We start from the raw sequence: 57,671 nt of genomic DNA on the forward strand, positions 1-57,671 counted from the left end.
CGTACGGGTGCTCCGCGGCGAGGGCGGACTTGATCTCCTCGTCCTCGACGATGCGGTGCTCCGCGGTGTCGACGAGGAACATCTTGCCGGGCTGCAGACGGCCCTTGCGCACGATCGTGGCCGGGTCGATGTCGAGCACGCCGACCTCGGAGGCCAGCACGACGAGACCGTCGTCGGTGACCCAGAAGCGCGAGGGACGCAGACCGTTGCGGTCGAGCGTGGCGCCGATCTGGGTGCCGTCGGTGAAGACGACGCAGGCGGGGCCGTCCCAGGGCTCCATCATCGTGGAGTGGAACTCGTAGAACGCGCGGCGGGCGTCGTCCATCTCGCCGTGGTTCTCCCAGGCCTCCGGGATCATCATCAGCACGGAGTGCGGCAGCGAGCGGCCACCGAGGTGCAGCAGCTCGAGCACCTCGTCGAAGGACGCCGAGTCCGAGGCGCCGGGCGTGCAGATCGGGAAGATCCGGTCGAGGTCGCCGCTGATCGCGTCGGAGGCGAGCAGGGCCTCGCGGGCACGCATCCAGTTGCGGTTGCCCATGACCGTGTTGATCTCGCCGTTGTGCGCGATGAAGCGGAACGGGTGGGCCAGGGGCCAGCTCGGGAACGTGTTCGTCGAGAACCGCGAGTGCACGACGCCGATCGCCGAGGCCATGCGCTCGTCGACGAGGTCGGGGAAGAAGTGGTCGAGCTGGTCGGTCGTCAGCATTCCCTTGTAGACGAGCGTGCGGGACGACAGCGACGGGAAGTAGGCGTCCGTCTCGCGCTCGGCGCGCTTGCGCAGCACGAAGGCCAGGCGCTCGAGGTCGAGGCCGGCGACCGCGTCGGCGGTCGGGGCGACGAAGAGCTGGCTGAAGGTCGGCATGACGCCGAGCGCCATCGAGCCGAGGATCTCCGGGACGATCGGGACGTCGCGCCACCCGAGGACCGTGAGGCCCTCCTCGACGGCGACCTCCTCGATCTTCGTGCGCGTCTTGGCGACGTGCTCGTCGTCGCCGGGCAGGAAGCCCGTGCCCACGGCGTACGCACCGGCGGCCGGCAGGTCGAAGCCGGCCACCGCCCGGAGGAACGCGTCGGGCACCTGGAGCAGGATGCCGGCACCGTCGCCGGAGTTCGGCTCGGCGCCGGCAGCGCCGCGGTGGTCGAGGTTGCGCAGCGCCTGGAGCGCCTTCGCGACGATGTCGTGGCTGGCAACGCCGGACATCGTGGCCACGAAGGCGACGCCACACGCGTCGTGCTCGAACCGGGGGTCGTAAAGCCCTTGGGCCTCGGGGATCGCGTGCGAAGAGGGCACGGATGCGTCTCCCGTCGTCGGGGCCCGGCACACGCGCGGTGAGCCGGACGGGTGATGGAGCTGTGGTGGTCGCGGCGGCCGCACGAGTCGCGGGGATCGCTCCCTCGCGAGTCTGCGTGACCGACGGCCCATCGGGAAGGGACGACGTTGGCCCTGCAGGCGCTGAGGTTACCACTGGGAAAACTCGGACGCCGACCATTGCGTCCACGTGAACAGGTCGGCGATCCTGGCCTGCTGGCGACGCTCAGTCGCGCTCGCGGTCGACCTTCTCGTCGACGTCCACGACGCCCGCCCCGTCGTCCGCCGTGACGGCCGCGGCGCCGGACTTCTTCCCGCCCTCGTCGGTCCCGCGGGCGGTCCCCGCCGGGGTCTCGTCGGTGCTCGCGTCGGCGGCCTCCGCGTCCTTCTCGGCCTCGGCGCGGGCCAGCAGGGCCGGCGCGCCGTCGACGTACACCTGCTCCTCGCGGCCCCGGCCGCGGGTGACGACGAGGTAGACCGCCGCGGCCGCGAACAGCAGGATCGAGGTCCACACGTTGAAGCGCAGGCCGAGCACGTCGTTGAGCTGCACGTCGTCGATGCGCAGCATCTCGTTCCAGCCGCGGCCCGCGGTGTAGAAGGCGACGTAGAGCGCCAGCACGCGACCGTGGCCCAGCCGGAAGCGCCGGTCGAGGGCGATGATGATCGCGAACGCCGCGAGGTTCCAGAGGCACTCGTAGAGGAACGTCGGGTGGAAGGTCGAGAACTCCACGTAGCCGGCGGGGCGGAACTCGGGGTCGATCTCGAGGCCCCAGGGCTGGTCGGTGGGCTTGCCGAAGAGCTCCTGGTTGAACCAGTTGCCCCAGCGGCCCGCCGCCTGCGCGACGAGGATGCCCGGGGCGAGGGCGTCGGCCAGCGGGAGGAACTTCACGCCCTTGCGGCGGGCGCCGATCCACGCGCCGACCGCGCCGAGCGCGATCGCGCCCCAGATGCCGAGGCCGCCGTTCCACAGGTAGAGCGCCTCGATCGGTCGTCGGCCCTCACCGAAGTAGAGCTCCCAGTCGGTCGCCACGTGGTAGGCGCGGGCACCGACGAGGCCGAACGGGACCGCCCAGATCGCGATGTCCTGGACGTCGCCGTACGTGCCGCCGCGCGCCACCCAGCGGCGCTCACCGATCCAGACGGCGAGGATGACGCCGGCGATGATGCAGAGCGCGTAGCCCCGGATCGGCAGCGGGCCGATGTTCCAGACACCCTCCGAGGGGCTCGGGATCGACAACGGGATCAGGGCGGCGGAGCCGAGGAGGGCCGTGAGCATGACGCCCATCATGGACGGTCAGGAGGCGTCGCGGGAGAGCAGGGTGTCGAGGTCGGTCGCCAGCTCGTACGGCGAGGTGTCGCGCAGCCAGAGGATCGGCACCGTGTCGTCGGCGTCCATCCCGTTCACCTGGTCGCTGTGGGTGACGTCGTACCCGCCGCTCGCCAGCCGCTGGCCGTCCTCGAAGTAGACGGCGAAGCCGGCGGCGGCCTCCTGCAGCGTGGCGAGGTCGCCGGTGAGCCCCACGAAGGAGGGGTCGAACCGCTCCAGGTAGCTGCGCAGCGTCGCGACGTCGTCGCGGGCCGGGTCGGTGGTCACGAACAGCACCTGGACGCGGTCACGCTGGGCGTCGTCGAGCCGGGTGAGCGCGTTGGCCACGTTCGCCATCACCATCTGGCAGATGTCGGGACAGTTCGTGTAGCCGAAGAACACCAGCGTGAGGTCGGCGTCGGTGCTCTCCGTGAGCGAGAAGTCGGGCTCCCCCGGCTCGGTGCTGGTGAGCGTGACGTCGGGGACGACGTAGGGCTCCTCGTCGAGCACCTGGCCGTACATGGAGTCCGAGCTGATCTCGGAGTTCACCATCGGGTTCAGCGGTTCGGCCCGGCCGCCGCACGCGGTCAGGACGGCGCTCGCAGCGAGCGTCACCGCCAGCGCGCGGAGCGACCGACGGTGGCGGGCCACCGGGCGGGTCCGGTCAGCCACGGGGGGCCGCCACCCGCCGCACGCCGTCCGCGAGGTCGGCGGTGAGCGTGCGCAGGGCGGCGAGCCCCGCGGCGCGGTCGGTGCCCGCGTCGAGCAGAGCGCGGACGAAGGCCGAGCCGACGATCACGCCGTCGGCGTAGGCACCCACCTCGGCCGCCTGGTCGCCGTTGCTGACCCCGAGACCGACCCCGATCGGCAGGTCGGTCGTCGCCCGGACGCGGGCGACGAGCGGACCGGCGAGGTCGCTGGTGGTCGTGCGCGCGCCCGTGACGCCCATGACGGCGGTCGCGTAGACGAACCCGCGCGACGCCTGCGTCGTCAGCGCGACGCGCTCGTCGGTCGAGGAGGGCGCGACGAGGAAGATCTTGTCGAGGTCGTGGGCGTCGGCCGCGGCGATCCACTCGGCGCCGTAGTCGGGCGTGATGTCGGGGGTGATGAGGCCCGCTCCCCCGGCGTTCGCGAGGTCGGCGGCGAAGCGCTCCACGCCGTACCGCTCCACGGGGTTCCAGTAGGTCATGACGACGGTCGGCACGCCCGTGGCGGCGACCGCCTCCACGGTGCGGAGCACGTCGGACGTGCGGCACCCGTTCTCGAGCGCCTGCTGGGCGGCTGCCTGGATCGTCGGACCGTCCATGACGGGGTCGCTGTAGGGCATCCCCACCTCGATGACGTCGCAGCCGGCGTCGACCATGACGCGGAGCGCGTCGACGGCACCGGGGACGTCGGGGAAGCCGGCGGGCAGGTAGCCGACCAGCGCGGCGCGGCCCTCCTCGCGGGCCCGGGCGAAGGCGGGGGCGACGGTCACGAGCCCGCTCCCGCCGACGCGCCGAGCTGGCCGTCGCGGAGGCCGGGACCGTCCTCGAGACGCTCCTCGACGTGGTCCGCGACCTGCTCGACCGCCTCCGGGGTGCCACGGTCGGCGTCGCCGAGACCGAACCACTCGATGGCCGTGCCCATGTCCTTGTCACCGCGGCCCGAGAGGTTCACGAGCACGAGGGCGTCGGGACCCTTCGTGGCCGCGAGCTCGCGGGCCAGGTCGAGCGACCCGGCGACGGCGTGGGCCGACTCGATCGCGCAGATGATGCCCTCGGTGCGGGCCAGCAGGGCCATGGCGTCCATCGCGGCCGCGTCGGTGACGGGCGTGTAGGTCGCCCGTCCGCTGTGGGCCAGGTGGGCGTGCTGGGGACCCACGCCCGGGTAGTCGAGGCCCGCCGAGATGGAGTGCGACTCGACGGTCTGGCCGTCGTCGTCCTGCAGCAGGTAGGTGCGCGCGCCGTGCAGCACGCCGGCCTCGCCGGCCGTGATCGTCGCGGCATGGCGCCCGGTCTCGACCCCGTCGCCGCCGGGCTCGAACCCGTGGACGGCGACCTCGTCGTCCTCCAGGAACGCCTGGAAGAGCCCGATCGCGTTGGAGCCACCGCCGACGCAGGCCGTGATGGCGTCCGGCAGCCGGCCGTAGCGCTCGAGCACCTGGGCGCGGGCCTCGTCGCCGATGCCGCGGCAGAAGTCGCGCACCATGCTCGGGAACGGGTGGGGCCCCGCCGCGGTGCCGAAGAGGTACGCCGTGTGGTCGACGCTGGCGACCCAGTCGCGCATGGCCTCGTTGATGGCGTCCTTGAGCGTCGCGCTGCCGGACTCGACGGGCACGACGGTCGCGCCCAGCAGCTGCATGCGCGCCACGTTGAGCGCCTGGCGCCGGGTGTCGACCGCCCCCATGTAGACGGTGCAGTCGAGACCGAAGTACGCGGCCGCCGTCGCGCTGGCCACGCCGTGCTGGCCGGCGCCGGTCTCGGCGATGACGCGCTTCTTGCCCATGCGCTTGGTCAGCAGCGCCTGGCCGAGCACGTTGCGGATCTTGTGGGCGCCGGTGTGGTTCAGGTCCTCGCGCTTGAGCAGGATCTTGCAGCCCACCTGCTCGGAGAGCCGGGTGGCCTCGTAGAGGGGGCTGGGGAGGTTCGCGTAGTCGCGCAGGATCGCCTCGAACTCGCCCATGAAGGACGGGTCGGCGGTGGCCTCGTGCCACGCGACGGTCAGCTCGTCCAGCGCGGCGACGAGGGCCTCCGGCATGAACCGGCCGCCCCACTGGCCGCCCTCCCCGAAGTAGCCCAGGTCGTCGGCGTCGAAGCGTCCGTTCATCGTGCGGCTCCGGTCGTGGTGGTGGAGGGGGTGGGGGTGGTGCCGATCGCGCTCATCGCGCGGACGGCGCCCTCGGGGTCGCCGTCCTTGACGAGCGCCTCGCCGACGAGCACGGCGCGGGCGCCCTCGCCGACGTACCGCTCGACGTCGCCGACGCCGGTGATGCCCGACTCCGCGACGAGCACCCGGTCGGCGGGCACGAGCGGCGCGAGCCGGGAGAACGCGTCGGGGTCGACCGCGAGGGTCTTGAGGTTGCGGGCGTTGACGCCGACGAGCTCGGCGCCGAGCGCCACCGCCCGCTCCGTCTCGGCCTCGTCGTGCACCTCGACGAGCACCGTCAGGCCCAGCGCGCGGGCCTCGTCGTGCAGGCGGTGCAGGGTGGCGTCGTCGAGGGCGGCGACGATGAGGAGCACCAGGTCGGCGCCGGCCACCCGGGCCTCGACGAGCTGGTAGCTCTCGACCACGAAGTCCTTGCGCAGCAGCGGGGTGTCGACGGCCGCCCGGACGGCGACGAGGTCGGCCAGGGACCCGCCGAAACGACGCTCCTCCGTCAGCACGCTGATCGCGGCCGCGCCCCCCGCGGCGTACGACGCCGCGAGCACCGTCGGGTCGGGGATCTCCGCCAGGTCGCCCTTGCTGGGGCTGCGTCGCTTGACCTCGGAGATGACGCTCGCACCCGGGGCCCGGAAGGCCGGCATCGGGTCGCGGGCGGGCTCGATGTCACCGAGCCGGGCGGTCAGCTCGGTCAGGCCGAGCGCCGACTCACGCCGCGCCAGGTCGTCGCGGACGCCGACGATGATGTCGTCGAGGACGGACACGGACGTCAGTGCTTCTCCTCGTGCAGGCCCATCTTGGCCATCACGAGGAACACGAGGAACGCGCCGGCCGCCAGGGCCAGGCCGACGTAGAACAGCGGCAGGTTGATGGGGTCGAGCATCAGCGCGATGCCGCCCACCACGAAGCCGAGCATCGAGACGGAGACGCCCGTCCAGGCCGCGGGGGTGTTGCCGTGATTGTTGGACATGCGGGGGCTCCTCGGGCGCAGCAGGTCGGGGTCGTACGGCGGCCGCGTGGTGGACGAGCGGCCGAGGTCCAGTCTAGGTGGGGCTCCACGCCCCCGGGCCCGGGGGTCAGCGGGTCGGGTCGTCGCCGTCGTCGATGGAGCGCCACAGGTCGAGCGAGGTCGCCGGCCCCTGCGGCGCGGGGGTCGCGTCGCCCGTGGGCGCGTCGTACCTCGTGCCCATCTCGGGCCAGGACGGCGCCAGCCGGACGGCCGCCACGCAGGCCGCGACGGCCAGGACGGCAGCGACCCCGGCGACGAGGAGCCAGACGGTGTAGGTGGGGTCCGGGGTGTCGGCCCCCGGGACCGCCACCTCCTCGGCGACGCTGTCGGGCAGCGAGACGGCGCCGGTCACGACGACCGCGACCAGGCCGAGCGCGGTGACCGCGCCGAGGCCGGCCAGCACGCGCCGGAACCAGCCCCGGGTCACCAGCACGACGCCCCACGTGGCCAGCAGCACGAGGCTCAGCGCCGCCGCCAGCGGCGACTCCCCGATGTCGGTCGTCGTCGCCATGCCCGCGGGACCGATGCCGGCCACCTGTCCGGCTCCGCCCTCGACGCTCACCCAGGGCCGCGTGGACGCCAGCACCGCGAGCCCGGAGGACGCGAGGCCCACCAGGACGACCGGGCCGAACGTACGGCGCCGGCTGGGACGTGCGGGCCCGGTGCCCGGCTCGCTCGCCGGCTCGCTCACCGGGCCGCTGACGGGGTCGCTCTCGGGGTCGTGCGCGGGGTCGTGCGCGGGCGTGGTCACGACGTCGGCAGGAGGTCGGCGTCGAAGCAGGTGCGGTCACCGGTGTGGCAGGCGGCCCCGACCTGGTCGACCTTCAGCAGCAGGGTGTCGGCGTCGCAGTCGAGCCGCACCTCCTTCACCCACTGGTGGTGGCCCGACGTGGCGCCCTTCACCCAGTACTCCTGGCGCGAGCGGGACCAGTAGGTCGCGCGCCCCGTCGCGAGGGTGCGGGCGAGGGCCTCGTCGTCCATCCAGCCGAGCATCAGCACCTCGCCCGTGTCGTGCTGCTGCACGATCGCCGGCACGAGACCGTCGACGGAGCGCTTGAGGCGGGCGGCGATGGCGGGGTCGAGGCTGCTCACCCCTCCAGTATCGCGGGCGGTCGTCGGCGCGCTCACGCGGTCGTGCCCTGCTGCGCGACCCACGAGGAGTGCAGCCCCGCGTACACGCTGCCGGCCTGGGCCACCAGCTCGTCGTGCGAGCCCTGCTGCACGACGCGGCCGGCGTCGACGACGACGACCTCGTCGGCGTTCTCGGCCGTCGAGAGCCGGTGGGCGATGGTGACCGACGTGCGGCCGTCCATCAGGCGCTCCAGAGCGCGGGCGATCCTCATCTCGAGCGCGGGGTCGACCGAGCTCGTCGCCTCGTCGAGCACGAGCAGGTCGGGGTCGGCGAGGTGGGCCCGCAGGAGCGCCACCAGCTGCCGCTCCCCCGCGGAGAGCGACTCGCCGCGCTGGCCGACCTCGGTGTGCACCCCGTCCGGCAGCTGGGCGAGCCAGTCGTCCAGCCCGATCTCGGCCGCCGCGGCCAGGACCTCCGCCTCGCCGGCGTCGAGGTCGCCGTACCGGACGTTCGCCAGCAGCGTGTCGTCGAAGAGGAACCCCTCCTGCGGCACCAGCACGACCTTGCGGCGCAGCGACCGGCCGCGGATGTCGCGCAGATCGGTGCCGTCGAGCCGGATGGAGCCGTGCGTCGGGTCCATCAGGCGGGTCAGCAGCTTCGCGACCGTGGACTTGCCGGAGCCGGTCTCGCCGACGATCGCCACGCGGCGACCGGCCGGCCACCTCAGGGACACGTCGCTGAGCACGGGCTCGCCCCCGGGGTAGGAGAACCACACCCCGTCGAGCTCGACGTCGACCGCACGGTCGGGGAGGTCGACGCCGGCCTCGCCCGGGTCGACGAGCTCGGCGGGCGTGTCGAGCAGGCCGATCACGCGCCGCCACCCGGCGATCGCGTTCTGGGCGTCGGTGAGGATCTGCGTGCCCATCTGCACCGGGCCGACGAAGAGCGTGACGAGGAACGCGAAGGCGAGGATGCCGCCCGCCGTGATGTCGCCCGCCAGCCCGAGCCACACGCCGACGACGATCACGCCCGCGTTCGCGAGCCCGGCCGAGATGCCGCCGAGGGAGAAGGAGAAGGCGGTGAAGCCCTGGGCCCGGACGCTGGCCCCGCGGTAGCGGTCGATCGCCCCGTCGATGCGGCTCTGCGTGCGGGCCTCGACGGCGTAGGAGCGCACCACGGCGGCACCGACCACCGGCTCGGCGATCGCGGAGAGCATGACGCCCACCTGGCGACGCACGACGCCGTACGCGGCCGACAGCTTGCGCTGGAAGTAGCGCAGCGACGCGAACAGGGGCAGGAAGCAGACCCAGACCACGATCGTGAGCTGCCAGCTGTAGATCGCCATCACGACCGTGGCCACGAGGATCTGGCCGATGCTCACCACGAACAGCACGCCGCCGAACACGATGAACTGGCTGACCTGGTCGATGTCGCTCGTGACGCGGGAGACGAGCGAGCCGCGCCGCTCGGTGTCCTGCGTGCCGAGCGGCAGGTCGTGCACGTGCCGGAACGCCTTGGTGCGCAGGGTCGCCAGGCCGCTCTCGGCGGCGAAGAACAGCCGCGCGGTCATGAAGTACGACGCGATGCCCGTGACGAGCACGGCCAGTGCGGCCAACGCGCCCATGAGCATCGTGAAGGGCACGTCCGGACCGTCCGGGCCGTTGATGCCGCGGTCGAGCGTCTGCTGCACCGCGACCGGCACGACCACCTGGCCGAAGGTGGCGACGACGGCCAGCAGGAGCGTGACGCCCACCCCCTTGCGCAGCTCGGGCGAGTAGCCCACGCCCCGGCGGATCGTCTCGATCGCCCCGATCTCCTCGCCGGAGACCACGGCCGTGACGGCGCGTCCGCGCTCGCCACCGCGGCCCGGCTCGAGGGTGCCGTCGTCCTGCAGGTCGGTGGCCTCGGTGGTCGTGCTCATCGCCCGGCCTCCTCGTCGTTGGTGGTCTCGGAGCCCGCGATGACCGCCTCGCCCGGGACGGGGACCACCGGGTCGACAGCGGCGGCGGCGACCGGGGCACCCGCGTCGTCGGCGGCGTTCTCGTAGGCGTTGACGAGCCCCGCGTACGCCGGGTTGCGGCGCAGCAGGTCGGCGTGGGTGCCGCGGTCGACGACGCGGCCGTGGTCGAGGTAGACGACCTCGTCGGCCAGCCCGATCGTGGCCTTGCGGTAGGCGACGACCACGAGCGTCGTGCCGTCGCCGGCCTCGCGCAGGCCGCCCAGGATGCGTGCCTCCACCTCGGGGTCGACGGCCGAGGTGGCGTCGTCGAGCACCAGCAGCCGCGGCCGGCGCACCAGGGCCCGGGCGAGCGAGAGCCGCTGGCGCTGGCCGCCGGACAACGTGGTGCCGCGCTCCCCCAGCTCGGTGTCGAGGCCGTGGGCCAGGCGTCGGACGAAGGTGTCGGCCTGGGCGACGCGCAGGGCCTCCCACACCTCGTCGTCGCTCACGTCGGCGCCGAGCGCGACGTTGCCGCGCACGGTGTCGTCGAAGAGGAAGGCGGTCTGGGGCACGACGGTGACGGCCTCGGCCAGCGCGCCGTAGGCCAGCTCGCGCAGGTCGACCCCGTCGACCCGGACGCCGCCGGCCTGCGGGTCGACCAGACGCGTGAGGAGGCTGGTGAGCGTGCTCTTGCCCGACGCCGTCGGACCGACCACGGCGACCGTGCGGCCCGGCTGGACCTCGAAGTCGACGTCGTCGAGCACGCGGCTCGCCGGCCCGTAGCCGAAGCGCACGTGGTCGACCTCGAGCCGGGCGCCGCGGCGCTCCCGGGCCGCGCCGGCGGCGCCGCCCGGGCGGAGGCGCTCCTCGCCGTACACGAGACCGCCCTCCTCGTCGAGGACGCGGTGGACGCGGTCGTAGCCGACGACGCTGCGCGGCAGGTCGCCCAGCAGCCAGCCGATCGAGCGGATCGGGAAGGCGACGATCGTCAACAGGTAGGCGATCGTCACGACCGAGCCCGCCTCGGTGGTGCCGTCGAGCACGCGGGCGGTGCCGACCACCAGCACCAGCAGGACGCCGATGTTCGGCAGCGCGTTGAGCGCCGGGTCGAAGGCGGCCCGCATGCGACCCGCGCGGATCGCGACGTCGCGCAGCTCGCGCGTGCGCTCGGCGAAGCGTGCCGTCTCCTCCTCCTCGCGGCCCAGCGTCTTGACGACCATGGCGCCGTCGAAGGACTCGTGCGCGATCTCGCTGACCTCGCCGCGCAGCTCCTGCACCCGCGTCATCAGCGGTGACGTGAGCCGCTGGAAGTAGAGGTTGACGACGATGACCGCCGGGAAGACGAGCAGTCCGATCACGGCGAGCACGAGGTCGGTGAGCAGCATCTGCGCGATCGCGATCACCATCATCGCGATGGTGCCCACCGCCATCGGCAGCGGCGCGACCGGCGTCCACGCCGCCTGCACGTCGGAGTTCGCGTTCGAGAGCAGGACGCCCGTCGGGTGGCGGTGGTGCCACTCCATGGGCAGCGTCAGGTACTGCCGCGTCACCGCGCGGCGGTAGTGCGCCTCCATGCGGTACTGCATGATCCCCGCGCCGAGCCGACGGGCGACGATGCCGACCGCCCGCAGGATCGCGACGCCGACGAAGAGCCCCACCACCGCCCAGAGCGCGCCCGCGCCGACCTCGCCCGTGTCGAAGGCGGGCAGCACGACGTGGTCGGTGGCCCAGCCCAGCACCCACGCGTCGGCGACGGTCAGCGCGCCGAAGAGCACGCTGCCGAGCGCGGAGACGGCGAAGACCCACGGCTCGCGCCGGATCGCCACGCCGAGCACGCGCAGGCCCGCCATCGTCGGTGAGCGGCGGGCTTCGGTCTTCGTCGACACGCGGTCGGGCTCCTCGAGGTGGTCGTGGCCGGAGGCCGGGGAGGGTGGTCGGGGACGGAGATCCAACCTAGAAGAGGCCACCGACATTCCCCGATTCCTGCCCACCCGTCCTCCCCGGCACCGCTGCCGACCACCCCGTAGGGTCGGGACGTGCCGTCCTCCCCCTCCCTCGCCCGCGCCGAGCGCGAGGCGCTCGCCGGTCTGGCCCTCGAGCTCGGGCCGGGTGCCCCCACGCTCTGCGGCGACTGGACCGTCAAGGACCTCGTCGTGCACCTCCTCGTGCGGGAGCGCAACCCGCTGGCCGCGGCCGGCGTGATGCTCCCGCCGCTGGCGCCGGTCACGCGGCGCGTCACCCGGCGATGGGCGCGCGCCGACCTGCCGCTCCTGGTCGACCAGCTGCGGCGACCGCGGCTCACGTGGGCGGCCGTCGGGCCCCTCGACCGGCTCGGCAACACGGTCGAGCTGCTCGTGCACCACGAGGACGTCCGTCGCGCGCAGCACGACTGGGAGCCGCGGCCGCTCGACGACGCCACCCAGGACGCCGTGTGGCGCCTCGTGCGCCCGTTCGGCAAGGTCGCGGCACGCAAGGTCGGCGCGCCGCTGGTGGCCGTCGACGCCCGGACCGGGGCGCGGGCGACCATCCGCGGCGGCGTCGGTCCCGCCGTGGTGACGGCCGCACCGCTGGAGATCCTGCTGTTCCTCCTGGGCCGCGAGCAGGTGCGCGACCTCGAGGTCACCGGCCCCGATCTCGCCGTGCGCCGGCTGCAGAACGCGACGCGCGGCTACTGACGCCGGGCTAGCGACGCACGGGGCGACCGGCGTCGGCGAGCGCGCCCTTCACGTCGCGGATGCGCAGCGTGCCGAAGTGGAACACCGTCGCGGCGAGCACGGCGTCGGCGCCCGCCTCGACGGCGGGGGCGAAGTGCTCGACCGCTCCGGCTCCCCCGGACGCGATCACCGGCACGGTCACCTCACGTCGTACGGCGCGCAGCAGCTCGAGGTCGAACCCGTCCTGGGTGCCGTCGGCGTCCATGGCGTTGAGCAGGATCTCGCCCGCGCCCAGCTCGGCGGCACGCACCGCCCACTCGATCGCGTCGATCCCCGCGGAGCGGCGTCCGCCGTGCGTCGTCACCTCGAAGCCCGACGCCGTGCCCGGGCCGTCCGCCGGGACGCGGCGCGCGTCGACCGAGAGCACCAGCACCTGGTTGCCGAAGCGGTCGGCGATCTCGGCTACCAGCTCGGGGCGACGGATCGCGGCGGTGTTGACGGCCACCTTGTCGGCGCCGGCGCGCAGCAGCCGGTCGACGTCGGCGACCGACGAGACGCCGCCGCCCACGGTGAGCGGGATGAACACCTGCTCGGCCGTGGCCGAGACGATCTCCATCGTCGTCGCGCGGCCCTCGTGGGAGGCCGAGATGTCGAGGAAGGTCAGCTCGTCGGCGCCCTCCGCGTCGTACGTGCGGGCCAGCTCGACCGGGTCGCCCGCGTCGCGGAGCTCGCGGAAGTTGATGCCCTTGACCACCCGGCCGCCGTCGACGTCGAGGCACGGGATGACACGCACCGCCAGCGACACGGCTCAGGCGCCCGTCGGCAGCGTCAGCGCGAGCGCGTCGGCTAGCGTGAAGCGACCCTCGTAGAGCGCCGTGCCGATGATCGCGCCCTCGACCCCGTCGGGGACGAGGCCCTGGAGCGCCTCGAGGTCGGCGAGCTCCGTGATGCCGCCCGACGCCACGACGGGGCGGTCGGTGGCGGCGCAGACGTCGCGCAGGAGGTCGAGGTTCGGGCCCTGGAGCATGCCGTCCTTGTTGACGTCGGTGACGACGTACCGGGCGCAGCCCTCGGCGTCGAGACGGGTGAGGACGTCGTAGAGGTCGCCGCCCTCGCGGGTCCAGCCGCGCGCGGCCAGGGTGCGTCCGCGCACGTCGAGGCCGACCGCGACCCGGTCGCCGTACGTCGCGATCGCCCGCGCGCACCACTCCGGGTTCTCGATGGCCGCGGTGCCGATGTTGACGCGACGGCAGCCCGCGTCCATCGCCGCCCGCAGCGACTCGTCGTCGCGGATGCCGCCGCTCATCTCGACCTTGATGTCGAGCGTGCCGACGATCTCCGCCTGCAGCGCCCGGTTGTCGCCGCGGCCGAAGGCGGCGTCGAGGTCGACGAGGTGCAGCCACTCGGCGCCCGCCTCCTGCCAGCGCAGCGCGGCCTCGACCGGGTCGCCGAAGCGCTTCTCGGAGCCGGACACGCCCTGCACGAGCTGGACGGCCTGACCTCCCGCGATGTCCACGGCGGGCAGCAGCTCCAGGTACGACGACATGCGGGCGGTTCTCCTCGATCGACGGGGTGGTGCGGGGTGCGGGTCGGCCGGGCGGCGACCCGGCGGATCAGGCCCGGACGGCGACGGGCAGCGTCGCCACCCAGTTGCGCAGCAGGGCCGCGCCGGCGTCGCCGGACTTCTCCGGGTGGAACTGGGTCGCCCACAGCGGACCGTTCTCGACGGCGGCCACGAAGCGGTCGCCGCCGTGCTCGGCCCAGGTGACGAGCGGTGCCTTGGTGCGGTTGTTGGTCTCGAGCTCCCAACGGCGCACGCCGTACGAGTGCACGAAGTAGAAGCGCTCGCCCTCGATGCCCGCGAACAGCTGGGAGCCCTCCGGGGCCTCCACGGTGTTCCAGCCCATGTGGGGGACGACGGGCGCCTCGAGGCGCTCGACGACCCCGGGCCACTCGTCGCAGCCGTCGGTCTCGACGCCGTGCTCGATGCCCCGGGCGAACAGGATCTGCATGCCCACGCAGATGCCGAGCACCGGACGACCGCCGGCCAGGCGCCGGCCGATGATCTCGTGGCCCTTCACCGCCCGGAGGCCGGACATGCAGGCCGCGTAGGCGCCGACCCCGGGGACGAGCAGGCCGTCGGCGTCCATCGCCGCCTGCTTGTCGCTGGTCAGCACGACGTCGGCGCCCGCGCGCTCGACCGCCCGCACGGCGGAGCGCAGGTTGCCCGAGCCGTAGTCGAGGACGACGACGGTGGGACGGCCCGCAGGGGCGCCGGGCGTCTCGGTCACAGCGTGCCCTTGGTGGAGGGCACCCCGGTCTCGCGCGGGTCGATCGCCACCGCGTCGCGGAACGCCCGGGCGAAGGCCTTGAACTGGGTCTCCACGATGTGGTGCGGCTCGCGGCCCGCCAGGACGCGCACGTGCAGCGCGAGGTGGGCGTGGAACGCGATGGTCTCGAAGACGTGCTTCGTCAGCGACCCGAGGTAGGCCACCCCGGAGCCGCCCAGCTGCACGTAGACCTGGCCCTCGGGCTCGCCCGTGTGGACGCAGTAGGGACGGCCGGAGATGTCGACGACCGCCTGGACGAGCGCCTCGTCGAGCGGCACCGTCGCGTCGCCGAAGCGTCGCGTGCCCGCCTTGTCGCCCAGCGCCTGGCGGATCGCCTGGCCCAGGACGATCGCCGTGTCCTCCACCGTGTGGTGGGCGTCGATCCAGGTGTCGCCCTCGGCGCGCACCGTCAGGTCGAGCAGCGCGTGCCGGGCAAACGCGGTGAGCATGTGGTCGTAGAAGCCGACGCCGGTGGAGATGTCGTGGCGACCGGAGCCGTCGATGTCGATCTCGACGACGATCTTGGACTCGCTCGTGGTGCGCTCGAGCTTCGCCGTACGGCTCATGCGCCGGGCTCCTTCGGGGTGGTCGGGGTGGTGGGGAGGATCGGGGTGGAGGCGTCGACGAGGCGCGGTGCGTCCTTCGCCACGACCGACAGCGCGTCGCGGAACGCGGCCATCTCGTCGGGCGTGCCGACGGAGACCCGCAGCCAGCCCTCGGGGCCGGTCTCGCGGATCAGGACGCCGCGGTCGACCAGGCCCTGCCAGACGGCGTGGCGGTCGGCGAAGCGCCCGAAGAGGACGAAGTTGGCGTCGGACGCGGCGACCTCGTGGCCCTCCTCGGTGAGCCACGTGACGAGCGCGTCGCGCTCCGCCCGCAGCGAGGCGACGTTGCCGAGCAGCTCGGGCGCGTGGCGCAGCGCGGCCAGCGCGGTCGCCTGGGTGACCGCGGAGAGGTGGTACGGCAGCCGCACGACGCGGATCGCGTCCGTGATCGCCGGGTCGGCGGCGAGGTACCCGAGCCGGGCGCCCGCGAGGGCGAACGCCTTGCTCATCGTGCGGGTGACGACGAGGTTGCGGTGGGTCGGGAGCAGCTCGAGCGCGCTCGGCACCCCGGCCCGCCGGAACTCGCCGTACGCCTCGTCGACGACGAGCAGACCGTCGTGCTCGGCCACCGCGGCGCAGAGCGCCCCGACGGCCTCGGGCGGGAGCGCCGTGCCCGTCGGGTTGTTGGGGCTGGGCAGCAGCACGACGCTCGGCCGGTGCTCGGCGACCAGGGCGCGGGCGGCGTCGAGGTCGAGCGAGAAGTCGGTCTCGCGTCGCCCGGCCACCCAGGTGGTGCTCGTGTCGCGGGCGTACTCCGGGTACATGGAGTAGGTGGGCGCGAAGCTCAGGGCGGTGCGGCCGGGACCGCCGAAGGCCTGCAGCAGCTGCAGCATGACCTCGTTGGACCCGTTCGCCGCCCACACCTGGGCGGGGAGGACCGGGGCGTCGGCCGGGACGTCGCGCGAGAGGTACGCCGCGAGCTCGGTGCGCAGGGCCGTGAACTCACGGTCCGGGTAGCGGTTGAGCGTCGTGGCCGCCTCGGCGACCGCGGCGGCGATGTCGGCCACGCAGGCCGCCGAGGGGCCGTAGGGGTTCTCGTTCACGTTGAGCTGGACCGGCACGTCGTCGGTCGACATCTGCGGGGCGCCGTACGGCGCGATGCCCGCCAGCTCGTCGCGCAGGGGCGGGAAGGTCATGCGAACCGCACCTTCACGGCCGTGCCGTGGCCCGGCAGGTCCTCCGCCTCGGCGAGGGTGACCACGTGGTCGGCCACGTCGGCCAGGCCGTCGCGGCTGTACTCCACGACGTGGATCGACCTGGTGAACGCCCGGACCGAGAGACCGGACGAGTGGCAGGCGCACCCGCCGGTGGGCAGCACGTGGTTGGAGCCGGCGCAGTAGTCGCCGAGGCTCACGGGCGCGTAGGAGCCCACGAAGATCGCCCCGGCGTTGCGGACGCGCCCCGCCCAGGACGCGGCGTCGGCCGTGTGGATCTCGAGGTGCTCGGCGGCGTAGGCGTTGACGACGTCGAGGCCCTGCTCGAGGTCGTCGACGAGCACGGTGCCGGACTGGCGCCCCGTGAGCGCCGTGCGGATGCGCTCCTCGTGGCGGGCGGCGCCGACCTGCGTGTCGAGCTCGACGTCGACGGCAGCGGCCAGGCGCTCGCTCGGCGTCACCAGCACGGCGCCGGCCAGCGGGTCGTGCTCGGCCTGGCTGACGAGGTCGGCCGCGACGAACGCCGCGTCGGCCGTGTCGTCGGCGAGGATGGCGATCTCGGTGGGCCCGGCCTCGGAGTCGATGCCGACCGTGCCGCGCACGAGACGCTTCGCGGCAGCGACGTACACGTTGCCCGGCCCGGTCACGAGGTCGACCTGGCGGCAGGGGCCCGCGCCGTACGCGAACATCGCGATCGCCTGGGCACCGCCCACCGCGTAGACCTCGTCGACGCCGAGCAGCGCGCAGGCGGCCAGGATCGTCGGGTGCACGGAGCCGCCGAACGCCTTCTGGGGCGGGCTCGCGAGCGCGATCGACGGCACGCCGGCGGTCTGGGCGGGCACGACGTTCATCAGGACGCTCGACACGAGCGGCGCGAGACCGCCGGGCACGTAGAGGCCGACCCGGTCGACCGCCACCTTGCGGTGGGTCACCCGGGCGCCGGGCGCCAGGTCGCTCACGACGTCGGACTCGAGCTCGGCGGCGCTCGTCACCCGCAGGCGGGCGATCGACTCCTCGAGCCCGGCCCGGATCGCGGGGTCGAGCTGCTCGAGGGCCGCGGTGGTCGCGCCGGCCGGCACACGGATGTCGTCGAGCTCGACGCCGTCGAACTTCGCCGACAGCTCGAGGACGGCCTCGACGCCCCGCTCGCGGACCGCGTCGCAGATCGACTGCACCGCCGGTACGGCGGCCTCGACGTCGAAGTCGGCGCGGGGAACCACGGCGCGGTAGTCGAGGGAGCCGGGGGCGGCTCCGCGCAGGTCGATGCGACGGATCATGCCCGCGATTCTAGGTGTCGGCGCCGACGGCCCCGTCATCGCGGCCGTCAGGTGGGCGGGGCCCATGCCCTAGGCTCGCCGGTGTGAGCGCCGCGGACGGACCAGCCGACGAGTCCCCCGACGACGGCGCCCTGCCGGGTGAGGGACCGGCGCCCCTGCAGCTGCCGATGTTCCCCCTCGGCTCCGTGCTCTTCCCCGGCCTGACGGTCCCGCTGCACGTCTTCGAGGACCGCTACCGCGCCCTGGTGCACCACCTGCTGCGCGAGCCCGACCCCGCCCTGCGCGTCTTCGGCTCGGTGGCGATCCGTGAGGGCTACGAGGTCGGCGACCACGGCAACCAGTCGCTCCAGCGCGTCGGCTGCCGGCTCCAGCTCACCGAGGTCGAGGCCCACGAGGACGGCACGTTCGACGTCGTCGCCGTCTGCCGCGACCGCATCCGGCTCGACCGTCTCGACCCGAGCGGCACCTTCCCCGTCGGCGACGTCGTGCTCCTCGACGAGGAGCCGGCCGCGGGCCTGCCGGTGGTCGGCGCGGCCGTCGACCGCACCTCCGCGCTCTTCACCGCCTACCAGACCGTCGTGGCGCAGCTGCGCGGCGACGTGCTCTCGGGCGAGCTGCCGCGCGACCCGACGTACCTCTCGTGGGCCATGTCGGCCGTGGCCCCGCTCCCCCTGCCCGACCGCCAGCGGCTGCTCGAGACCGACGACACCACCGAGCGCCTCGTGCTGCTCGGCGACCTCTTCGCCTCCGAGCTGCAGGCCATGAACGTCATCCCGTCGCTGCCGGCCACGCGGCTCAACCGCACCGGCTGGTCCCCGAACTGATGGCCCGCAGGGCCGCCGCGGGCAAGGGGGCCGGGCGCGGCGGGACCCCCGCGACCGTCGCGCTCACCGCCGCCGGCACGTGGTTCGAGCTCCACCCCTACACCCACGACCCCGCCACCACGTCGTACGGCGACGAGGCCGTCGCGGCGCTGGGGCTCGCGCCCGAGCGGGTGCTCAAGACGCTGCTGGTCGACCTCGACGGCGAGCTCTGCGTCGGGGTCGTCCCGGTCGCCGGGCGACTGGACCTCAAGGCCGTCGCCACCGCGCTCGGCGGTCGGCGGGCGCGGATGGCCGAGCCCGCCGCGGCCGAGCGGGCGACCGGGTACGTCGTCGGCGGCATCTCCCCCGTCGGACAGCGGCGCCGGCTGCGCACCGTCGTCGACGAGAGCGCGCTCGGCCACCCGACCGTGTTCTGCTCCGGCGGCCGCCGCGGGCTGGACCTCGAGCTGCGGCCCGACGACCTGGTCGCCGTCACCGGCGCGGTCGTCGCGGCCGTGGCCCGCACGGACTGACCGAGCTGACCGGACTGGCCGGGCCGGCCGAGTCGGCCGGCTCAGTCGGTGGTGATGCGCAGCAGGGTGCGCGCCACCCCGTCGCCCTCGTCGATCCGCGTGGAGAGGCCGAGGCCCGCCAGCGGCTCCGCGTTCTCGGCCAGCTCGTCGCCGCCGAGGTCCCGGGCGAGGGACTCGAGCCAGTCGCCGGCGTTGAAGTCGACGAACAGCAGCGAGTGCACGTCGTCGGTCTCGGGCACCACGTCGGCGAAGACGTCCGAGCCACCGAGGTCGCCGTCCTCGGCGAGGGACTCCGCGTGCTCCGGCGTGGTCGCGACCCCGGCGGTGCCGTCACCGTCGGCCACCTCCGGGTCGACGTCGCTCGGTGCTCCGGACGCGTCGAGCAGCGAGTCGACGAGGTCCTGCACCTCGTCGCCCTCGACCCCGAGCAGCTTCACGCCGAAGGGAAGGTCCTCGAAGGACTCCGCGTCGGCGATGGCGTCGACGTCGAGGTCGCCGCCCGCCACGAACGCGGCGCCGTCGCCGAGCAGGGCCTCGGCGTCCTCGGGGAGGCTCAGACCCGTCTCGTCCTCGACCTGCGCCACCGCGTCGTCGATCTCGTCGTCGGGCACACCGAAGGTGGAGGCGGTGTCGAGGAGCGTGTCGTACCAGCCGTCGGCCAGGCCGAGGGCGACGACGCCCGTCGTGTCGTCCGGCAGCGACGCGGCCAGGTCGCCGGCCGTGCCCCGGGTGAGGAGGTCGGTGTCGCCGAACTGCGCCTGGGTGGCCATCTCCAGCTCGAGACCGGCATCGGCGAAGCGGAGCGTCAGGGCAGCGCCCTCGAAGTCCTCGACGGCAGTGCGCACCGCCTCGGCCGCCTCGTCCGAACCGCCGAACTCGGCCGGGTCGAACGCGCCGTCGGCGTCGAGCTGGTCGGCGAGCACTCCTCCGGCGGCGGGAGCGGCGTACATGCTGAGGATGCCCGCGTCGCCGGACGCACCGGTCCAGCGCTGGTAGGTCTCGTCGTCGGTGAGCGGGTTCTCCGCGGCGGCGTCGAGCACGGCAGTCGCGGACTCGACGTCGTCGGTGACGACCATCCAGCCGCCCTCCGCCGCCCAGCCCATCTGCGCGGCCCCGCTGCAGTCCTTGATCTCCTCCATGCCCGCCGAGGCCGCGTCGGCGTCGGTGACCTGGAGGATCACGACGGCGTCGCCACCGGCCTCCGGTGCGTTGGGGTCGTCGTCGTTCGCGACGACCGCCGCGCCGAACCGGTCGCCCAGCCAGGAGTCGATGTCGTCGAACGCGAGGTCGTCGCACCCCGACGTCGCGATGACCTCGTCGAAGAAGGTGCGGCGCAGGTCGGACTCCGAGTCGAGGTCGAGCTCGTCGGACACGTCGTCGAAGGCCGGGAACTTCTCCAGCATCTCCAGGGCCTCGAGCTTCTGCCGCCCGCTCGGGTCGAGGTCGACGCCGACGTAGAGGAGGGTCGAGGCGGGGAGGGCCTCGGCGGCCTGCGGCCCCGTGGCGAAGTACGCCGCGTAGGCGAAGGCGCCGCCACCCACGGCGGCCACGCCGATCACCCCGACGACGCCGAGCACGACACCCCGGCGGGCACCTCCGCGGCCCGACGACGCCGGCGCAGGACCCCAGTCACCGGGACCGTTCGGGCCACCCGGGCCGTTCGGACCATCCGGGCCGGGCCCGGGCCCGTACGCGGTCCCGTACGGGGCGCTCCCCGACGGCGTCGAGGAGGAGGCGGGGGCGGCAGTGGTCGGTACGGCGGCCGACCGGCCACCCCGAGGGGGCAGGGGCGGCAGCGGCGGTCGGGCGTCGGACGGGTGCGTGGACATGGTTCCCCCTGGTTCTGTGCCGTCGTGCGTGCTCCCGGGTGGGCTCGTACGAGCGGCGGTGGTGCGGATCAGCCGGTCGAGGTCTTCCCCTCGGACGGGTCCCCCAACCGCGGGGTCCCGTCGTCGGAGCGCTGCGGCCCGACCCCGTCAGGCCCCTGCTCGCGGGGCGACGGCCACAGCAGGAAGACGAGGGCCACGCCGAGCACGGCGCCGGCGGGCATGGCGGCGTACGCGCCCCAGCCCTCGACCCGCAGGTCGAGGAGCACGGTGGAGCCGTCGGCGCTCCGCTCCGCGACGTCCGACGCGGCGTCCGGGCCGAGGGCCCGGCCGAGCGCGGCCATCACCCAGCCGGCCACGAGCCCGCTGACCGTGACGGCGCCGAGAGCGAGCCACGGCAGGCGCCGGTGGACGACGGCGGTGAGGAGCCCGGCGCCCAGCCCCGCGACACCCGCCACCACCAGGTAGGTCGCCGTTCCGGAGACCGATCCCTCCACCTGGTCGAGCACGTACGTGAACTCGCCGTCGTAGGCGGCACCCTCCGGCGGCGTCCACCACACGACCCACGCGACGGCGCCGACGACCGCCACCTCGAGGAACCACCTCAGGGTGGTGCCGAGGAACCGGAGCGCGTCGAGGGGTCGCAGCCGGGGTTCAGACCCGGGCATCCGCACCCCCGAGGCACCCGGGGCCGAGCAGCTGCTTGAGGTCGGCGATGAGCGCCGGGCTGCGCGTGACGCGCAGGCGGTCGTCGATCTTCAGCAGGGTGGTCGAGCCGCGCGTCAGCAGGCGCAGGTGCACCTCGGTGTTGCCCGGGTGGGTGCCGAGCACCTCCTTGAGCTCCGCGACGACGGGGCCCGTGCACCGCGTGGAGGGCATCGACAGCACGACCGGCCCGCTGGGTCCGTCGGAGAGGTCGGGGACCGAGATCTCCTGCCCGCGGATCTCCGGCTGGTCCTTGTCGCGCGAGAGCGCGCCGGTGACCCGGATGATCGAGTCGGGCACCAGGTGCTGCGACACGAGCTGGTAGCTGCTCGGGAAGAAGAGCACCTCGATGCCGCCGTCGAGGTCCTCGAGCGTGACCGACGCCCAGGCGTCGCCCTTCTTCGTGATCTTGCGCTGCACCGAGGTCACGAGGCCGCTCACGGTCACGCGGGAGTTGTGGGAGCGCTCCTCGTCGAGCATCAGCTGACCGATGGTGCAGTCGGTGCCCTGCGAGAGCACGTGCTCCAGCCCCAGGAGCGGGTGGTCGGAGACGTAGAGACCGAGCATCTCGCGCTCGTGGCCGAGGAGCGTCGTCTTGTCCCACTCGTCGAGGTCGGGCACCGCGACCGTGATGCCGAAGCCCGCTCCCCCGCCGTCGAGGTCGTCGAGTCCCGCGAAGAGGGAGTCCTGCCCGATGGCCTCGTTGCGCTTGATGTCGACGTACTGGTCGACGGCGGTCTCGTGGATGGCCACCAGCGCACGGCGCTTGTGCTTCATGTCGTCGAAGGCGCCCGCCTTGATGAGGGACTCGACCACGCGCTTGTTGCACACGTGGACCGGCACCTTGTCCATGAAGTCGTTGAAGTCGACGTAGCGGCCCTTCTCCTGCCGACCGGCGACGATCCCGTCGACCACGTTGGCGCCGACGTTGCGCACCGCGGTGAGGCCGAAGCGGATGTCGGTGCCGACCGGGGTGAAGTTGGCCGCCGACTCGTTGACGTCGGGCGGGAGCACCTGGATCTTCATGCGGCGGCACTCGTTGAGGTAGATCGCCGACTTGTCCTTGTCGTCGCGCGTCGACGTCAGCAGGGCCGCCATGTACTCCGCCGGGTAGTTGGCCTTGAGGTACGCCGTCCAGTACGAGACCAGCCCGTACGCCGCAGAGTGGGCCTTGTTGAACGCGTAGTCGGAGAACGGCAGCAGGATGTCCCACAGCGTCTTCACGGCGGCGGCGGAGTAGCCCCGCTCCTGCATGCCCGCCGAGAACCCGGCGAACTGCTTGTCGAGCTCGGACTTCTTCTTCTTGCCCATCGCGCGACGCAGGATGTCGGCCTGACCGAGGCTGTAGCCCGCGAGCTTCTGCGCGATGGCCATGACCTGCTCCTGGTAGACGATCAGGCCGTAGGTCTCGCCCAGGATGTCCTGCAGGGGCTCCGCGAGCTCGGGGTGGATGGCCTCCACCGGCTCGCGCCCGGTCTTGCGGCGCGCGTACTTGTTGTGCGAGTCCGCACCCATCGGGCCGGGGCGGTAGAGCGCGCCGACCGCCGAGATGTCCTCGAACGTGTCGGGCCGCATCGAGCGCAGCAGCGACCGCATCGGCCCGCCGTCGAGCTGGAACACCCCGAGCGTGTCACCGCGCTGCAGCAGCTTGTAGGTCGCCTCGTCGGTGAGCTCGAGGTCCTCCAGCACCACCGTCTCGTCGCGGTTCATCTTGATGTTCTTCACCGCGTCGTCGAGCACCGTGAGGTTGCGCAGCCCCAGGAAGTCCATCTTGATCAGGCCGAGGCCCTCGCAGGTGGGGTAGTCGAACTGGGTGATCATGGCGCCGTCGGAGGGGCGACGCAGCAGCGGGATGACGTCGACGAGCGGCTCGCTCGACATGATGACGCCGGCGGCGTGCACGCCCCACTGGCGCTTGAGGCCCTCGATGCCGATGGCCGTGTCGACGACCCGCTGCACGTCCTTGTCGCCCTCGTAGAGGGTGCGGAACTCGCCGCCCTCGCCGTAGCGCTTGTGCTCGGAGTCGAAGATGTCCTGCAGCGGCACGTCCTTGCCCATCACCGCGGCCGGCATGGCCTTCGTGATGCGGTCGCCCATCGCGAAGGGGTAGCCGAGGATGCGGCTGGAGTCCTTGACCGCCTGCTTCGCCTTGATGGTGCCGTAGGTGACGATGTAGGAGACGCGGTCGTCGCCGTACTTGTCCGTCACGTAGCGGATGACCTCGCCGCGCCGCCGCTCGTCGAAGTCGATGTCGAAGTCGGGCATGGAGACGCGGTCGGGGTTGAGGAACCGCTCGAAGATCAGGCCGTGCTGCAGCGGGTCGAGGTCGGTGATGCGCATCGCGTAGGCCACCATCGAGCCCGCACCGGAGCCACGGCCCGGGCCGACCCGGATGCCGTTGTCCTTCGCCCAGTTGATGAAGTCGGCGACCACGAGGAAGTAGCCCGGGAAGCCCATCTGCGTGATGACGCCGAGCTCGAACTCGGCCTGCTTGCGGACGTCGTCGGGGATGCCGCCGGGGTAGCGGACGTGCAGCCCCCGCTCGACCTCCTTGACCAGCCAGGAGTCCTCGTTCTCACCGGGCGGGCACGGGAACCGGGGCATGTAGGTGCCGTTGCCCTCGGTGAACTCGACCTGGCAGCGCTCGGCGATGAGGAGCGTGTTGTCGCAGGCCTCGCGCAGGTCGTACTTGTCGACCCACAGCGCCCGCATCTCCTCGGCCGACTTCAGGTAGTAGCCGTCGCCCGAGAACGCGAAGCGCTGGCCCGGGCCGTCGCCGGCCGGGATGTCCATCGTGCTGCCCGAGTTGATGCAGAGCAGGTGCTCCTGCGACTTCGCGTCCTCCTTCATCACGTAGTGGGAGTCGTTCGTCGCCACCGGCGGGATGCCCAGGTCCTTGCTCAGGCGCAGCAGGCCGTCGCGCACCCGGTTCTCGATCGACAGGCCGTGGTCCATCAGCTCGAGGAAGTAGTTCTCCTTGCCGAGGATGTCCTGGTAGTCGGCGGCCACCTGGCGGGCTGCCTCGTACTGCCCGTAGCGCAGGTGGACCTGCACCTCGCCCGATGGGCACCCGGTCGTGCCGATGATGCCCTTGCCGTGCTGCGAGAGCAGGTCGCGGTCCATGCGCGGCTGCTTGAAGAAGCCGTCGCGCCACGCACCCGTGGTGAGCCGGAAGAGGTTGTGCATGCCCTCGGTCGTCTCCGAGAGCAGCGTCATGTGGGTGTAGGCGCCGCGGGCCGAGACGTCGTCGGAGCCGCCGTCGTAGAAGTTGTGGCCCTTCTTCTCGAACCGGGAGACGTTCGGCGCGAAGTAGGCCTCGATGCCGATGATCGGCTTCACGCCCGCGTCGACCGCCTTGCGGTAGAACTCGTAGGCGCCGAAGACGTTGCCGTGGTCGGTCATCGCGACCGCGGGCATCCCGAGCTCGGCGGCCCGCTGGGTGAGCTTGCCGAGCCGCGCCGCACCGTCGAGCATCGAGTACTCGGTGTGCACGTGCAGGTGGGCGAACGAGTCGGACGATCCGGCAGCCATGGGCTCTGCGGGCTCCCTTGCAAGCGGTGGTGTTCGGGCGTCGAGCGGGTGGTGCACGGTGGCGCGAGGGCAGCCGCGCAGCCCCGCTCGGAGACGGGGACCGGCGTGCTGGGGGAAGGACGTCAGCCTACGCGACCACCGACGACGATGATGCACCCTCCCACCGACAGTCCCGGCGCGTCGCCGGCCCCCGGAGCCCCTCGGCGACGGCCTCCGGGCCGCAGCCCGCGCCACCGCCCGCGCCACCGTGGGCGGAGGGGCTCAGTACTCGTCGCGGATGGTGTCGAGCGCCTGCGCCAGGTCGTCCGGGTAGGTCGAGTCGTACGTCACGTACTCCCCCGACCCGGGGTGGGTGAAGCCCAGCCGCACGGCGTGCAGCCACTGCCGCTCCAGCCCGACGCGGCGTGCGAGCGTCGGGTCCGCGCCGTACGTGATGTCGCCGACGCAGGGGTGCTTGAGCGCCGACATGTGCACGCGGATCTGGTGGGTGCGCCCCGTCTCGAGGTGCACCTGCAGCAGGCTCGCGAAGCGGTGGGCCTCGAGCGTCTCGTAGTGGGTGACGCTCGCCCGGCCGTCGGCCATGACGGCGAACTTCCAGTCCGACTTCGGGTGGCGGCCGATAGGGGCGTCCACCGTGCCCTCGAGCGGGTCCGGGTGGCCCTGGACGAGGGCGTGGTAGGTCTTGTCGACCGTGCGGTCGCGGAACGCGTTCTTGAGGCGCGAGTACGCCGTCTCCGACTTGCAGATGACCATGACGCCCGAGGTGCCCACGTCGAGGCGCTGGACGATCCCCTGGCGCTCCGAGGCTCCGCTCGTCGCGATCCGGTAGCCCGCGCCGGCGAGGTGCCCGACGACCGTCGGCCCCTTCCAGCCCGGCGACGGGTGCACGGCCACGCCGACCGGCTTGTCGATCACGACGATGTCGTCGTCGTCGTGGATGATCCCGATGCCCTCGACGATCTCGGCACGGATCTCGAGCGGGTCGGCCTGCGAGGGGATGGACACCTCGAGGAGCGCGCCGGCGTGCACCCGGTCGGACTTCGCCGGTGACGACCCGTCGACGGACACGAGACCCTCGGCGATGAGCTCGGCCGAGCGGCTGCGGCTGAGGCCGAACATGCGCGCCATGGCCGCGTCCACCCGCTCCCCCGCCAGCCCGTCGGGCACGAGCACGACGCGCTCGTCGGTGCGCCCGCTCACGTGGCGCTCTCGGCGGGGCCCTCGGCGTCGTCCGCCTTCGGGTCCTCGACCCGGCGGCCGTCGACGCGGAGGCCGCGGAACGCCTGGATCACGATGATGACGGCCGCCACGTTGATGCACATGTCGGCGACGTTGAAGATCGGCCAGTTCGGCAGCCGGATCATGTCGACGACGTGGCCGTGGAACGGCTCCGGCTCCCGGAAGATGCGGTCGGTCAGGTTGCCCGTCACGCCCGCGAGGAGCAGGCCCAGGCCGAGGGCCCAGACCTTGCTGCCGAGACGCCGGCTGACGACGAGCACGACGATCGCGGCGACGATGGAGAGCGTGGTGAAGACCCAGGTGAAGTCGGTGCCGAAGCTGAACGCCGCGCCCGGGTTGAACGCCAGGCGGAGCGTCAGCACGTCGCCGATCACCGAGACGTCGTCACGACCCTCGAGGTGGGCGAGCGCGAGCTGCTTGGTGGTCAGGTCGACGGCGTAGGCGACGGCGGCGATCGCCGCGAACATCAGCCAGGTACGACGACGGGCCGGGGGGCTGCCTGGGTCGCTGGTACTCAGCGACGCTCCTCGCGCTGCTTGCATGACAGGCACAGTGTGGCACGGGGGAACGCCATGACCCTCATCTTCCCGATGGCCTCGCCGCAGGACTCGCAGACCCCGAAGGAGCCGTCGACGACCCGGTCGAGGGTGTGCTCGATCTGCGCCAGCGCCTCGCGCTCGGTGGTGACCATGGCGATCTCCTGGTCCCGCTCGAACGTCGCCGCACCGAGGTCCGCCTGGTCGGGGCCGGCCCCGTCGCCGGAGTCGCGCATCAGGCCCACCAGCTCGACCTCCTGGGCCGCGAGACGGGCACGGAGCTCGTCGCGGTGCTCGCGGAGCTCGCTGGTCACCTCGGCCAGCTCCTCCTCGGTCCAGGGGTCCTCGCCGGGCCGCACGGCCAGGGTCGAGGCCTCCACGGGGCCCGCAGCCTCGGGTGTCACCGGAGAGTTCGTCATCGCTGCCTTCTTCGTGGGGATCGAGGGGGTCGAGCAGGAGGTGGTGCGACCGGTGGCCGGGTGACGCGGGCCGTCGGGTGTGCGGACACTAACGTGCCCCCCACCCGCCCTCCAACAGCCCCTCGGGTGAGCCGCGCCGGTCGTCCGACACCACCCGCGGCCGGCCGGGAGAAGCGACGCGCCCGGCCGTCACGAGGACGGCCGGGCGCGGGAGACGCTGGGGTGGGACGGGTCAGGCGTCCTCGTCACCGAGGATGGAACGCAGGCGCTTCGGCGCAGCACTGCTGTCGCTCAGCGGCTGGGCGTCGCCCGGACCGGCGAGCGCCTCGAGCTGCTGGCTGAAGTAGGTCTTGAGACGCGAGCGGTACTCGCGCTCGAACGACCGGAGCCGCTCGACCTCGCCGTTGAGCTTGTCGCGCTCGCGCTCCAGGTCGCCGAACATCTGCTGGCGACGCTCGGCGGTCTCGGTGTCGAGCATCTGCGAGCGCGTGCGGGCGTCGGCCTCCATGCGGTCGGACTTGCTCTTCGCCTCCGACTCGAGGCGCTCGGCCTTGGTGCGGGCCTCGCCGATGATCTTGTCGGCGTCGTTCTTGGCCTCGTCGACCAGCTCGTCGGCGTTGCGCGTCGCGATCTCGAGCAGGCGGGCCGCGGCGTTGGACGCCTCGGGGACCGTCTCCACGCGGATCGTCTGCACCGGGGCCGCTGCGGCCGGGGCCGGCGTCGGAGCGGGGGCCGGCGTCGGAGCCGGGGTGGGCGCCGGAGTCGGAGCCGGGGCGGGCGTCGGCTCCGGGGCCTTCTCGAAGACCGGCGCGGGCGCCGGGGCACCGGACTGCGCGGCTGCGAGCTTGGACCGCAGGTCGTCGTTCTCCTTCGTCAGGCGGGCCAGCTCGGCCTCCACCTCGTCGAGGAACTGGTCGACCTCACCCATGTCGTAGCCCTCGCGGAGCCGGACGGGAGTAAAGCGCTTGTTGCTCACGTCCTCAGGCGTCAGTGGCATGACCACACCCATTCACTAGTCGGCTTGCAGTTACGTCTCCGGGCACACTAGCGCCTCTCCCGTCACACGGGTTAGTCGCAGCGCCACCTTCGGAGGGAGTCCTCGACGCCGCGCCGGTTCCGCCGGCGCGACGGCTTCAGGACCCGAAGAAGATCGAGTTGCTGATGCTCAGCAGCACCATGCTGCCCACGAGCACGATGAGGAAGCTGAGGTCGAGCGCCACCTGGCCGAGGCGCAGCGGCGGGATCACCCTGCGCAACGCCTTGATCGGCGGGTCGGTGACGGAGTAGACGACCTCCAGCACCACGAGCAGCGGACCCTTCGGCTCCCACGACCGGGCGAAGACCTGCACCCAGTCGACGACGAAGCGGATCCACAGCATCGCGATGAAGACGTAGAGGACGGCCGCGATGACCTGTCCGACGATGTTCACCCGTGACGTCAGCTCTGGTTGAAGAAGCCGCCCGCGACGATGCGCTGCTTGTCCTCGGCGGCGACGGTCACGTTGGGCGGGGAGAGGAGGAACACCTTGCTGGTCACGCGCTCGATGGTGCCACGCGTGGCGAAGACCAGGCCGGCGGCGAAGTCCACGAGGCGCTTCGCGTCCGAGTCGTCCATCTCGGAGAGGTTCATGATCACCGGGACGCCGTCGCGGAAGTTCTCACCGACGGTGCGCGCCTCGTTGTAGGTGCGCGGGTGCAGGGTCGTGATCCGCGAGAGCTCGGCGACCGAGCTCACGGGGGCGACGGGGGTGGCGGCCGCCTGCAGACGACGGCGCTCCGAGATGTCGGCCACGGGCGCGGGTCGCGCCTCGGGCGTACGACGACGCACGGGACGCTCGTCGCGGGCCTCGTCACGCTCGTCCGCCGGCGGGTCGACCTCGTCGTCGTACTCGTCGTACCGGGCGTCCTCGAGCAGGCCGAGGTACTCGCCGATCTTGCGCATCGCGCCGCTCATGACTGACTTCCTCAGGAGTTGTGGCGTGCCGCAAGGACACGCTCGGTTGATTCGGACACTACTGGATCGTTGGCCTCGGACCGAGGACCGCGCGACCGACACGCACGTGTGTCGCCCCCGCCGCGACGGCCTCCTCGAGGTCGCCGCTCATGCCTGCCGAGAGCACCGTCGCCGCCGGGTGCGACGACCGCACCTGCGCGGCGTACGACGCCAGCTCGGCGAACGCCGCAGCCGGGTCGCCGCCCAGCGGAGCGACCGCCATGAGGCCCCCGAGCCGCAGCCCGTCGGTCTCGGCGACCGCCGCGCAGAGGGCGTCCAGCTCGGCCGGGTCGCACCCGGAGCGACCCTCGGCGTCGGGCGGATCGAGGCTGACCTGCACCAGGCACGTCGCCTCCCCCGCCCCCCGCTCGACGGCCCCCCGGGCGAGGCCGGCGAGCAGCTTGCGCCGGTCGACGGACTCGACCACGTCGGCGTACGCCGCGACCGCGGCCGCCTTGTTGCTCTGCAGGCCGCCGATGAAGTGCCACCGCAGACCGAGGTCGGCGCACTCGGCGGCCTTCGCCTCGGCCTCCTGGTGCCGGTTCTCCCCCACGTCGGTGACCCCCAGCCCGGCCAGGAGCCGGACGTCGGAGGCCGGGAAGAACTTGGTGACCACCACGAGCTCGACGTCGTCTGCCGGGCGACCCGCCGCCCGGCAGGCGGCGGCGAGCCGGCGTCGTACGGCGTCGAGGTTCGTCGTCAGCTCGGCCGCCCGCGCCTCGGTCGCCCCGGTGCTCATGCCACCACCTGGACCAGGCCGGCGAGCCGGCCCGCGGAGGCACCGTCGCGACGGTGCGACCAGAGCGCGGGGTCCTCCACCGTGCAGCCGCCGACCTCGGTCGACGGCACCGCCGCGGCGTCGAGCTGCGCCCGGACCCCGGCGGCGACGTCGAGGGCGGGCGTGCCCCACGACGTCTCCGACCAGGAGGCCGGCACCGCGGTGGCGACCTCGGCGCGCATGGCGGCGGGCACCTCGTAGCAGCGGCCGCACACGTGCGGCCCGACCCACGCCCGCAGCTCGGTCGCGCCGAGCTCCCGCAGCGCGGCGACCGTGGCCGGCACGACACCGACCGCCATCCCGACGCGACCCGCGTGAGCCACGCCGACGACGCCGCGCTCGACGTCGGCCAGCACGACCGGCACGCAGTCGGCGACCCGCACCAGCAGGGCGGTGCCGACCTCGTCGGTCACCATCCCGTCGGCCTCGGGCGCCGGACCGTCGCCCCCGGCGGACGCCGCCACGACGGTGGCGCCGTGCACCTGGGACATCCCCCGCACGACCGGCTCGCCGAGCGCCGCACGCACCGCCGCGAGGCCGGCGACGGGGTCGCCGACCTGCGCGGGCGGCGTGCCGGGCAGCGCCAGGTTCAGTGGTCGCCCGTCGTGCGACGCCGAGGTGAAGGCCACCTCGACGCGCCCGACGCGCTCACGGAAGACGAACAACGGCCACGGTCACTTCAGGAAGTCGGGGACGTCGAGGTCGTCGTCGAAGTCCACCTGCGGAGCCGGCGCCGGTCGCTGCGCACCGACGGGTACGGCGGGACGCGGCGTCTCCTGGGGCTGGGGCGGCAGCGGCCGGTGGGCCGGCTGCTGGGCGGGCTGCTGCGGCGCCTGGTACTCGGCCGGACGGCGCTCGGCGGGACGCTGCTGCACGGGCGCCGGGGCGCTCTGCGGCTCGGGACGCGTCTCCTGGCGACCGCGGCCCAGGACGGCGCCACCCTCGCTCTTCTTGGGCATGCCGCCGTCGAAGCCGGCGGCGATGACCGTCACGCGCACCTCGTCGCCCAGGGCGTCGTCGATGGTCGCACCGAAGATGATGTTGGCCTCGGGGTGCACGGCCTCCGCGACGAGCGCGGCCGCCTCGTTGATCTCGAACAGACCGAGGTCGGACCCGCCGGAGATCGAGAGCAGCACGCCGTGCGCGCCGTCGATCGACGCCTCGAGCAGCGGCGAGGAGACCGCCATCTCGGCCGCGGCGACGGAGCGGTCCTCGCCCCGCGCCGAGCCGATGCCCATGAGGGCCGAGCCCGCGTTCGCCATGACCGACTTCACGTCGGCGAAGTCGAGGTTGATCAGACCCGGCGTCGTGATGAGGTCCGTGATGCCGGAGACACCCTGCAGCAGCACCTGGTCGGCCTGCTTGAAGGCGTCGAGCACGCTCACGTTGCGGTCGGAGATCGACAGCAGCCGGTCGTTCGGGATGACGATGAGGGTGTCGACCTCCTCGCGCAGCTGCGCGATGCCCTCCTCGGCCGAGTTCGCGCGGCGGCGACCCTCGAACGCGAACGGGCGGGTGACGACACCGATCGTCAGGGCGCCGAGGGAGCGGGCGATGCGGGCCACGACGGGCGCGCCGCCCGTCCCGGTGCCGCCACCCTCGCCGGCGGTCACGAACACCATGTCGGCGCCCTTGATGACCTCTTCGATCTCGTCCGAGTGGTCCTCGGCGGCACGCGCCCCCACGTCGGGGTTGGCCCCGGCGCCGAGGCCGCGGGTGAGCTCGCGGCCGATGTCGAGCTTGACGTCGGCGTCGCTCATGAGGAGGGCCTGCGCGTCGGTGTTGATCGCGATGAACTCGACCCCCTTGAGGCCGACCTCGATCATGCGGTTGACGGCGTTGACACCTCCGCCGCCGATGCCGACGACCTTGATGATGGCCAGGTAGTTCTGCGCTGCTGCCACGGCGGCCTCGCCTCTCGCGTTGGTGTGGTCGGGTCGTTCGCTGCGGGTCTCAACTCTTACCCTCAGGCTGAGGGTTATAGTTATGTCAACCTCTCGATGTGTAGGACGTTAGGTTCCCGGAGCACGTACGGCGGGGAGGCACGCCGCGTGTCGCGCGTGTCGTCGGATCCATCTGCGTGTCGTCGCGGTGGGAGCGCCCCGTCCGCCCTGTCGCTGGCACCGCGACCCGACGGAGGAGACCCGAGGGGCCGAGGGTGCCGAGGGGCCGAGGGTGCCGAGGGGCCGAGGGGCCGAGGGGCCGAGACGGGTGTTCGTCAGGGGCGGGTGGTGGGGCGCCCGGGGACGCTCACGTCGTACACGCTCGCCTCGACGTCGCCGTTGAGGAGCACGTCGAGCACCTCGCCCTTGGCCACGGACTCGTCGGCGCTCCCCCAGACGACGGTGGCGCCGTCGCGGAGCACCAGGGTGATCTCGTCGACGCTGGACGCCGTGATGGTCTCGACCTTCGTCGCGGTCGACGCCGGCATGGCGGCCACCAGCTTCGCGGCCTCACGGACCGTCTCGTCGCCCGCCTCGGGCTCGAGGTCGATGAGCGGCAGGCCCTCTGGCACCTCGTCGTACCGGCGGAACTCGACCCCCTCGCCGTCGATGCCCCGCAGGCTCTGCCCGCGTGCGACGACGGCCACGACCTCGCGCTCGACCACCTCGACGCGGATCTGGTCGGGCCACGCCCGGCTGACCTCGACCTCGGCGACGGCCGACAGCGCGTCGACCCGCAGGCCAACGGCGTCGAGGTCGACGCGGGCGAGCGGCTCGCCCTCCGGCACCGCCGCGGCGGCCCGGACCTCGTCGACGGTCAGCACGTCGGTGCCCACGACCTCGACGGAGGAGACGGCGAGCACCGACGAGAAGAACACCAGCCACGCCGCCACCGCGCCGGCGACCAGCAGGCCGCCCGCGACCGCGAGCATGCGCCACGACGCCCACCGGGACCGCCGGCGCCGGCGCTCGAAGAGCCGCCGGGTGTCGTCGTCCGCGGTGCGCGGCCGCGTGGAGGTGCTCACGACCCGTCGACCTCCGGGGCGGCGGCTCCCCCGGCCAGCAGGTCGAGCACGCGGGGGCCGACGGTCGTGATGTCACCCGCGCCCAGGGTCAGGACGACGTCACCGGGGCGGGCCCGCGCGACCAGCGCCGCGGGCACGTCCACGAGGGCCGGCACGAAGGCCACGGCCTCGGCGGGCAGGGGGACGGTGCCGGCGACGAGGGCACCCGTCACGGCCGGGTCGGCGTCCTCGCGGGCGAGGTAGACGTCGGCGACGACGACCTCGTCCGCCGCGCCCAGGGCCACGCCCATGGCCTCGCCGAAGATCCGCGTGCGGGAGACGAGGTGGGGCTGGAAGGCCACGACGACCCGTCCCTCCCCCGCGACCGACCGGGCGGCCTGCAGGTCGCCGGCGATCTCCTGGGGGTGGTGGGCGTAGCTGTCGTAGACACGGACGCCGGCGGCCTCTCCCTTGAGCTCCATCCGGCGCCGCGTGCCCGTGAAGGAGGCCAGCCCCTCGCACAGCGCGTCGGCGTCGAGCCCGAGAGTGAGACCGAGGGCGAGCGCGGCGGCGGCGTCGAGCACGTAGTGGCGGCCCGGGATGCGCAGCGCGACCGGACCGACCTCGCGGCCGTCGGCCGTGGCCCGGAGCGTGAAGTACGAGCGGGTGCCCTCGAAGCGGACGTCGCGCACGAGCCAGTCGGCGTCGTACCCCTCCCCCACGGCGATCGCCCGCATGCCGCGGCCCCGCGCCGTGCGCACCAGCTCGGCCGCCCCGGGGTCGTCGGTGCAGGCGACGAGGAAGCCGTCGGGCTCGATGCGCTCGAGGAAGTCGTCGAAGGCGGCCCGGTAGGCGGCCTCGGTGCCCCACACGTCGAGGTGGTCGGCCTCGACGTTGGTCACGATCGCGGCGTGGGGCCGGTAGACGAGGAAGGCGCCGTCGCTCTCGTCCGCCTCCGCCACGAAGTGCGGGCCCGCGCCGTCGTGGGCGTTGCTGCCGGTCTGCGCGAGGTCGCCGCCGATCGTGTACGACGGGTCCGCGCCGGCCGCGCGCAGCGCCATGGTCAGCAGCGACGTGGTGGTCGTCTTGCCGTGGGTGCCCGCGACGGCCAGGACCTGCTTGCCCGCCATCACGGAGGCGAGCCCCGCCGACCGGGGCAGCACCCGCAGGCCGCGGGCGAGGGCCTCGACCACCTCGGGGTTGTCCTCCCGGACGGCGGTGGAGACGACGAGGGTGTCGGCGTCGCCCAGCTGCTCGGCGGCGTGGCCGACGTGCACGCGCGCACCGGCGGCCTCGAGGGCGGTGAGCGTGGCCGAGGGGGCGCCGTCGCTGCCGGAGACCGTGACGCCGCGGGCGAGCATGATGCGGGCGATCGCGGAGAGCCCGGCGCCGCCGATGCCGACGAAGTGGACGTGGCCGAGACGGTCGACGGGCAGCAGCTCGTCGGGGACGGGGATCCTCATCACGCACCCCCGGCGGCACGGATCAGGTCGGCGAGCTTGTCGTCCGCGTCGCGCGGGATGAGGGCCGACGCGGCGGCGCCCATCGCCGACAGGCGGGCGGGGTCGCCCGCGAGGTCGGGGACCGTCGCGGCGATCCAGTCGGAGGTGAGCGCGTCGTTCGCGACCATGAGCCCGCCGCCGGCGTCGACGACCGGGCGCGCGTTGAGCTCCTGCTCGCCGTTGCCGATCGGCAGCGGGACGAAGATCGCGGGCAGGCCGACGGCCGCCGCCTCGGTGACGCTCGACGCCCCGGCCCGGCACAGCACCAGGTCGGCGCTGGCGTAGGCGAGGTCCATGCGGTCGACGTAGTGCTCGACCACGTAGGGCACGCCGTCGACGCGCACCGGCTCCGCCTCGCCCTTCGGGCCCACGACGTGCAGCACCTGCACGCCGCCGGCGGCCAGCGCGCCGGCGGACGCCGCCACCGCCTGGTTGAGCGCACGGGCGCCCTGGGAGCCCCCCGTCACCAGCAGGGTGGGCAGCGCGGGGTCGAGCCCGAAGTGGGCCCGCGCCTCGTCGCGCAGGGCCGCGCGGTCGAGGGTCGAGATCATCCGGCGGATGGGCAGCCCGACGTACGTCGCGCCGCGCAGCGGGGTGTCCGGGAAGCTGACGGCCACCGTGCCGGCGAGACGGGCGCCGACCTTGTTGGCGATGCCCGGCAGCGCGTTCTGCTCGTGCACGACGAGGGGCACCTTGCGGCGCTGCGCCGCGACGTACACCGGCATCGAGACGTAGCCGCCGTAGCCGACGACCACGTCGGGCTCGAAGCGGTCGATCACGGCGCCGGCCTCCTTGACGGCCTGCCGCAGCCGCAGCGGCACGCGCAGGAGGTCGGCGTTGGGGCGGCGGGGCAGCGGGACGGGCGGGATGAGCGCGAGCTCGTGCCCGGCGGCGGGCACCACCCGGGTCTCCAGGCCCCGGGCCGTGCCGACGCAGAGCACCTGCGTGTCGGCGTCCCGACGCAGCAGGGCGTCGGCCGTCGCGAGGAGCGGGGAGGTGTGGCCGGCGGTTCCTCCGCCGGCGAGCAGCACGCGCAATGTCGACCTTCCGTCAGGGTCTCGTGGTTCGTCCTCGGCTGGTGCGGTGGGCGACCAGGAGGATCAGCGGTTGCGCCGCCGCGCCTCGAGGGCGGCGGCCGCCTCCGGCTCCCGTCGGGCGAACCCGATGAGGAGCCCGAGGGCGACCAGCGACGGCACCAGCGCCGACCCACCGTACGAGACGAGCGGCAGGGGGATGCCGATGACCGGCAGGAGCGCGAGCACCATGCCGATGTTGATGACGGCCTGCCCGAGCAGCCAGATGACGATCCCGAAGGACGCGTAGCGGATGAACGGGTCCTTCGTCGCCCCGGCGACCCGGATGGCGGCGAACCCGATCGTGAGAAAGAGCCCGAGCACCAGGAGGGTGCCCACGAGGCCGAGCTCCTCGCCCAGCACGGCGAAGATGAAGTCGGTGTGGGCCTCCGGCAGGTCGCCCCACTTCTGCTGGCTGGCGCCGATGCCTTGGCCGAAGATGCCGCCCGACGAGAGCGCGAAGAGACCGTGGGCGGGCTGCCAGCCGGCGTCGTGGAAGTCCTGGAACGGGTCGAGGAAGTTCGTGATGCGCTTCACGCGCTCGGCGTTGGTCGTGGCCAGGTAGAGCACACCCACCCCGACCGCCGAGAGCGCGATCGCGAAGAGGCGGCCCGGGGCGCCCACCACCCAGAGCAGCCCGAGCAGGATGCCGAAGAGCACGAGGGCCGTACCGAGGTCGCGCTGCGCCACCACGAGACCCGTCACGAGGAGCACGCCGGGCACGACGGGCACGAGCACGTGGCTCAGCCGGTCGAGGTGCTTCTCCTTGACCGCGTAGACGTGCGCCGCCCACAGCACGATGGTCAGCTTCGCGATCTCGGAGGGCTGGATCTGCACCGGCCCGAGGGCCAGCCAGTTCTTGTTGCCGTTGACCTCGACGCCGAGCGGGGTCTGCGTGAGCGCGAGCAGCACCATCGCGACCGGCAGCGCGACCCAGGTCATGCGCCGGATGAACGAGAGCGGCACCCGGGCCGCGACGAGGGCCGCGAGCAGCCCGATGACGGCCCACATCAGCTGGCGCCGCACGACCGCGTAGGAGTCGCCGAGGTAGGTGAAGGCGTAGACGCTCGAGGCGCTCAGCACCATGACCAGGCCGATGGTCAGCAGGAGCGCCGAGGCGCCGAGCAGGAGGTAGTACGACGTCAGCGGCCGGTCGAGCGCGTGGCGCAGGGCGTCCAGGCCGGCGAACCGGGACCGGCGGGGCCGGTCGAGCGGGTCGAGGTCCTCGTCGTCCGACGGTCGCGCGGTGCGCGACCGGGAGGACGTCTCGGGCGTCAGCATCACCATGCCCGTGCTCCCTCCCTCGGGGCGGGAGCGCTCAGCCGCGTCCCTGCCGTCGTCGTACCGCTGCTGCGAACGCGTCACCGCGCTCGCCGTAGTTCGCGAACATGTCCATCGAGGCGCAGCCCGGCGCGAGCAGCACCGTGTCGCCCTCGCGGGCGAGGCCGGCGGCGGCCGCGACGACACGCTCCATGGGGTCGTTCCCGGAGGAAGTCTCGTCGTCGTCGAGCGTGATGAGCGGGACATCCGGCGCGTGTCGCGCGAGGGCGTCGACGATCACGTCGCGGTCCCGCCCGTAGACCACGGCCCCGCGGAGCCGCCCGGCGGTGGCGCGCACGAGGTCGTCGAACCGCGCGCCCTTGGCCAGGCCACCGGCGACCCACACCACCGGGTCGTAGGCCTGCAGCGACGACTGGGCCGCGTGCGGGTTGGTCGCCTTCGAGTCGTCGACGTACCGCACCCCGGCCACCTCGCCCACCTCGGCGATCCGGTGGCCGTCGGGGCGGAAGGCGCGGAGGCCGTCACGGACGGCGGCCTGCGAGACCCCGTGGGAGCGGGCCAGCGCCGCCGCGGCCAGGGCGTTGGCGACGAAGTGCGGCGCCGGCGAGGCGAGGTCGGCGATCGTGCACAGCTCGGCGGCGTTCTGCTCGCGGCCCTCGACGAAGGCGCGGTCGGCGAGGATGTCCTCCACCAGGCCGACCATGCCGACGCGGGGCATGCCGAGCGTGAACCCGATCGCGCGGGCCCCCTCGACGACGTCCGCGTCGCGCACCATCTGCTCGGTCGCCGGGTCGGCCACGTTGTAGACGCAGGCCCGCTGCACCTGGTCGTAGACGCGGGCCTTGTCGGCCGCGTAGGCGGCCATGTCGTCGTACCAGTCGAGGTGGTCCTCGGCGAGGTTGAGCACCGCCGCGGACTCCGGGCTCATGGAGCGCGTGTAGTGCAGCTGGAAGCTCGAGAGCTCGACCGCCAGCACGTCGTACGGCGTGGGGTCCATGACCGCCTCGACCACCGGCATCCCGACGTTGCCCACCGCGGCGCTGCGCAGGCCGGCGGCGGTGAGGATCGAGTGGAGCATCTGGACGGTCGTGGTCTTGCCGTTCGTGCCGGTGATCGCGAGCCACGGCGCGGGGCGCTCGGGGTCGCGCAGCCGCCACGCGAGCTCGACCTCGCCCCAGATCGGTACGCCGCGCGCGGCCGCCTGGGCGAGCAGCGGCGCGGTGGGCCGCCAGCCCGGCGAGGTGACGAGCACGTCGACGTCGTCGGGCAGCGTCGCCGTGCTGCCCTCCCCCAGCCGCACGGTGGCGCCCAGGACCTCGAGCAGCTCGCCCTTCTCGGGCCGGTCGCCCGCCGTCGAGTCGTCGAGCGCGGTGACGTCGGCACCGAGGTGGGTGAGGTTGTCGGCCGCCGCGAACCCGGAGACGCCGAAGCCCGCCACGACGGCGCGCACGCCGTCCCAGCTGTCCTGCCGACCGAGCGCGAGGGGGTCGCGTCGGGTCACAGGTTCGCCACCCACTCGGCGTAGAAGATGCCCATGCCCGCGGCGACGAAGATGCCGGTGATGATCCAGAAGCGGATCACGACCGTGACCTGCTCCCAGCCGCGCATCTCGAAGTGGTGGTGCAGCGGGGCCATCCGGAAGATCCGCTTGCCGCCCGTGGCCTTGAAGAACCCGACCTGCAGCATCACCGAGAGCGCCTCGATGAGGAAGAGCCCACCGAGGATGACGAGCAGCAGCTCGGTGCGGGTGAGGATCGCGAGGCCGGCGAGCGCGCCACCGAGCGCGAGCGAGCCCGTGTCGCCCATGAAGATGCGGGCCGGCGAGGCGTTCCACCACAGGAAGCCGAAGCAGGAGCCCGTGATGGCCGCCGAGATGATCGCCAGGTCGAGCGGGTCGCGCACCTCGTAGCAGTAGACCGACGTCTCACCCGGCTGGCAGATCTGGTTGAACTGCCAGATGTTCACCAGCGTGTAGGCGCCGAAGACCATCGTGGCGGCACCCGCGGCGAGGCCGTCGAGGCCGTCGGTGAGGTTCATGCCGTTGCTCGTGCCCGCGATGATGAACCAGATGAGCAGGACCGCGACGACCGTCGGCAGCGCCAGCCACGCGATGTCGCGCAGGAACGAGATGTTGTTGGACGCCGGGGTCAGGCCGGTGGTCTCGGACTCCAGCCACGGGGAGAGCGCGAGGGCGCCGAACGAGAGCGCGATGACGGTCTGCCCGATCATCTTCGCCTTGCTCCGCAGGCCCAGGCTGCGCTGCTTGTAGATCTTGATGAAGTCGTCGAGGAACCCGACCATGCCGAGCCCGACGAACAGGAAGAGCAGCAGCCACGCCGACGCCGAGGGCGCCGTCCAGGTCACCAGCTTCGCGACGAGGTAGCCCACGACGGACGCCATGATGATGACGATGCCGCCCATGGTGGGCGTGCCGCGCTTCGTGTGGTGCGACGTCGGTCCGTCGTCGCGGATCTCCTGGCCGTAGCCCTTCGCCGACAGCACGGTGATCGCCACGCGCGTGCCGAGCAGCGAGAGGATGAGGGCGAGTCCGCCCCCGAGCAGGATCGCTCTCACGTCGTCGGTCCTTCCTCTGTGCTGGCTGTCGGGCTGGCTGTCGGGCTGGCTGTCGGGCTGGCTGTCGGGCTGGCTGTCGGGCTGGCTGTCGGGCTGGCTGTCGGGCTGGCTGTGCGGCCGTCCGGGGGGTCCCCCGGCTCGAGCAGGCCCGCGGCGAGCACCTCGAGGGCCGCTCCGCGCGACGCCTTGACGAGCACGACGTCACGAGCCGAGACATTGTGTCGCAGCCAGGCCGACGCGGCCTCACGCGTCGGGGTGACGTGCACCTCAGTGGTGGCGGTCGGCACGCCGGCGGCGATCAGCGCGCCGGCCTCGCCGACCGCGACGAGCACGTCGACGCCCTCGGCGGACACCCGGGCGCCGAGCGCTCGGTGGGCCTCCTCGGCCCCGTCGCCCAGCTCGAGCATCTCCCCCAGCACCGCGACCGTGCGGGCCTCCGGGCGGCGCCGGCCGATGGCGGCCAGCGTTCCGACGGCCGCGCCCATGGAGGCCGGGTTGGCGTTGTAGGCGTCGTTGACGACGACCAGGCCGTCGGCGCGCTCGGAGATCTCCATGCGCCAGCGCGACGCCGACCGGGCCGTGGCGAGGGCGGCGACGACGTCGTCGAACGGGATTCCCACCCCGAGCGCCAGGGCGGCGGCGGCCGCGGCGTTGGCGACCTGGTGCTCGCCCGACAGCAGCAGGGTCAGCGGGGCCCAGGCGCCGTCGTGGCCGAGCTCGACGCTGGGCCGCCCGAGGTCGTCGACCGTCAGCCCGCGCCAGGCCACGTCGCCGGCCTCGCCGAACGTGAGGACCCGCGCCGTCGTGCGCCGGTCCATGGCGGCCGTGCGGACGTCGTCGGCGTTGAGCACGGCGGTGCCCGTCTCCCCCAGCGCCTCGACGATCTCGCCCTTCGCCCGGGCGATGGCGTCGACCGAGCCGAACTCGCCGACGTGGGCGGTGCCGACGTTCAGCACCGCCGCGGCCGCGGGCGGGGCGATCTCGCAGAGGTAGGCGATGTGCCCGATGCCGCGGGCACCCATCTCGACCACGAGGTACGACGTCGTGGCGTCGGCGCGCAGCACCGTGAGCGGCACGCCGAGCTCGTTGTTGAGGTTGCCGGCGGTCGCGACCGTGGGGCCGGCGGCGGCCAGCACGTGGGCGAGGAAGTCCTTGGTGCCGGTCTTGCCCTGGCTGCCGGTGAGCGCGACGACCGTGACGTCCGGCAGGCGGTCGAGCACGGCGCGCGCGAGGCGGCCCAGGCCGACGACGGGGTCGTCGACGACGACCGCGGGCGCTCCGACCGGACGGGCGGCGAGGACGGCGGCGGCGCCGGCCGCGACCGCGCCGGCGGCGTAGTCGTGCCCGTCGACCCGCTCCCCCGCGACCGCGACGAAGAGGCCGCCGGCGGGGACGGCCCGGCTGTCGAGCGAGGCGGGCGCGGAGACGACGACCCCGGCCGCGGTGGGCGGGTCGACGTACCCGCCCGTGGCGGCGGCGACCTCCGCGAGCGTCAGCGGGATCACGCGACCACGCTCCCGCGGGCGGCGATCTCCTCGGCCGCGACGACCCGGTCGTCGAACGGGGAGACGACCCCGTGGATCTCCTGGCCGGTCTCGTGGCCCTTGCCCGCGACGACCACGATGTCACCGGGTCCGGCCAGGGCGAGCGCCCGGCGGATCGCGAGGCGGCGGTCGCCCTCCTCCACGAGCAGTGCGCGCTCGCCGTCGGACAGCTCCGCGGCGCCGGCGAGCACCTCGGCGCGGATCGCCGCCGGGTCCTCCGTGCGCGGGTTGTCGTCGGTCACGACGAGCACGTCGGCGAGCTCGGCGCCGATCCGGCCCATGAGGGGGCGCTTGCCGGGATCGCGGTCGCCGCCCGCACCGAGCACCAGCACGAGGCGGCCGTCGGTGAGCGGGCGCAGCGTGCCGAGCGCGGCGGCGACGGCGTCGGGCTTGTGGGCGTAGTCGACGACCACCGTGTAGTCCTGGCCCGCGTCGACCCGCTCGAGGCGGCCGGGCACCCCGCCGGAGCGCGCGAGACCGGCGGCGGCCAGCTCGGCGTCGACCCCGACCTCGACCAGCGCGGCGAGCGCGGCGACGGCGTTCGCCACGTTGAACCGGCCGGGCAGGGCGACCGCGGAGCGCACCGCGAGGCCACCGGGACCGTGGAGCGTGAAGCAGGACCCCTCGGGGAGCGCCTCGACGGCCTCGACCCACCAGTCCGCGGGCTCGCCCGGCTGCCACTCCGGCGACGCGTCACCGGGAGCGACGGAGAACGTGCGCACCTCGAGGCCGGTCTCCCGGGCCTCGTGCACGAGCCGCCGACCGAACTCGTCGTCGACGTTGACCAGGCCGCGCCGGGCCCGCTCGGGCGTGAAGAGGCTCGCCTTCGCCGCGAAGTACTCCTCCACGTCGGCGTGGAAGTCGAGGTGGTCGCGACCGAGGTTCGTGAAGACGGCGACGTCGAACACGACGCCGTCGACCCGACCGAGCACGAGGGCGTGGCTGGAGACCTCCATGGCGCAGACGGCGACCTCCTGCTCGACCATCGCCGCGAAGAGCGCGTGCAGGTCGGGCGCCTCGGGGGTCGTCAGCGAGGTCTTGATCTCGGCGCCGCGCACCCGGGTGCCGACCGTGCCCACGACGGCGGCGCGCACGCCGGCGGCCGTGAGCGCCGCGTCGGCGAGGCGGGTGGTGGTGGTCTTGCCCTGGGTGCCGGTCACGGCGACCGTCGCCATCCGGGCGGCGGGAGCGCCGTACAGCCAGGCGGCGAGCCGACCCAGCAGCGCTCGGGGCTGCTCGGTCACGAGCACGGGCACGGCGACCCCGGCCCCGGCGCAGCGGCGGGCGCCGTCCGGGTCGGTGAGGATCGCGACCGCACCGGCGTCGACGGCAGCGGGGGCGTAGTCCGCCCCGTGCGCGCGGGCGCCGGGCAGGGCGACGTACAGGTCGCCGGGCAGGACCCGGGCGGTGCTGAGGGTGACGCCCGTGACCGGCGTCGGACGACCGTCGTCGGGCACCGTCGCCGTGGCGTCCGCCGCGACGAGCCAGTCGACGACCTCACCGAGCGGCACGGCGCGCGGGTGGCGCGGCCGGGCGCCGGCGACGGCGTCGACGGGAGGGATCGAGGTCATCGGAGCAGCCTAAGCCAGGTCGTGACCGTCGCTCGCCGGGTCACCACTCGACCGGCAGCGTCGACGGCGCGGCCCCGGTCGGCGCCACGGCGTACTTGCGGAGCACGTGCGACATGATCTGCGCGAACGCCGGCGCCGCGACCGTGCCGCCGCCGCCCGAGCTGGGGTCCTGCACGACGACGTACACCGTGAAGCGAGGGTCGTCGGCGGGCGCGAAGCCGGCGAAGGAGACGGTCGTCCCGTCGTAGCCGCCGTCGACGGCCCGCTGCGCCGTGCCCGTCTTGCCCGCCACGCGGTAGCCCGGGATCTGCGCACCCGGCGCCACACCGACCTCGGGGTCGACGACGCGCTCCATCATCTCGGCGGTGTCGCGCGCGGCCTGCTCGCTGACGACGCGGTGGGAGGTGGCGGTGTCGGTGCCGACCTGGGTCCCGTCGGCCGCGGTGGCGGTGCCCTGGACGATGCTCGGCGAGATCAGCACGCCGTCGTTGGCGATGGCGTTGATGGCGCTGATCATCTGCACGGCGGTCACCGACATCGACTGGCCGAAGGCGATGCGGTCGTGCTCCATCTGAGTCCACGCGTCGGCGGCCGGCAGGATGCCGCGGGCCTCGCCGCGCACCCCGAGGTTGGTCGTCTGGCCGAGACCGAAGTCGGCGAGGTAGTCGTGCAGCTCGTCGTCGGTGAACCGGTTCGCCGCCAGCACCGTGCCGATGTTCGACGACTTGGCGAGCACGCCGGCCAGGGTGAGGCGCAGGTCGCCGTGCTCCCAGTAGTCGCCGATGCGGCTGTCGCCGCTCTCCAGGTACGGCGGCACCTCGATGCGCGTCTCCGGGGTGACCTCACCGGCGTCGATGAGGGCGGCCGCCGTCAGCGCCTTCTGCACCGAGCCGGGCTCGTACACGTCGTTGAGCGCCCGCGAACCGCGGTCGGCGTCGGGCGAGAGCAGGGGGCTGTTGGCGTCGTACGTCGGGTAGTCGGCGAGCGCGATGAGCTCGCCGGTCAGGGTGTCCATGACGATGGCCGTGCCGGACTCGCCGCCGGACTCCTCGACGGTCTGCGCGAGCACCCGCTGGGTGTACCACTGGACGTCGCGGTCGATCGTGAGCTGCAGGTCCTCGCCGTTCACCGGCTCGACCGTGGAGCTGTCGCCGAGCGGGATGATGTTGCCGCCGCCGACCTGGTAGCGCGCCGAGCCGTCGGTGCCGGCCAGCTGGTCGTCGAAGGTGAGCTCGAAGCCGCTGAGGGGCTCGTCGGTGCCCATCCAGCCCAGCACGTTGGCCGCGACGTCGCCGGCCGGGTAGTCCCGCACCGGGTCGCCCTCGGTGTAGACGCCCGCGAACCCGGCCTCCTTGACCTCCTCCACCACCGCGAGGGCGGTGGTCGAGGGCACGCGGCGCGCGACGTACTCGTAGCGGCTGCCGTCCTGCTGGAGCTTCTGGAGCGTCGTGAAGTAGTCGGCGTCGAGGCCGGTCGCGAGGATGCGGGCGATCTCGGGGGCGTCGTCCCGCGTCTGCGAGGGGTCGGCGATGACCATCAGGCCCTCGACCGACACGGCCAGCGGCTCGCCGGTGCGGTCGACGATGTCGCCCCGCGCGGCGGGGAGCACGACCTCACGGGTGCCCCGGGCGGCCGCCATGGCGGCGTACTCCTCGGGGTCGATGCCCTGCAGCTGCACGAGCCGGGCCGCGAACAGCGACATCACCATCGCGATGAGCACCAGGCCCACGCGCAGCCGCAGCTGGGCGGAGCCACGCCGGGAGGGACGGGCTGCTGCGCCCGCTCCCCGACCGCCGGGCGGTCGCCGCAGCGGCTGGCGGTCGCGGGTTCGAGGGCTCACACACACTCCGATGTCGGGTCGGGCCGGGCTGTCGGGCCGGGCTGTCTGGGTGGGGCCATTCCTACCGGCTCGGGACCCCGCGGTCGGGGTCCGTCACCCGCGTGTCGGCCGGGTCAGTTCGTGGGCACCTCGGCCGCGGGCGTCTCGGGGACCGCGGGTGCCTCGCCCGCAGCCGGCGTCTCCGGCGACGCGGCCGGCGGGTCGACGTAGATCGGCGCGGGGCTGAGCTCGGCGGGCTTCACGGGCGCCTTCGGCTCGATGGCGAGCCCGTCGTCGGTCGTGGCGACCTCGCCGGGGAGCACGATCTCGCCCGTGCGCAGGTCGACCAGTGCGGGCTGCGGGGCCGGCACCATGCCCTGGGCCGTCGCGGCCTCGGCGAGGCGCTGCGGGTCGCGCAGCTGCTCGATCTCGCGGACCAGCGTCTGCTGCCGGGCGCTCAGCACCTCGGCGCGCGACTCGAGCTCGGCGCCGGTGAACGCCGCCTGCTGCATCGAGGTGTTGAAGAGGAGGAGCCCCACGATGCCCCCGAGGAGCACGGCCGTCACCAGGATGACGAACGGCACCCGCGCCGCGCGTCGACGGACCCGCGGCACCGACACCAGTCGGGCCCGCGTGGTCGCGACCTCGGCGAGCCGCGGGACGGCCCTCCACCTCGGTGCTTCCGAACCGCTCATCGTCGCCCTCCTCCGTCGTTCCTGCCCCGTCGCTCTCCCCCGGTCGCCGGGTGCACCCGCTCGACCGCCCGCAGCCGCACCGACGCGGCGCGCGGGTTCTGCTCCGTCTCGTCCTCGTCCGCCTTCTCCGCGCCCCGGGTGACGAGCCGCATCGCGGGCTCCGACCCCTCGGGCACGAACGGCAGGTCGACCGGCACCTCGCTGGTCGTCACGGCGGTGAACGCCCGCTTGACGATCCGGTCCTCCAGCGAGTGGTAGGACTCCACGACCACCCGGCCGCCGACGCCGATCGCGCTCAGGGAGGCCGGCACGGCCCGGCGGAGCACGGCCAGCTCGTCGTTCACCTCCATCCGCAGCGCCTGGAACGTGCGCTTGGCGGGGTGTCCGCCCGTACGGCGGGCCGGCGCCGGGATGGCGTCGTACAGCAGCTCGACCAGCGGTCCGGACGTGGTGAACGGGGTCTCGGCGCGCCGCGCGACCACGAAGTCGGCGATCCGGCGGGCGAACTTCTCCTCGCCGTAGTCGCGCAGCACGCGGGCCAGGTCGGGGGCGTCGTACGTGTTGAGGACGTCGGCGGCGGTGCGGCCGCGGGTGGGGTCCATCCGCATGTCGAGCGGCGAGTCCTCGCGGTAGGCGAAGCCCCGGTCGAGCTCGTCGAGCTGGAGGGAGGAGACGCCGAGGTCGAAGAACACCGCGGACGCCCCGCCGACGGCCGCCAGGCCCAGGCCCTCCAGCACGTCGGGGATCTCGTCGTACACGGCGTGGACGCCCGTGAAGCGGTCTCCGTACGGCGCGAGCCGGCGCCCGGCACGGGCCAGGGCCTCGGGGTCGCGGTCGATGCCGACGACGCGGGCGGTGGGGACGCGCTCGAGCACGGCCTCGGAGTGGCCGCCCATGCCGAGCGTGCAGTCGACCAGCACGGCACCCTCGGTACGCAGGGCCGGCTCGAGGAGCGCGACGACGCGATCGAGGAGGACCGGGACGTGGGCGTGGGGGACGGCGTCGCCGGTCGACGTCATCGCGGGGACCCGGCGACCAGGAGGAGGGCGACCGTGAGGAGCACCGAGGCGGCAGCCGAGAAGGCCATCAGGCCGAGCGCGTCGCGCGCGCTCTCCCGGACCCGCGGCGGGCGTGCGCCGTCCGGCGCCACGCTCCCGACCTCTGTCTCGACCATCGTGTGTGTCCGACCCTCGTGCTCGACCCATCCGGACCCTGCGGCCGACCGCGCGGGGCGGACGGCGGTGCGACGTACGACCAGGTCCCTGCCCGCCTCCCGGACGGGGAAGTCGCTCCTCTGGAACCGGGGAAGTGCCCCAGAGGTGCAGGAGGCGGGCCCGAGACCTCGCCGTACGTCGCTGTTCTGCTGTGCCGCCGGGCCGAGCCCCGGCGGGTCGTGCGGTCGAGCGGCCGATCAGATGCCGGGGAAGACCTCGTCGCTGAGCTCCGAGAACTTCTGCTCCTGCTCGGCGGAGTACTCCACCCAGCTGGCCGGGTCCCAGATCTCCACCCGGTTCATCGCGCCGATCACCATCACGTCCTTGCCGAGCGACGCGTAGTCGCGCAGCACGGCCGGGATGCCGATGCGGCCCTGCTTGTCCGGCACCTCGTTCGATGCCGCCGCGAACAACATGCGCACGTAGTCACGCGTGCCCTTGTTCGTGAGCGGCGCCTCCTGGAGGCGCCGGGTCAGCTGCTCGAAGTCGCTCATGGACCAGACCGTGAGGCAGCGCTCCTGCCCTCGGGTGACCACGAGCCCCTCCGCCAGCTGGTCCCTGAACTTCGCCGGGAGGAAGAGCCGCCCCTTCTCGTCGAGCTTGGGCGTGTAGGTGCCGAAGAACACCGGCCACCTCCCGCTCGACGAGGAGCACCTGCACGGGCATCTCCCCCACTGCGCTCCACTCTACTCCACTTTGCTCCCCGGTCAACCACATCCGCTCCCCCACGCCCCTCCCCGCTCCCCCCGCCGCGTGGTGGCGGGCTCCACGGGCCCGGTCGGACCGGTCGGGAGGTGCGCGGGACCGCCCGGTACGCCCCGGAGGGACCTCGAAACGGCCCCGAACGGGTCCGTGGGGAGCGTCGGGGAGGGAGAGGTGGTGGAAAGTGGGGTGGAAGGTGGAGCGGTCGGCCGCACCGGCCCCGGCTGCCAGCCGGATCACCAGCCGGGCCACCGGCCGGGCCACGAGCTGGACCAACCGCGCCCCGTCGGTTGCCCGGACGCCCTACCGTGGTGCCACCCGCCGGTGCGGGCCGGCACGGAGACGCGCCGGGGACGGCGAGACGGCGACACGGGGAGAACAGATGACGACGGGCGCCCACCACGGCTCGGAGATCGGGGCCGACCTGCAGACGCTGGCGCGCGTGACCACGCGCGTGCGTCACAACATCGAGCGGGTCATCGAGGGCAAGGGCGACGTGATCACGTCGGCGCTCGTGGTGCTGCTGGCCGAGGGCCACCTGCTCATCGAGGACGTGCCCGGGGTGGGCAAGACGATGCTCAGCAAGGCCCTGGCCCGCAGCATCGACTGCACCGTGCGGCGCATCCAGTTCACGCCCGACCTGCTGCCCTCCGACGTGACCGGCGTGTCGATCTTCAACCAGGACACGCGCGAGTTCGAGTTCCGGCCGGGCGGCGTCTTCGCCAACGTGGTGGTCGGCGACGAGATCAACCGCGCCTCGCCCAAGACGCAGTCGGCCCTGCTGGAGTGCATGGAGGAGCGCCAGGTCACGGTCGACGGCACGTCGTACGAGCTCGGCAGCCCCTTCATCGTCATCGCGACCCAGAACCCGGTCGAGATGGAGGGCACCTACTCGCTGCCCGAGGCCCAGCGCGACCGCTTCATGGCGCGGGTCTCCATGGGCTACCCCGTCGAGGCGGCCGAGATCGCGATGCTCTCCGCCCACGCCGGCAAGCAGCCCTTCGACGACCTCGACGCCGTGACCGACGCCGCCGAGATCCGCAAGCTCATCTCGATCGTCGCGCAGGTGTACGTCGCCGAGCCCGTCCAGCGCTACGCCGTCGGGATCGTGACGGCCACGCGCCGCTCGCCCGAGCTGGCCCTCGGCGCCTCGCCGCGCGCCACCCTCCACCTCGTGCGTGCCGCCAAGTCCCTCGCGGCCATCAGCGGTCGCGACTACGTGCTGCCGGACGACGTGCGCCACCTCGCGCGCTCCGTGCTCGCCCACCGCCTCATGCCGAGCCTCGACGCCAGCGGCGCCCGCCGACCGGTCACCGACATCCTGGCCGGGATCGTGGCGTCCGTGCCCGTGCCCGGCCGCACCGGCTGACGACCCCGTGCGCACCTCGCTGGGGGCCCTCACCGTCCGGGGCCGGTCGTTCCTCGCGGCCGGGCTGACCGCCGTCGTCTGCGCGGTCGTGCTCGGCCAGAGCGCCCTCGCGAGCGCCGGGGTCCTCGTGGCGGTGCTGCCCCTGGCGAGCCTCGTGCTCGTGCTCGCGACCCGTCACCGGCTGGCGCTCGTGCGCGGCGTCGAGCCGCAGCAGGTGGTCGCGGGCGAGAGCGCCCGCATCCACCTCACCCTCACCAACCAGGGGCGCGTGCCCCGCGCCACGCTGCTGCTCGACGACCACCTGCCGTACGTCCTGGGTGCGCGGCCGCGGATGGTCGTCGGGGCCGTGGGCACCTCCTGGCGCCGCCACCTCACCTACCCGGTCCGCTCGGACGTCCGCGGCCGCTACGAGACCGGCCCCCTGACCGTGCGCGTGACCGACCTCTTCGGCATGGTCGAGCTCGGCCGGACCTTCCGGTCGACCGCCCCCCTCACCGTGACACCGCGCGTCGTGCCGCTGCCCGCCATCGCCCTCGCCGGCGGGTCCGGCGGCGCCGGCGACGACCGTCCCCGCGCGTCCGCCGTCGGCAGTGCGGAGGACGTGACCGTGCGCGACTACCGCCGCGGCGACGACCTCCGCCGGGTGCACTGGCGCAGCTCGGCCCGCACCGGCGAGCTGATGGTGCGCCGGGAGGAGCAGCCCTGGCAGTCGCAGGCGACGGTGCTGCTCGACAACCGGGCCCTCGCGCACGCCGGCCAGGGTCTCTCCTCCTCCCTCGAGCCCGCGGTCGCGCTGGCCGCTTCCGTCTGCACCCACCTCGCCGGGCGCGGGTACGCCGTGCGCCTCGTCACCGCCGACGGGCAGGTGGCCGCGACGACCGCTCGCGAGGGGGCCGCCCAGCAGTCCGCCCCGCTCCTCCACGCCCTCGCCGTCGTCGGTCTGTCGCCGCGCACCGACCTCCGCGGGGTGGCCCCCGACCCCGCCCAGCCCGGGGTGAGCATCGCCGTCCTCGGTCGTCTGGGCCGGGCCGACGAGCCCGTCCTCGCCCGGTCCGCCCGCCAGAGCAGCGGCGCCCTCGCCGTCGTGCTGGACGTGGGCCGGTGGGCCGCCTCGCAGCAGCGGCAGGACGGGTCCCTGCCGCCGCGTCCGGTGGGTCCGGGCCCCGGCGCTCCGTTCGCCGACACGACGCCCGCCGCCCTGGCTCCCCTGGGCTGGCGTGCCGTGGCCATGCGCCCCGACGACGCCCCGGCCGACGTCTGGCGGCGCCTCGGCGCCGCCCGCGCCGTCCAGGTGGGGGCGCGCGGATGACCCCCGACCCCGTGACCCGCCTGCTGCGCCAGGTCGCCGTCTCCTTCGCGGCGGCGGCGACGGCCTGGTTCACCCTGCTCTCCTGGCGCGGCTTCACCACCCGGCCCGCCGAGTTCGTGGAGCCGCTCCTCGTGCTGGGCCTCGTGCTCGCCACGACCGGGTGCCTGCTGCGCACCCTCCCACTGCACCGTTTCTGGGTGAGCCTGGTGCAGCTGCTGGTCACCGGTCTCGGCCTGCTGTGGGTGGTCGTCGGCTCCCCGCTGCCGACGCTCGGGGCCATCGACGACGTCCGCACCCGGCTCTCCGCGGCGGTGGACGCCTCGCAGGCCTTCGCCCCACCCGTGCCCGGCGTCGGCGGCGGCGTGACCGTCCTGCTCGTCGTGGGCGGGGCCCTCTGCCTCTGGCTGGCCGACACGCTGGCGGCCTCGTTCCGCCGCTCGTCGCTCGTCGGGCTCCCGCTGCTCGCCGTCTACAGCCTCCCCGTCACCATCCTGGGCGACGCGCTGCCGTGGTGGCTCTTCGTCGTCTCCGCGCTCGGATTCCTGCTCCTCCTCGCGCTGCAGGAGTCGGAGGAGATCGCCCATTGGGGCCGTCGGGTGCCCGCGCGCGACGACGCCCACCCGACGGGCCGCACGTGGCACCTGCCCGCCGGCGGGGTGGCGGTGGCGGCCGTGACCACGGCGCTCGCGGTCCTCCTGCCACCGGTCATCCCGACGCTCGACACCGGCCTGCTCGCCGACGGCGGGGGCTTCGGCCAGGGGGGCAGCTCGGACGAGATCACCATCCAGAACCCGATGACGGACCTGCGCCGCGACCTCTCCCGCGGGGAGGACGTCGACCTGCTGCGCATCCGCACCGACGACCCCGACCCCAGCTACCTGCGGATCAGTGTGCTCAGCCGCTTCGCCGGCAACCAGTGGAGCTCCGGCGACCGCGACCTGCCCGACGACCAGACCGCGCAGGACGAGGTCCCGGCCCTCGAGGGTGTGGCGCAGGACGTGCCGCGGCAGGAGTTCCCGATGGAGATCGAGGCCACCGACGCCTTCACCTCCACCTGGCTGCCCGTGCCCGCCGCCATCAGCGCCGTCGACGCCGACGCCGGCTGGAAGTTCGACGACACCACGATGGACTTCATCGCCAGCGTCGACGACCTCACCACCCGCGGCGCGACCTGGTCGGTCACGGCGGTCGAGCTGGGCCTCACGGCCGAGGACCTGGCGTCGGCCTCCCGCGCCGCGCTCGAGGTCGACTCGAGCTACCTCGATCTCCCCTCGGACCTGCCGCCGCTCGTGCGCCAGCTCGCCGAGCAGGAGACGGCCGAGGCCGACACGCCCTTCGAGCGTGCGGCGGCGCTCCAGGAGTTCTTCCGCGAGACGGGCGGGTTCGAGTACGAGCTGGAGGCGCAGCCCGGCAACGGCAGCGACGAGCTGGTGCAGTTCCTCCAGGAGCGCTCCGGCTACTGCGAGCAGTACGCCTCCGCCATGGCGGTCATGGCCCGCCAGCTCGACATCCCGGCCCGGGTGGCCGTGGGCTTCCTCCGACCGGAGCGCAGCGGCGACGAGTGGGTCTACAGCGCCCACGACATGCACGCCTGGCCCGAGCTGTACTTCCCCGGCGCCGGCTGGGTGCGCTTCGAGCCGACCCCGGCCGACCGCGCCGCGACGGCACCCGACTACTCCGTGGCCGAGCCCGAGGAGGAGCCCACCGAGCCGAGCCCGACGAGCGCACCGACGACCGGTACGACGCCGAGCCCCACCGGGGGCCCCGACCTGCCGTCGGAGAACGCCTCGCCCGCCCCGGCTCCGGAGGCCGACGACGAGAGCGCGGGTGGGACAGACAGCGCACCCCTGCTGTGGCCCTGGCTCGCGGGCGGCGGCGTCGTGCTGCTCGGCGCCGGCCTCGTGGTGCCGAGCCGCGTGCGTCGGCGTCGTGCGGCGCTGCGCCGCGGCGGCGACGCCGAGGACGCGTGGGCCGAGCTGCGTGACAGCCTGACCGACCACCGGATCGGCTGGCCCGACGGCCTCTCCCCGAGTGCCGCCTCCCACGCCCTCGTCACCGACTGGGAGTCCGAGGTCACGGCGCGGTCCGCCGCGACCGAGGCCGAGCCTGCTCCCGTGACCCTCGACGACGAGGGGCTCCGCGCGCTCGAGCGGCTGACGACGGCCCTCGAGCTGCGCCGCTACGCCCCCGACGGCCGCGGACCGGGCGCCGCGACGCTCGACGAGGACGTCGCGACCTTCGTCGCCGCGAGGACCGCCTCGGTCGGTCGGCGGCGGCGCTGGGCCGCACGCTGGTTCCCCCGCTCGGTGCTGACGCGAAGCGGTGCGGTCGGCTCGGACGCCCGTGCCGAGGAGCCCGTGGGGCGCTGAGGCCCCGGACGCAGAACGACCCCGCCGTACGGCGCGGGGCCGGGCGAGGTCGTCAGGTGGCGGGTCGGGCCCGCCCGTCGGGGCTGCTGCTCAGAAGCCGCCGCTGTCGCGGCGTCGACGCCAGCGCTCCTCGAGGCGCTCCATGAAGGAGCCCGAGGAGGACGGGGCGGACGAGCGGCGCTGCTTGCGGGGGCGGCGACCGCCGCCGTCGATCATGGTGAGCCCGGCGAACGGGTCGTCGGAGGAGGCGGCCGGCGACGTGGGCGCGTTGGCCGACGCGCGGAAGGCGGTGAGCCCCAGCGTCGCGGAGCCGAGCATGACCAGGAAGCCGATGATGCCGACGACCGGGTAGCGGGTGACGACGCCCGTCATCATCAGCGCGATGCCGCCGACGAAGACGACACCGGCGATCGCGACGCGACGGCGGGCGTTGCTGCGCATGCGTGCACCGCGCAGGGTGGACGCGAACTTCGGATCTTCCTCGAGGAGGGCGCGCTCCATCTGCTCGAGCATCCGCAGCTCTTCTTCGGAGAGCGGCACGTTTCCTCCCGTGGGCCTCAGGCCTCGACGACACCGTGGGCGTCCTACCGGCGTCCTCGCCGGGATTTCCCGACCTGGTCGCCGGTCAAACCTCGCGGGTGCGAGAACGCCGCTGCCGATTCTAGGCAGGAGGTGGTGAGGGCGGTAGCGGGACCCACGAATTCGTGTCGCCGACCCCCTCGGGACGTCATCCGAGCAGCGTCGCGGGGCTCACCGCGTGCTTCCCGAACCGCTCCCTGACCCGGTCGACCGCGCGGTCGGCGTCGGACCACCCGCGGTCTGGCTCGCCGAGCCTGAGCTGCGGCTGGAGGCCGGCGCTGCGCTGCAGCCCGGACACGCGCACGCCGACGAGACGGACCGCCCGCACGCCGCCGTCGCGCCCGCACTGCTCGTCGTAGATGCCGACGACCGCGGCGTACAGGTCGTGGGTGACGTCGCTCGGGTCCGCCAGGGTGCGCGAGCGCGTCACCGTCGTGCGGTCCGGGTAGCGCAGCCGCACGGTCACGACCCGGGCCGCGAAGCCGGAGCCGCGCATGCGGCTCGTCACCTTCACGGTGAGTCGCAGCAGCTCGACGAGCACGTCGTCGTACGACGACAGGTCGGCCTCCAGCGTGCGGTCGGCCCCCATCGAGCGTGCCCGCTCGTGGGCCGCGAACTTCGGGCTCGGGCCACCGGGGTCACGACCGTGGGCGAGCGCGTGCACGTGGGCCCCGGCCGACTGCCCGAGCGTCGCCTGCAGCAGGGCGAGCGGGGTGGCGACGAGGTCGCCCACCGTCTCCAGCCCGATGCGCCGCAACCGGTCGCGCGTCTTCTCCCCCACGCCCCAGAGGTCTCCGGCGTCGAGCGGGGCGAGCACCCGTGTCACGTCCTCGGGCGGGATCGCGGCGATTCCGTCCGGCTTCGCGCGCCGCGACGCCAGCTTCGCCACGCTGCGCGTCGCCGCCATGCCCACCGAGCACGTGATGCGCTGCTCGTCGTGGATCTGCGCCCGCAGCCGCTCGGCGATCTCCCGCGGACGACCGGCGTGCCGTCGGGAGCCCCGGACGTCGAGGAACGCCTCCTCCTGCGAGAGGGCCTCGACCTCCGGGGTGACCCGGGCGAACGCGTCGAGCACCGCGGTCGAGACCTGCGCGAAGGCGCCGAAGTCGGGCGAGACGACCACGAGGTCGGGGCAGAGGCGCCGCGCCCGGGCCACCGGCATGGCCGAGTGCACGCCGTACGCCCGCGCGGGATAGGTCGCGCACAGGATGACGCCACGCTCGTTGCCCCCGGCGACGACGACGGGGCGGGAGCGCAGCTCGGGGTGGTCGCGGATCACGACGGAGGCGTAGAACGCGTCCATGTCGACGTGGAGGATCGTGCAGGCGTCCTCGCCCCGCGGCTCCGCGCCGGGCGGCACGGCGCTCACCGGGCCGCCGGGGCACGACCGGCCCCGGGGGCGACCGGGTCGGCGCCGCGGTCAGCGGCGCGCGAGCAGGTGCAGCTGGGTCGCGAGCGGCCGGAGCTCGGGGCGCTCGGCCACCGCGCGCTCGAGGTCGACGAGGGCCTGGGCCGAGCCCGGCTCGGCGTCGACCAGGGAGCCGGGCACGAGGTCGGCGAAGACCCGGACCCCCTGCACCCGCTCGGCCACCAGGCCCGCGCCCTCGAGCAGGGCCTCGAGCTCGGTGACGGTGAAGCGACGGCCGGCGCGACCGTGGCTGCCCGTCTCGTCCAGCAGCTCACGGGCGGCCACGAACTGGCCGACCATCGCCCGGGCGACCACCGCGGCGTACCGCTGGGCCACCAGGAGGCTGAGACGGCCACCGGGGCGCAGGACGTCGGCGATGCGGGAGAGCGCGTCGACCGGGTCGCCCACGATCTCCAGCACACCGTGGCAGAGCACGAGGTCGACGCTGCCGGCCGGCACGAGACCGGGCAGGTCGGAGAGGTCGCCCTGGCGTCCCGTGACCCGGTCGGCGACGCCCGCCTCGCGGGCCCGCCGGTCGAGCGACGCCAGCGCGTCGGGGCTGGGGTCGACGACGACCACCTCGTGGCCGCGGGCGGCGATGCGCACGGCGAGACCGCCGGTGCCGCCACCGATATCGAGCACGGAGAGGGTGTCGGCGTCGAGCAGGGGGTCCAGCGCGTCCTGCACCACCGCGGTGCGGGTGGCGGCCCGCCGCTCGCTGGGGCGTTCGCTCGCGGACCACTCAGACGACATGGCCACCACCCTAGAGGAGGACAGGCGCCGCTCGGGCGCTCGCCCGACCGGCCACGCGTCGGCGGGCGACCCTCTCCCTGCCCCACGCTGCCTCCCTCGCCCGACCGACGTGGGCACGACGGCCTCGGTCGCAGCAGTCGCCCCATGTATCGAACAGGTGTTCGACACATGGAGCGACTCTAGCCCGCGGGGAGGACCCGCGCCAGCGGCCGGGTCGACCCCTCACCCCCAGATGTCGTTCGCCCACTCCGGGTTGTCGACGAACGGGTTGCGGTTGCCCTGGTAGTCGGAGTAGATGAGCTCGTTGCGCCGCTGCTCGAAGGCGTCCGGCGGGTCGGCAGCACTCCACTGGAGCAGGACGGAGACGCGACCGATGTGCGGGGCCGAGCCGTTGCCGACGAGGTCGTTGACCTCGAGGTCGGCGAAGCCGTCGCCGCCCTCGTAGCGGACGGACATGTAGAAGATCATCCGGGCCACGTCGCCCTTGACCTCGTCGCGCGGCTCCCAGGAGTCACCGTCGGCGAAGTTGCCGGGCGCCTCGTCGTTCTCGGTGCCGCCGTTGTCGAAGTCGAGGTTGCCGCGGTCGGAGTTGACCGAGACGTCCTCGGGGCGCAGGTGGTGGATGTCGGTGCCGGGACCGGTCGCCGTACCGAAGTCGCCGTGCGACTTGGCCCAGACGTGCTCGCGGTTCCACTGGTCGACGCCGCCGCCGTTGTTGCTCTTCGGCATGGAGACGCCCGCGTAGAGCGTCAGGACGTTGGACGGGTTGGCCGGGTCCTGGTCGGTGACCTTGAGCGCGTCCCACACCTGCGCGTAGGAGAGCGCCCGCGCGTCGGTCGAGATGATCTCGTGCAGGGCGTCCTGCAGCGCGTCGCCGGTGAGGCCCGCGGTGCCGTCGTAGTAGCCCGACGGTCCGCCCGAGCCGGGCTCCGGCTCCGGGTCGGGATCGGGATCCGGGTCGGGGGTCACCGTGCCGCCGGCCAGCGCGAAGGCGGAGGCGCCGGTCAGCCCCGGTCGCGAGAAGTACGACGACAGCGCGCCCGTCACGTCGACCTGCCGGCCGACGAGCCCCGGGTTGGAGGCGAGGCCCCAGGCGGAGCGGAACGAGGCGGGCACCTGCACGTAGAGCATCTGGCCCGTGTCGGTCGTGCCCGCCGTGTCGGCGATCGCGATCGCGTAGTCGTTGGGGAAGCCGCTCGTGACCACCCGGGTGGACGACGTGGGCTGGCCCACCACGTAGCCCCGGACGGTCGCGGTGGAGCCGTTCTGCGTCGCGCGGGCGGAGGCGACCGAGACGGCCGCCGCGGCCGACGTCGATCCGGAGACCGCGGCGCGGGCGTCCGTCGTGGACGACGGGCTCGAGGACACGGAGGAGGCGGGCGGTGGGCCGGCGACGGCCGGACCCCCCGCGGTGGTCAGGGCCAGGGTCGAGCCGAGGCCGAGCGAGAGCACCAGCGCCACCGCACGGCGGCGACGCGACCCGAGAGATCGGTGCATGGAGGAGAGCTCCGTTCGTCATGCGTCCGCGAGCGGACGTCAACACGGTCAGCGGACCTCGGGCGGACCCCGAAGTCCTCCAGCACCCTAAGCCGAGCGACGTCGCCCGGGGCGGCCTCGAACCTCACGACTTGGTGACGGCTCGCCGACGTCTCGGTGTCGCTCGCGCCGCTCCGCCGCGGCCGGACGCCGTCAGGCGACGCCGGCCCGGAGCACGTCGTCGTCGTCGGACCACGCGTGGGGGAACAGGCCGAGGGAGGTCTCGACCACCGCGAGGAAGCGGTCGGCGTCGCGGACCAGGTCGTCGGCCTCCCGGGCCGTGGCCGCGCGGCGCGAGCCCGCCTGGGCCGCGGCGTAGGTGGACGCACCGGCAGCGAAGAAGGTGGCCCACTCCCCCATCTCGGGCGCGACCTCGGCGAGCAGGACCCAGGCGTTCTTCTGGCGCCGCCGCGCGGCCGTCGTCGGACGCGCCCGGGCCGCGAGCAGCGCCGCCGCCGCACGCAGCGCCGCCACGTGCGCGCAGGCGTAGCGGGTCGGGACGTCGGTCGTGCCGAGCGCCTCCCGCAGCGACTCGGCCGACCGGGAGAGCGCGTGGTGGGTGGCGGCGGGCAGCACGACCGGCGCCGCCGAGCGACCCCGTGCGTCCGCGCCGCGCACCGTCGTACCGCCTGAGCGTCGTGCCGTCATGGTGACCTCCCGTGTCGTGTCGCCCGCCGGTCGGCGTTCGAACATCTGTTCGGAAAGGAACTCTACGGGGCACCACTGACAATGACCAGGACGGACGCGTCCCGGGCCCGTGGAGCACGACGAGGGCCGGTCCCCCAGGGGGAGACCGGCCCTCGTGGAGCGGGTGAGCGGAGCGTCAGTCGCGCGGAGCGGCGACCGGGTCGCCGTCGGCGACGACGGCCCAGTGACCGTTGTGCGCCGTGCGGAAGTAACCGCGGTGGGCGGGGTGCCACAGCAGCACGAGCGTGAGCCCGTGGAGCGCGACGGAGACGGCCGCGAGCGCCATCAGGACGGCGGGCACGCCGGGGCCGGTGCCGATGACCAGCTGGAGCAGGCCGTAGGCGCCGACGACGACGGTCATCGAGAACCGGGCCCACCGGGCTCCGGCCCGGACCATGGCGAGCAGCACGAGCGCCAGCATCACGTAGGTCACGAACAGGGTGAGGGCCACGGGGAAGAACGAGGGCGGCACGACACTGGACTCGGCGACCGCGGCGACCGTCACGCCGAGGTCGGCGGCGCGGGCCGAGGCCCACGCGTCACGCAGCCGGTCCTCCATCAGGTAGGTGCCAGCGGTGATGACGGCCATGACGACCATCTGGGCGAGGGCGACGCGCAGCGCGAGGACCACGGTGGGAGGCGGCGTCGGGGTGGCGTGGCCACCGACCGTCACGCCGGTCGACTCCTGCTCGGTCGTCATCGCACCCACCGTTTCTCTCTCCCACTCCCCCGTCGGGACCGCAGCGGTGTCTACCCGGCGGTCGTCTCGCGTAAACCTCGACTCTACCGAGCCGACACCGACCCGCCGCCTCGTCGGCTGTGGCACCGACCACAGCCCGCGCCGGGGCGCGCACGACCA

General features: G+C 73.8%; 54 protein-coding genes (1 of these 54 only partly in view). 6 read left to right on the forward strand and 48 right to left on the reverse strand.

The genetic code is table 11. The features are described from left to right. The 11 genes from gltB to K329_RS27105 all read right to left on the reverse strand — a co-directional run. Window positions 1-1,291, reverse strand: partial view of a glutamate synthase large subunit gene (gene gltB / locus K329_RS0114990; RefSeq protein WP_028473686.1) — the 5' end (the start) only. Its footprint begins 3,257 nt before the window's first position; 1,291 of the gene's 4,548 nt are visible here — the first part of the coding sequence; its start codon is at window positions 1,289-1,291; its stop codon lies beyond the left edge, outside the window. Between the two features lie 244 nt (window positions 1,292-1,535). Next, entirely contained in the window at window positions 1,536-2,585 is a 1,050-nt protein-coding gene (lgt, locus tag K329_RS27085) for a prolipoprotein diacylglyceryl transferase (protein WP_052336958.1), read from the reverse strand. Window positions 2,586-2,603: 18 nt separating this feature from the next. Continuing rightward, on the reverse strand, window positions 2,604-3,287 hold the full coding sequence (locus K329_RS0115000; RefSeq protein WP_245596570.1) for an SCO family protein: 684 nt from the start codon (window positions 3,285-3,287) through the stop codon (window positions 2,604-2,606). Further along, window positions 3,280-4,092, reverse strand: coding sequence for a tryptophan synthase subunit alpha (gene trpA, locus K329_RS0115005; RefSeq protein WP_028473688.1), 813 nt, complete (start codon window positions 4,090-4,092; stop codon window positions 3,280-3,282). Before trpA ends, K329_RS0115000 begins: the two co-directional genes overlap by 8 nt. Further along, complete coding sequence (gene trpB / locus K329_RS27090) at window positions 4,089-5,423, reverse strand: tryptophan synthase subunit beta (RefSeq protein WP_084541325.1); 1,335 nt, start codon at window positions 5,421-5,423, stop codon at window positions 4,089-4,091. The genes trpA and trpB overlap by 4 nt, the downstream gene beginning before the upstream one ends. Next, entirely contained in the window at window positions 5,420-6,241 is an 822-nt protein-coding gene (gene trpC / locus K329_RS0115015; RefSeq protein WP_028473689.1) for an indole-3-glycerol phosphate synthase TrpC, read from the reverse strand. The genes trpB and trpC overlap by 4 nt, the downstream gene beginning before the upstream one ends. Window positions 6,242-6,246: 5 nt before the next feature. Beyond that, window positions 6,247-6,447 carry an HGxxPAAW family protein gene (locus K329_RS0115020; RefSeq protein WP_028473690.1) on the reverse strand — a complete coding sequence of 67 codons (201 nt, stop codon included), beginning with the start codon at window positions 6,445-6,447 and terminating at the stop codon, window positions 6,247-6,249. A 106-nt stretch (window positions 6,448-6,553) separates the two neighbouring features. Continuing rightward, complete coding sequence (locus K329_RS29680) at window positions 6,554-7,237, reverse strand: Trp biosynthesis-associated membrane protein (RefSeq protein WP_052336943.1); 684 nt, start codon at window positions 7,235-7,237, stop codon at window positions 6,554-6,556. Further along, entirely contained in the window at window positions 7,234-7,578 is a 345-nt protein-coding gene (gene hisI / locus K329_RS0115030; protein WP_028473691.1) for a phosphoribosyl-AMP cyclohydrolase, read from the reverse strand. The genes K329_RS29680 and hisI overlap by 4 nt, the downstream gene beginning before the upstream one ends. Before the next feature lie 32 nt (window positions 7,579-7,610). Continuing rightward, the gene (locus tag K329_RS0115035) at window positions 7,611-9,479 is read right to left on the reverse strand and encodes an ABC transporter ATP-binding protein (RefSeq protein ID WP_043643759.1); all 1,869 of its coding nucleotides are present in this window, start codon (window positions 9,477-9,479) and stop codon (window positions 7,611-7,613) included. Then, a complete protein-coding gene (locus K329_RS27105) occupies window positions 9,476-11,383 on the reverse strand; it encodes an ABC transporter ATP-binding protein (RefSeq protein ID WP_342665409.1) in 1,908 nt (635 codons plus the stop codon). Before K329_RS27105 ends, K329_RS0115035 begins: the two co-directional genes overlap by 4 nt. Before the next feature lie 150 nt (window positions 11,384-11,533). Here K329_RS27105 and K329_RS0115045 point away from each other — a divergent pair, with 150 nt between their 5' ends. Further along, complete coding sequence (locus K329_RS0115045; protein ID WP_028473693.1) at window positions 11,534-12,172, forward strand: TIGR03085 family metal-binding protein; 639 nt, start codon at window positions 11,534-11,536, stop codon at window positions 12,170-12,172. Window positions 12,173-12,179: 7 nt separating this feature from the next. Here the strand turns inward: K329_RS0115045 and hisF are convergent, their stop codons facing one another. From hisF to hisD, 6 genes are all read right to left on the reverse strand, one after another. Beyond that, entirely contained in the window at window positions 12,180-12,956 is a 777-nt protein-coding gene (gene hisF, locus K329_RS0115050; protein WP_028473694.1) for an imidazole glycerol phosphate synthase subunit HisF, read from the reverse strand. A 3-nt stretch (window positions 12,957-12,959) separates the two neighbouring features. Then, on the reverse strand, window positions 12,960-13,697 hold the full coding sequence (gene priA, locus K329_RS0115055) for a bifunctional 1-(5-phosphoribosyl)-5-((5-phosphoribosylamino)methylideneamino)imidazole-4-carboxamide isomerase/phosphoribosylanthranilate isomerase PriA (RefSeq protein ID WP_028473695.1): 738 nt from the start codon (window positions 13,695-13,697) through the stop codon (window positions 12,960-12,962). A 67-nt stretch (window positions 13,698-13,764) separates the two neighbouring features. After that, window positions 13,765-14,442 carry an imidazole glycerol phosphate synthase subunit HisH gene (gene hisH, locus K329_RS0115060; protein WP_028473696.1) on the reverse strand — a complete coding sequence of 226 codons (678 nt, stop codon included), beginning with the start codon at window positions 14,440-14,442 and terminating at the stop codon, window positions 13,765-13,767. Continuing rightward, on the reverse strand, window positions 14,439-15,047 hold the full coding sequence (gene hisB / locus K329_RS0115065; RefSeq protein ID WP_028473697.1) for an imidazoleglycerol-phosphate dehydratase HisB: 609 nt from the start codon (window positions 15,045-15,047) through the stop codon (window positions 14,439-14,441). Before hisB ends, hisH begins: the two co-directional genes overlap by 4 nt. Continuing rightward, on the reverse strand, window positions 15,044-16,222 hold the full coding sequence (locus tag K329_RS27110) for a histidinol-phosphate transaminase (RefSeq protein ID WP_084541327.1): 1,179 nt from the start codon (window positions 16,220-16,222) through the stop codon (window positions 15,044-15,046). The genes hisB and K329_RS27110 overlap by 4 nt, the downstream gene beginning before the upstream one ends. Next, entirely contained in the window at window positions 16,219-17,517 is a 1,299-nt protein-coding gene (gene hisD / locus K329_RS0115075) for a histidinol dehydrogenase (protein WP_028473698.1), read from the reverse strand. Before hisD ends, K329_RS27110 begins: the two co-directional genes overlap by 4 nt. A gap of 83 nt (window positions 17,518-17,600) precedes the next feature. Here hisD and K329_RS0115080 point away from each other — a divergent pair, with 83 nt between their 5' ends. Beyond that, on the forward strand, window positions 17,601-18,341 hold the full coding sequence (locus K329_RS0115080) for an LON peptidase substrate-binding domain-containing protein (RefSeq protein ID WP_245596571.1): 741 nt from the start codon (window positions 17,601-17,603) through the stop codon (window positions 18,339-18,341). After that, complete coding sequence (gene ybaK, locus K329_RS0115085) at window positions 18,341-18,853, forward strand: Cys-tRNA(Pro) deacylase (protein WP_028473700.1); 513 nt, start codon at window positions 18,341-18,343, stop codon at window positions 18,851-18,853. Before K329_RS0115080 ends, ybaK begins: the two co-directional genes overlap by 1 nt. Before the next feature lie 41 nt (window positions 18,854-18,894). Here ybaK and K329_RS0115090 read toward each other — a convergent pair whose 3' ends face one another. The 25 genes from K329_RS0115090 to mraZ form a co-directional block, all read right to left on the reverse strand. Continuing rightward, window positions 18,895-20,430 (reverse strand): hypothetical protein, encoded by a 1,536-nt coding sequence (locus K329_RS0115090; RefSeq protein ID WP_028473701.1) that lies wholly within the window; start codon window positions 20,428-20,430, stop codon window positions 18,895-18,897. A 320-nt stretch (window positions 20,431-20,750) separates the two neighbouring features. Next, on the reverse strand, window positions 20,751-21,347 hold the full coding sequence (locus K329_RS0115095) for a hypothetical protein (RefSeq protein WP_157571755.1): 597 nt from the start codon (window positions 21,345-21,347) through the stop codon (window positions 20,751-20,753). Beyond that, window positions 21,334-24,915: a DNA polymerase III subunit alpha gene (dnaE, locus tag K329_RS0115100; protein WP_028473703.1), complete on the reverse strand. Its 3,582-nt coding sequence runs from the start codon at window positions 24,913-24,915 to the stop codon at window positions 21,334-21,336. The genes K329_RS0115095 and dnaE overlap by 14 nt, the downstream gene beginning before the upstream one ends. 261 nt (window positions 24,916-25,176) lie before the next feature. Next, window positions 25,177-26,043: an RluA family pseudouridine synthase gene (locus K329_RS0115105; RefSeq protein ID WP_425411482.1), complete on the reverse strand. Its 867-nt coding sequence runs from the start codon at window positions 26,041-26,043 to the stop codon at window positions 25,177-25,179. A 68-nt stretch (window positions 26,044-26,111) separates the two neighbouring features. Continuing rightward, entirely contained in the window at window positions 26,112-26,696 is a 585-nt protein-coding gene (gene lspA, locus K329_RS27115) for a signal peptidase II (protein ID WP_052336944.1), read from the reverse strand. Further along, window positions 26,669-27,109: a TraR/DksA family transcriptional regulator gene (locus tag K329_RS0115115; protein WP_028473705.1), complete on the reverse strand. Its 441-nt coding sequence runs from the start codon at window positions 27,107-27,109 to the stop codon at window positions 26,669-26,671. Before K329_RS0115115 ends, lspA begins: the two co-directional genes overlap by 28 nt. Window positions 27,110-27,341: 232 nt before the next feature. Next, window positions 27,342-28,106, reverse strand: coding sequence for a DivIVA domain-containing protein (locus tag K329_RS0115120; RefSeq protein WP_043643818.1), 765 nt, complete (start codon window positions 28,104-28,106; stop codon window positions 27,342-27,344). 136 nt (window positions 28,107-28,242) lie between these two features. Further along, window positions 28,243-28,539, reverse strand: a complete 297-nt coding sequence (locus K329_RS0115125) for a YggT family protein (RefSeq protein WP_043643761.1) — start codon at window positions 28,537-28,539, stop codon at window positions 28,243-28,245. Between the two features lie 8 nt (window positions 28,540-28,547). Next, window positions 28,548-29,063: a cell division protein SepF gene (locus K329_RS0115130; protein WP_028473708.1), complete on the reverse strand. Its 516-nt coding sequence runs from the start codon at window positions 29,061-29,063 to the stop codon at window positions 28,548-28,550. 58 nt (window positions 29,064-29,121) lie between these two features. Then, window positions 29,122-29,841, reverse strand: coding sequence for a YggS family pyridoxal phosphate-dependent enzyme (locus K329_RS0115135; protein WP_028473709.1), 720 nt, complete (start codon window positions 29,839-29,841; stop codon window positions 29,122-29,124). Continuing rightward, the gene (locus K329_RS27120; RefSeq protein ID WP_043643763.1) at window positions 29,838-30,545 is read right to left on the reverse strand and encodes a purine nucleoside phosphorylase YfiH/LACC1 family protein; all 708 of its coding nucleotides are present in this window, start codon (window positions 30,543-30,545) and stop codon (window positions 29,838-29,840) included. Before K329_RS27120 ends, K329_RS0115135 begins: the two co-directional genes overlap by 4 nt. A gap of 9 nt (window positions 30,546-30,554) precedes the next feature. Then, complete coding sequence (ftsZ, locus tag K329_RS0115145; RefSeq protein WP_028473710.1) at window positions 30,555-31,784, reverse strand: cell division protein FtsZ; 1,230 nt, start codon at window positions 31,782-31,784, stop codon at window positions 30,555-30,557. Between the two features lie 314 nt (window positions 31,785-32,098). Then, entirely contained in the window at window positions 32,099-32,848 is a 750-nt protein-coding gene (locus K329_RS27125; protein WP_043643765.1) for a cell division protein FtsQ/DivIB, read from the reverse strand. Further along, entirely contained in the window at window positions 32,845-34,290 is a 1,446-nt protein-coding gene (gene murC, locus K329_RS0115155) for a UDP-N-acetylmuramate--L-alanine ligase (protein WP_028473711.1), read from the reverse strand. The genes K329_RS27125 and murC overlap by 4 nt, the downstream gene beginning before the upstream one ends. Further along, window positions 34,290-35,366 carry an undecaprenyldiphospho-muramoylpentapeptide beta-N-acetylglucosaminyltransferase gene (gene murG / locus K329_RS0115160; protein ID WP_028473712.1) on the reverse strand — a complete coding sequence of 359 codons (1,077 nt, stop codon included), beginning with the start codon at window positions 35,364-35,366 and terminating at the stop codon, window positions 34,290-34,292. The genes murC and murG overlap by 1 nt, the downstream gene beginning before the upstream one ends. Before the next feature lie 63 nt (window positions 35,367-35,429). Further along, window positions 35,430-36,689, reverse strand: a complete 1,260-nt coding sequence (ftsW, locus tag K329_RS0115165) for a putative lipid II flippase FtsW (protein ID WP_245596572.1) — start codon at window positions 36,687-36,689, stop codon at window positions 35,430-35,432. 31 nt (window positions 36,690-36,720) lie between these two features. Next, on the reverse strand, window positions 36,721-38,199 hold the full coding sequence (gene murD / locus K329_RS0115170) for a UDP-N-acetylmuramoyl-L-alanine--D-glutamate ligase (RefSeq protein ID WP_425411480.1): 1,479 nt from the start codon (window positions 38,197-38,199) through the stop codon (window positions 36,721-36,723). Beyond that, entirely contained in the window at window positions 38,181-39,257 is a 1,077-nt protein-coding gene (gene mraY / locus K329_RS0115175; RefSeq protein WP_028473715.1) for a phospho-N-acetylmuramoyl-pentapeptide-transferase, read from the reverse strand. Before mraY ends, murD begins: the two co-directional genes overlap by 19 nt. Then, window positions 39,254-40,762: a UDP-N-acetylmuramoyl-tripeptide--D-alanyl-D-alanine ligase gene (gene murF / locus K329_RS27130; RefSeq protein WP_084541329.1), complete on the reverse strand. Its 1,509-nt coding sequence runs from the start codon at window positions 40,760-40,762 to the stop codon at window positions 39,254-39,256. The genes mraY and murF overlap by 4 nt, the downstream gene beginning before the upstream one ends. Continuing rightward, a complete protein-coding gene (locus tag K329_RS27135) occupies window positions 40,759-42,372 on the reverse strand; it encodes a UDP-N-acetylmuramoyl-L-alanyl-D-glutamate--2,6-diaminopimelate ligase (protein WP_052336945.1) in 1,614 nt (537 codons plus the stop codon). The genes murF and K329_RS27135 overlap by 4 nt, the downstream gene beginning before the upstream one ends. A gap of 40 nt (window positions 42,373-42,412) precedes the next feature. Next, window positions 42,413-44,212, reverse strand: a complete 1,800-nt coding sequence (locus K329_RS0115190) for a peptidoglycan D,D-transpeptidase FtsI family protein (RefSeq protein WP_028473716.1) — start codon at window positions 44,210-44,212, stop codon at window positions 42,413-42,415. A gap of 113 nt (window positions 44,213-44,325) precedes the next feature. After that, a complete protein-coding gene (ftsL, locus tag K329_RS29685) occupies window positions 44,326-44,886 on the reverse strand; it encodes a cell division protein FtsL (protein WP_157571756.1) in 561 nt (186 codons plus the stop codon). Further along, a complete protein-coding gene (gene rsmH / locus K329_RS0115200; RefSeq protein ID WP_028473717.1) occupies window positions 44,883-45,905 on the reverse strand; it encodes a 16S rRNA (cytosine(1402)-N(4))-methyltransferase RsmH in 1,023 nt (340 codons plus the stop codon). Before rsmH ends, ftsL begins: the two co-directional genes overlap by 4 nt. Beyond that, a complete protein-coding gene (locus K329_RS31495; RefSeq protein WP_157571757.1) occupies window positions 45,902-46,060 on the reverse strand; it encodes a hypothetical protein in 159 nt (52 codons plus the stop codon). Before K329_RS31495 ends, rsmH begins: the two co-directional genes overlap by 4 nt. A gap of 237 nt (window positions 46,061-46,297) precedes the next feature. Then, a complete protein-coding gene (gene mraZ / locus K329_RS0115210) occupies window positions 46,298-46,726 on the reverse strand; it encodes a division/cell wall cluster transcriptional repressor MraZ (protein WP_028473718.1) in 429 nt (142 codons plus the stop codon). A 458-nt stretch (window positions 46,727-47,184) separates the two neighbouring features. Here mraZ and K329_RS0115215 point away from each other — a divergent pair, with 458 nt between their 5' ends. From K329_RS0115215 to K329_RS0115225, 3 genes are read left to right on the forward strand one after another with little or no spacing between them, the layout of a single operon-like run. Further along, window positions 47,185-48,171, forward strand: a complete 987-nt coding sequence (locus K329_RS0115215) for an AAA family ATPase (protein WP_028473719.1) — start codon at window positions 47,185-47,187, stop codon at window positions 48,169-48,171. A gap of 7 nt (window positions 48,172-48,178) precedes the next feature. Further along, window positions 48,179-49,480, forward strand: a complete 1,302-nt coding sequence (locus K329_RS0115220; RefSeq protein WP_028473720.1) for a DUF58 domain-containing protein — start codon at window positions 48,179-48,181, stop codon at window positions 49,478-49,480. Then, window positions 49,477-51,849, forward strand: coding sequence for a transglutaminase TgpA family protein (locus K329_RS0115225; RefSeq protein ID WP_028473721.1), 2,373 nt, complete (start codon window positions 49,477-49,479; stop codon window positions 51,847-51,849). Before K329_RS0115220 ends, K329_RS0115225 begins: the two co-directional genes overlap by 4 nt. Before the next feature lie 90 nt (window positions 51,850-51,939). Here the strand turns inward: K329_RS0115225 and K329_RS0115230 are convergent, their stop codons facing one another. The 6 genes from K329_RS0115230 to K329_RS0115255 all read right to left on the reverse strand — a co-directional run bounded on the left by K329_RS0115230 (window position 51,940) and on the right by K329_RS0115255 (window position 57,512). Continuing rightward, window positions 51,940-52,389, reverse strand: a complete 450-nt coding sequence (locus K329_RS0115230; RefSeq protein WP_028473722.1) for a DUF3040 domain-containing protein — start codon at window positions 52,387-52,389, stop codon at window positions 51,940-51,942. A 187-nt stretch (window positions 52,390-52,576) separates the two neighbouring features. Next, window positions 52,577-53,797 carry a DNA polymerase IV gene (gene dinB / locus K329_RS0115235; RefSeq protein ID WP_043643767.1) on the reverse strand — a complete coding sequence of 407 codons (1,221 nt, stop codon included), beginning with the start codon at window positions 53,795-53,797 and terminating at the stop codon, window positions 52,577-52,579. A 51-nt stretch (window positions 53,798-53,848) separates the two neighbouring features. After that, window positions 53,849-54,589, reverse strand: coding sequence for a class I SAM-dependent methyltransferase (locus K329_RS0115240; RefSeq protein WP_028473724.1), 741 nt, complete (start codon window positions 54,587-54,589; stop codon window positions 53,849-53,851). A gap of 222 nt (window positions 54,590-54,811) precedes the next feature. After that, complete coding sequence (locus tag K329_RS0115245; RefSeq protein ID WP_028473725.1) at window positions 54,812-56,086, reverse strand: endonuclease; 1,275 nt, start codon at window positions 56,084-56,086, stop codon at window positions 54,812-54,814. 192 nt (window positions 56,087-56,278) lie between these two features. After that, entirely contained in the window at window positions 56,279-56,773 is a 495-nt protein-coding gene (locus K329_RS27145) for an SAV_6107 family HEPN domain-containing protein (protein WP_169721600.1), read from the reverse strand. A gap of 175 nt (window positions 56,774-56,948) precedes the next feature. Next, window positions 56,949-57,512, reverse strand: coding sequence for a hypothetical protein (locus K329_RS0115255; RefSeq protein WP_028473727.1), 564 nt, complete (start codon window positions 57,510-57,512; stop codon window positions 56,949-56,951). Between the last annotated feature and the right edge of the window lie 159 nt (window positions 57,513-57,671).

This window comes from Nocardioides alkalitolerans DSM 16699 (assembly GCF_000426525.1).
Lineage (GTDB): Bacteria > Actinomycetota > Actinomycetes > Propionibacteriales > Nocardioidaceae > Nocardioides > Nocardioides alkalitolerans.

Coding starts and splice junctions, on each gene's coding strand:
- lgt (WP_052336958.1), bottom strand. CDS start 2,585: ATGCTCACGGCCCTCCTCGGCTCCGCCGCCCTGATCCCGTTGTCGATC.
- trpB (WP_084541325.1), bottom strand. CDS start 5,423: ATGAACGGACGCTTCGACGCCGACGACCTGGGCTACTTCGGGGAGGGC.
- K329_RS0115020 (WP_028473690.1), bottom strand. CDS start 6,447: ATGTCCAACAATCACGGCAACACCCCCGCGGCCTGGACGGGCGTCTCC.
- K329_RS0115035 (WP_043643759.1), bottom strand. CDS start 9,479: ATGAGCACGACCACCGAGGCCACCGACCTGCAGGACGACGGCACCCTC.
- priA (WP_028473695.1), bottom strand. CDS start 13,697: ATGTCGTCGTACCTGGAGCTGCTGCCCGCCGTGGACATCGCGGGAGGT.
- hisB (WP_028473697.1), bottom strand. CDS start 15,047: ATGAGCCGTACGGCGAAGCTCGAGCGCACCACGAGCGAGTCCAAGATC.
- K329_RS27110 (WP_084541327.1), bottom strand. CDS start 16,222: ATGACCTTCCCGCCCCTGCGCGACGAGCTGGCGGGCATCGCGCCGTAC.
- hisD (WP_028473698.1), bottom strand. CDS start 17,517: ATGATCCGTCGCATCGACCTGCGCGGAGCCGCCCCCGGCTCCCTCGAC.
- ybaK (WP_028473700.1), top strand. CDS start 18,341: ATGGCCCGCAGGGCCGCCGCGGGCAAGGGGGCCGGGCGCGGCGGGACC.
- K329_RS0115095 (WP_157571755.1), bottom strand. CDS start 21,347: ATGCCCGGGTCTGAACCCCGGCTGCGACCCCTCGACGCGCTCCGGTTC.
- dnaE (WP_028473703.1), bottom strand. CDS start 24,915: ATGGCTGCCGGATCGTCCGACTCGTTCGCCCACCTGCACGTGCACACC.
- K329_RS0115105 (WP_425411482.1), bottom strand. CDS start 26,043: ATGGCGCGCATGTTCGGCCTCAGCCGCAGCCGCTCGGCCGAGCTCATC.
- lspA (WP_052336944.1), bottom strand. CDS start 26,696: ATGCAAGCAGCGCGAGGAGCGTCGCTGAGTACCAGCGACCCAGGCAGC.
- K329_RS0115115 (WP_028473705.1), bottom strand. CDS start 27,109: ATGACGAACTCTCCGGTGACACCCGAGGCTGCGGGCCCCGTGGAGGCC.
- K329_RS0115120 (WP_043643818.1), bottom strand. CDS start 28,106: ATGCCACTGACGCCTGAGGACGTGAGCAACAAGCGCTTTACTCCCGTC.
- K329_RS0115130 (WP_028473708.1), bottom strand. CDS start 29,063: ATGAGCGGCGCGATGCGCAAGATCGGCGAGTACCTCGGCCTGCTCGAG.
- K329_RS0115135 (WP_028473709.1), bottom strand. CDS start 29,841: ATGAGCACCGGGGCGACCGAGGCGCGGGCGGCCGAGCTGACGACGAAC.
- murC (WP_028473711.1), bottom strand. CDS start 34,290: ATGAGGATCCCCGTCCCCGACGAGCTGCTGCCCGTCGACCGTCTCGGC.
- ftsW (WP_245596572.1), bottom strand. CDS start 36,689: ATGGTGATGCTGACGCCCGAGACGTCCTCCCGGTCGCGCACCGCGCGA.
- K329_RS27135 (WP_052336945.1), bottom strand. CDS start 42,372: ATGACCTCGATCCCTCCCGTCGACGCCGTCGCCGGCGCCCGGCCGCGC.
- ftsL (WP_157571756.1), bottom strand. CDS start 44,886: ATGAGCGGTTCGGAAGCACCGAGGTGGAGGGCCGTCCCGCGGCTCGCC.
- rsmH (WP_028473717.1), bottom strand. CDS start 45,905: ATGACGTCGACCGGCGACGCCGTCCCCCACGCCCACGTCCCGGTCCTC.
- K329_RS31495 (WP_157571757.1), bottom strand. CDS start 46,060: ATGGTCGAGACAGAGGTCGGGAGCGTGGCGCCGGACGGCGCACGCCCG.
- K329_RS0115215 (WP_028473719.1), top strand. CDS start 47,185: ATGACGACGGGCGCCCACCACGGCTCGGAGATCGGGGCCGACCTGCAG.
- K329_RS0115225 (WP_028473721.1), top strand. CDS start 49,477: ATGACCCCCGACCCCGTGACCCGCCTGCTGCGCCAGGTCGCCGTCTCC.
- K329_RS0115240 (WP_028473724.1), bottom strand. CDS start 54,589: ATGTCGTCTGAGTGGTCCGCGAGCGAACGCCCCAGCGAGCGGCGGGCC.
- K329_RS0115245 (WP_028473725.1), bottom strand. CDS start 56,086: ATGCACCGATCTCTCGGGTCGCGTCGCCGCCGTGCGGTGGCGCTGGTG.
- K329_RS27145 (WP_169721600.1), bottom strand. CDS start 56,773: ATGACGGCACGACGCTCAGGCGGTACGACGGTGCGCGGCGCGGACGCA.
- K329_RS0115255 (WP_028473727.1), bottom strand. CDS start 57,512: ATGACGACCGAGCAGGAGTCGACCGGCGTGACGGTCGGTGGCCACGCC.